Origin of the sequence: Paraburkholderia fynbosensis, from assembly GCF_902859935.1 — a bacterium.
GTDB classification, from domain to species: Bacteria; Pseudomonadota; Gammaproteobacteria; order Burkholderiales; family Burkholderiaceae; genus Paraburkholderia; species Paraburkholderia fynbosensis.
The window spans coordinates 57672-114599 of sequence record NZ_CADIKI010000024.1; the positions used below are offsets into that span (position 1 = coordinate 57672).

Genomic DNA, 56928 nt, shown 5'->3' on the forward strand with positions numbered 1-56928 from the left:
TGGGTTGCGCTTATCCCGCAGTTGTGACGACGGGCGACGATTGGGCGCAAAAACGTACTCAGGCTTTCATCAAGTCGATTGTCGGCACTCGACCAGTACGTTTTGTAGTTGTAGATGCAACGGCGACTTTAGGTCAAATTGGCAATTCCTTGTCGATACTTTTGGAAAACGAACCCGACATCGACTCGCTTTTTTGCGCCGACGATTTCGCTGCGATCGGTACGTTGCTGGCTGCTAAGACGTGGCATTCGAAAGGTAAGCGAACGCTTCGGCTGGTTGCGTTCAGTGATCAAAACCTCGTCGACGGCTTGGATTTTCCAGTAACCACATTGCAGCTTGACGGTAGAAAAATTGGAGCCTTGGTTGCGCAGATTATTATTGAGCAGTTGAAGTTCGGCGACGTGACGCGAAGGCGGCTCAACGTGGACTTTACGACTGTGGAAGCGACCGCATAAAGCGGCCCTGTCGCCGATACACCGGGCGCGCGTCGTCATCACCGTGTATATCATCTCGCTGCTCCCGAAATGGATAAGGGACGCAAGACGCGACGAGCGAACCATCGAGCTTTTCCGAGGCGCACTAGACGTTCCCCATTGCTGCAAAACCTTAAGGCTAAGCTGAACAAGCCACTAAATCGGCGACGTGTCAGCGATTTGAACTTCGCCAGGTCATGAGACCGGGCTTAAGCCGTTGCTTTTCGGCCCTCGCGGGCCTGTTGGGCGGGCACTTTGCCCGCCTTTCGCCCACTATGGGCGTACCGGTGCCATCAGTTTCTTGCGCGACAGGTAGACGTTCGCCAGTGCGAGTGCGACGAACGCCCGGTTGGCGTTCTTTGCCAGCCCGCGATAGCGCACCTTGGTAAATCCCCACAGTCGCTTCACGACGGCGAAGACATGCTCCACCCGGGCGCGAATCTTCGACTTGTTGCGATTCTTGCCGCGCTGCACCTCGTCGACTTCGCCTCCCGCACGGCGCGTGCGCTGATTGGTAAAGTCGCGCGCCCTGGGCGCCTTGCTGTGGATCAGTTCCTTCTGGCTCGCATAGGCGCTGTCGCCGTAGACGCGCCGCTCCTGGCCGTGCAGCAATCGCGGCAGTGGATGCTTGTCGTGCACATTGGCCGGCGTGAGCACCGCGCTGTGCGCCAGGCCGCTCTGGCTGTCCACACCGATGTGCAGCTTGGCACCGAAGTGCCATTGCTTGCCCTTGCGGGTCTGGTGCATCTCGGGGTCGCGCGCCTTCTGTTCATTCTTTGTCGAGCTCGGCGCGCCGATGATCGTGGCGTCCACAATGGTGCCGCTCTTGAGCTTCAGGCCGCTGGCCTGCAGCATCCGGCCGACCTCGGCGAACAACTGCTCGCCCAGTTTGTGCGTCTCCAGCAGGCGCCGGAATTTGAGCAGCGTCGTCGCGTCCGGCACGGCTTCGCAGCCCAGATCAATCCCCACAAAGCGACGCAGGCTGGCGCTGTCGTAGAGCGCTTCTTCGCAAGCGAAGTCGGCCAGATTGAACCAGTGTTGTACGAAGTGGATCCGCAGCATGCGCTCCAGACCAATCGGCGGGCGGCCATTGCCGCGCTTCGGATAATGCGGCTCGATTACCGCGCACAGCTGCGCCCATGGCACGATCGCATTCGTCGTGTCGAGAAACTCGTCGCGCCGCGTGCGCTTGCGGTGCGTCTCGAAACCCGCACCTTGATCGGCTACCATCGCCAGCGTCTGCTGCTTCATCCTGTTCTGCCTGCCGCTTTGAACACGATCTCTATAACGCATGAAGTACCAACTCGGTGGACTTGATCAGCATTGCCTTAAGACGTCGTTATTGCACCTCTCTTCTAGGGTTTCCAATAATTCCGCGCGGTCACCGTTCTTGGTAAAGTCAATGTGACCGTTCACATCGATGCGCGGAAAGTGACGACTAGTAAAAGCGACAGCGCATCTAGTCTCAGTCGTTGGGTGCGCCGGATCAAGTGAAGTGTGAAGGGCACGGAAGAAAGCGGTCGCCCTGTACCCATATACGTTAGGTGTACCAAGCATAAATCAGAAAATATCGAAAAGACGTGATGATCCAAGGAGACGAAAGGTGAAAAAGATTACTGTTGCAGCGGTCGCCGCTTTTTGCGTAAGTGCAGTACATGCGCAAAGCAGCATCACGATGTATGGTCGACTTGATACCGGCATCGAGTATTTTACTGGCATACCCTCGACGACTGGAGGCTCCAAGTCCCGCTGGAGTGTTGAGAGCAACGACTGGGGAGTGAGCTATTGGGGCTTGATGGGATCGGAAGACCTCGGTGGTGGAACGCAAGTGACTTTCCATCTCGACACTGTGTTCAACGTCGCGAATGGAAATACTGTTCAGCCGGGCGCGATGTGGACTCGATTCGCAACTGTAGGTTTCACTAACCTGCAATACGGTTCGTTCTATTTGGGGAAGTCGCCCTTTATCTCGAATGAAGTATGGGAGTACGATCCACTTCAGCAAACCATTTGGTCGTCCGGCTCCCTCGTGCGTGCCCGAAGCTTGCCTGTGTCGATCAATAACATCGGGTATCGGTCGTCGAAGATCGGTGGGTTCGAATTCTATGGTCAGTATTCGCTGTCAAACGCGACTAACTGGAACGGCAATGGCACGACCGCGCAGGGGCGACAGGCAGGCGTGGCATTGTCTTATTCGTCGGCGCTCTTTCAGGTAAAGGGGATCTACGACGAGATTCGCGATCCGGCAAACGGAAAGTTTGACGACGTCTTCGCGCACTCGCGTGAATACTCCATCGCTACCAACGTATTCCTCGGCCCAGTCAAGCTATCGGCGGCGTATCAGACGTCCTCTGCGCCCGAGGCAGTCCCGGGCGCTCCGACTTTCATTCAGCATGGTTGGGCTGGCGCAACGTGGCATATAACGCCAGCAGCAGCTCTCATCGCGGTCGCCTATCACATCAACGCCAACCAGGGCGCGGGCAACGCAACGATCTATACGGTGGGAGGATCTTATTCGTTGTCAAAGCGGACACTGCTGGACTTTCAAGCGGCAACAGTCCGCAATAGCAGCACGGGCAGGTTCAGTCTAGAGCCGCTCCCGGCTAACGACCCTGGCAACCCGCTCCCAGGTCACTCGCAGTCAGGGGTTTATGCCGGCATTCAACACCAGTTCTAAACAGCCGAACCGTTGCGTCCCGGCCTAGAAGAATCTGCTTACTTGCCTGACCAGACTGGACAAAGAGTAAGCTGTCCACTATCGACGTCTATCCCGCGGCACTCTGAAGGAGGAGCACAGGCGTCCACCTATTGGTGGACACCTGCGGCTGACAATGACTCAGGGTTGAGAGCAGTTCGGTAAAGCAGGGAGGGCCCCGTCGCTGCCATGATGAAAATGGCAAGCGAGCATTGTTCTAGGCGGCGGTACGCCCGGTCCAACCGCCACAAGTGGTGATATTCTCAAGTCGTACCTCTGTTCTGGCGCTCTTTGTGGATTTGGTGGGCCGACTCATCAAGCGAGCTATGGACAGCTCGATGTTTGTCGCTCGCTTGGGACCATTGTTCCACCGACAAAGGTTCGATCAACCATTGGAGCCGCTCCTCAGCATCGAGTTGACCTTGTTGAATCGATGCATGGCAAGCCGGTATAGGGCTGTCGCGTACTTCCCCTAGAACAGGCAGTACAATTCGCGACGGCATTTCGCTTTTCGAACCAGCGGTTCTCATCGTCATTGGCCGCGGTGGCGTTGTATTGCAATTGCTTGGCTGCTTGGTCTGAAGTGCCGATACTGTATATGCACAGCATCACTGCTGTCTTGCGGAGACAACATGCGTTCTCAAGTCGGCTTCGTCGACGGGGCCCCATCGGCGAATCGCGCAGGCGTGCTCGAACAAAGCACGACAGACGCGCTCAGTCAGGCCGGACTCGGCGCGCGCATGCAGGCCGAAGGCCTGCTGCATCATGGCTTCGAGCTCGAATTTGACGGTCAACGCCGTCGCATCGCGCCGACCGAATTGACTGGGCACTCGATCACGGGCTATGCGCAGCACGAAGTCGTCAAGGATCTCGTTGTGGCGGGACTCGCGGCAGTCGATGCACCGAAGTTCAAGCGGTCGAACGTGTCGCTGCACGACTTTCCGCACTAATTGCTGTATCGTGTCTCCCGGCTGGCATCGCAGCCATTATGACCGCTCGCGCGCTCGCGTGGGGCATCGTTTCCGCTGAACGCTTGTGGTGGCTCCGGTCACAGTTCGATTCATAGCTGATCCCTATGAATTGACTGCTGAAGCGGACGTCCCGTGGTGGGACTACAGACTTAAGGCAATTGGAGAAAGTTGAAATGAAAGCATTCCCGGCAATGAAGGTGATCGGCGGTGCGCTGATCGTTCTCGCGTCCCTCAATGCTTACGCGCAAGACAACGAGGCGGCTTCGCCGGCCGCTGCCGCGCCGACCCCGGAGCAGACTAAGCAGGCTAACCGTGCGTTGCAACGCAAGGTGCGCGCCACGCTGGCGAAGACGAAGGGCGTGAGCGTCGCGAACATCATCGTGGGCGCGCGCGGCGGCGACGTGACGCTGGCGGGGTCGGTGCCCGACGGGGCGCAAATCGACCGTGCGACGCAAGCCGCCCAAGGCGTGGCGGGCGTGAAGTCGGTGAAGAACGCGCTGACCATTCGCAGCGAAGGCGGTCAGTGAGTGGTAGTTTTGGCTCTGTCAGGTTGCTGCGGAAGACGGCGGTACAATGAAGTGATGAAGAAAACCAAATCGCTTTATCACGGTTACCGCTTCCTTGCAGTCGTCATCAGCTGCGCGGTTCGCTGATATTTCCGGTTCGGCCTGAGCCTGCGCGACATTGAAGAGTTGTTGCTCGAGCGTGGTGTCGTGGTCACGCACGAAACGCTCCATTGCTGGTGCGACAAATTCGGCGCTGGATTCACCCGTTGCGCTAAAGCGGCGCCAAGCCGGGCAGCACGTGGCATCCCGACGAGATGTTCATGACGCTGCGCGGTTAGCGCGCACCCGGTGTGGCGAGCGAGACCAGGATGGTGTCGAACTCAACGTGCAGGTGCAAAAACGGCGCGACAAGGCCGCGGCCAAGCGCTTCTTTCAGCGGATGCTGCGATCCTATCCGGCGCCGCGCAAGGTCGCTGCCGACCAGTTGCGCAGTTATCCGGCGGCGAAGGCCGATATTCCCGAGCTCGCCCAGGTGGAGCACGTCTTCTTCGAATCGGCTGCGCGCGTGAACAACCGCGCCGAGAATAGTCACCAGCCAACCCGCAGGCGCGAACGCCAGGCGTGCGGCTTTCGCGATGCCCGTCGCACGCAGGCGTTTCTCTCATGCTTCGGCCCGATCCGGCAGCACTCCGCGTTGCCCAGACATCGGATGAACGCGGTATGTCATCGCGCGATGTCAAAAGAACGGCTCGCTACATGGCATGACTGGACCGGCCTCACTCGCAGGCATCCGGGCTATCCGAGATAGGATAACTATTCTTGAGGCCGGCACGTAGCCGGTGCTTCTCAACTTGACAGTGCCCTCGCCGGCTCGGTTGTCGCGCCCCAAGGTGCTGGGAACAAGATTATGCAAACGAACGGAGAAGCCTGTGTGAGACGGCTCTGGTCCATTTAACTTTACATAAAAAGAATGATCGCGTGTTAATACGTATTCCTATGTATTTGCCATCGATGAGGTACCGGCTACCGAGCTTCGGGCATATCAGGCCTGTAGCGCCTCCGCATGGAAGCCACCTGCAGTGCGACCTCATCGAACGCTTCGATCATGGATGGCGTGTCACCCTCCTGGTCACGCGGCGCAAGACGCCCGGCGCCAGTTAGGCGCAGCTCGCAGTGTCTGTCAAAATAGCGGCATCGGTTCGCCAGTTGCTGCGCACCCAAATGCGTCTTCGCGGGGCCGAATGTTGCCGCCAACGGGCGATCAACAGTGCCGAAAACGGCGACCGGCAACCAACCTCCTGGCGATCGCAGGAAGAACCGTTACAGCAGGCACGACATGGCACACGAGCGATGCGAACAATGCGGCAACCCGACGCCGCCCTGGGACACCATCCACTGCGGCTCCGGCGATGGCAGCTATGAATTGCTCTGCACTTCGTGCTTCAACGCCAGGATAGCCGAGTCCACCGGATTCACCGATTTCGAGAATGTTCGGCTTGACGCCATCCGGATGATTGACTGCGACGGGGAGGCCCACCAGTTCCATTTCCAGCTCCGGCTCCTGGGCGACCGGATTGCTCTGGATGGCTTTGAACTTCGAGGAGAGCTTCCTGCCGGTTACCGGTTCCAGCAGATCGGCGAAGCCGACGATGATGTATTCGTGCTGCTCGGGCGCCTCGTAGAAAAGATTCGTCGCGCGCTGTCGGTCAGGCACATAGATTTTCACGAGCGCCGGATCATTGACAGCACGGTGCGCGGACGTATCGAATGGGACGAATCCCAGCCAGGACACCTGCCGCTCGTGGTGGTCGATGGCAAGGAGGTCTCATGGGACGATCTTGGGCAAATGCTCATGAGCATGGAAGGATGGCATTTCCGGCTCGAGATCGCTGACCCGAGCGAAGAGCTTTGAGTCGCGGTGCCGAGACGGTGAAACGGGCGGCCATCCCTGGCCCCGAGCCGGTTTGCGAACCGGGGCCTTGAACGTTATAAGCCTGGTGGAGGAGAGCCGTGGTCGCAGTCAAGTACGACGATCTTTGCATGGCCTTTGACTTCGTCAGCTACGCCTCACCAATGGAGCATAACGCGTATGTCTCGCTCGATACGGGCAAGATCTGGTGGACTTCCGATTCCAGTGACGCGTTCGACGAGGAGATCCCTGACGAGCTTGCATCATCCGATCGTTACTTTGCGATACCGCACAAGAACGAGCTCGATCTCGGAAGAAGCCTCGCCTTGCGCTTCGTCTCACAGGCGTTGCCTGCGCGTTACGACCAGGTCGAAGGATTCTTCCGACGGCAAGGGGCTTATGCGCGTTTCAAGGACTTGCTGGAGCGTGAAGGCGCTCTCGAGCGCTGGTATTCGTTTGAAGCCGAAGCTGTCGAAAGGGCGCTGAGGCAATGGTGTGCCGAAAACGGGCTTGAGCTTGTTCAGACGTGACGGGTGCTGTCAGCTTTCACCGTGCCCAGCGCACCATCCCCTTTTTATCAAAGCGAAAGTTCTAATGACGCGACCCTCGCCGGGTTGCCCGACCGGCTACAGGCCATGCGAAAATCACCGACCCCATATCGCCAGGAGCGGGCGCACATGACGTCTGGTATCGCGTGAAAAGGAGCTTTATTCCAACGAAAGAGCAGCAAGCCGTGGTCGAGGCGGCGCTTCGCGTCGGGGACCTGAAGATCAAGGCATTTGCCGGCGCGGGCAAGACCTCCACGCTCCAGCTCGTGGCGGGGCACTTCGGCCATCGGCGCGGCATGTACCTCGCGTTCAACCGGGAAATCGCGGCGAACGCAGCCCGGCGTTTCCCGTCTCACGTTGGCTCGAGGACGATGCATTCGCTGGCGTGGGCCTCCGTCAGCCTGTCGCTCCGAAACCGGATGAGCGTTCAGGGCGAGCCACCGCACGAACTGGCTGCGCGTTACGGGCTGGGCCCGCTGGAAGTGCGGACAGTAACGGGCAAGGCCGTCGAAATCGCTCCATTCGAGATCGGGCGGATGATTGCCGATGGGCGGGACAGGTTCTGCCGGTCCGCGGATATCCAGCCGGCAGCGCAGCATATTGTTGTCGACGAAAAGATCGACGAAGCAGTGGCCGCGCAACTGCGCACCTACCTGCTGCCCTATGTCCGGCGTCTGTGGGAAGAAAGCAGGGCTGCCCACGCGGGGAGTGCCGTTTCGCCTGACGTGCTCCTGAAGCTATGGGCGCTTTCGGAGCCACGCATCGAGACCGATTTCATCCTCTTCGACGAAGCGCAGGACAGTGACGGTGTGATGCTGTCGGTCCTTGGCCGGCAGCGCCACGCGCAGATTATCTACGTGGGCGATCCTTATCAGCAGATTTATGAGTGGCGGGGCGCAATCAATGCGATGGCGCAGATCGACGCACCCGAATGCGCGCTCACGGAGTCGTTCCGCTTTGGCGCAACGTTCGCGGCACTCGCCAGCCGCCTGCTCGCACTGCTCGGTGAGTGCACGCCCATCCGGGGACAGGAAACCATCGGCTCGATCCTGGTGGATGATCCCGCGCTTGCGCCGCCGGTCGACGCAATCCTGTGCCGGAAGAATGTCACGGCGATCTGGCAGTTCGCCGCAGGACTCGAGGCGGGACATCGACCTGCGATCCGGATGAGTCCGGCCGAGATTCTCGCTTACGCTGACGGCGCGGACCGCTTGCTGGCCGGCCAGCGGGCGTTCCGCCCGGCGGCGTTTTCGCTGTTCGAGGCATGGAGCGATGCGCAGGCGTTTGCGCGCAGTGCATTTGGCCAGGACCTGCTGCCGGTTGTGCGGATCATCGACGAGCTCGGTACGGGCTATCTGCGGGCGCTGGCGCAGCGCTCGGCGGCGGAAGGCGCCGCCGACTATGTGATTTCGACCGTCCACCGTGCCAAAGGCCTCGAATGGAAGCGTGTCAAGGTGGCCAACGATTTCCGCCTGCGCGGTGCCGATGGCCGCCCGATGCCGGACGACGATGAACTCCGCCTCCTCTATGTGGCCGTGACCCGGGCGCAGCATGTCCTCGATATCTCGGAGTTGCGCGACGAGCTGCTGCGGCTTTTCACTCTCCGGCGCCAGGACCGGCCGGCGCAGCAGGTGGCCAAATGGGATAATCTTGATTCCCGTTTGAGACTGATCTAGAATGAGAGTAACGATGTTCTCATCTGGGAGGCTCACATCATGGCCCTGCATCATCCGTCCGGCCGTCACCCGGCCGCAGCGCATACCGGCAAGGCATTGGCCGGCTCTGGCCGGTCCGGCGCCCGCCCTGACGATATCGAAACATTCCTCGTCGAGTTCGACCCGCTCGAGCAGCGCCGGCAGATCCGCGAAGGCATGGAAGCGGCGATCATCGAGCGCGTTGCGAAGGACCTGCTGCACGTGCCGGTGCAGACGCTGCTTGCGAATCTCAATCTGCCGAGTTCGACGATCCTGCGCAAGATGGCGCGCCAGGAGCGCCTGTCGCCAGCCGAGTCGGATCGCGTCGCGCGCGTGCTCTATGTGCGCCAGCTTGCTGTCGAGGTGTTCGAGGATCCGACGCTGGCCACCGAATGGATGCAGCGATCGAACGCGGAGCTGGGTGGGCTGAGCCCGCTCGAAGTACTCGACTCACAGCCGGGGTACGACCGCGTGCGTGAAATTCTGCTGCGCGTCATCCACGGCGTGTCCGCATGAGGCTTTACCGTCTGGCGAAGGAACGGCGCGGGTATTACCGCGCCGATGATCTGAGCGGCAACGGGGCGGCGATCGCAGGAGGCCGCTGGAACCCGCGTGGCATGCGGGTACTCTACACCTGCTGCCACGCGTCGACAGCACTGCTGGAGGCGCTGGTTCACATGGCGGGCTTGCTGCCGGCCGGTGGCTATTTTCTGGTGACGCTGGAGGTGCCAGACGCTGTCTACGAGGCCGCGTTCGTCCCGGATTTGCCGGCAGGTTGGGCAGACCTGACGCGCGATCCCGCGGCGACAAGGGCGCGTGGGCGGCAATGGCTCGAGGCGGGCGAGCAGCTGGCGATGCGGGTACCGTCGGTCGTCTGTCCGAGTGATTTCAATCTGCTGCTGAACCCGATGCATCCGGAGATGGCAAGCGTCAGGGTCATCAGCAGCGAGCCTTTTACGCTGGATCCGCGGCTGTTTGGTCAGGCGAGGCGATAAGCCCGATGTCGATCGCCAGCGCAAGGACGAGGCGTCCGGGAGCAAACGCCATAAACTGAAAGTTATAGCGGTCTGCGTTCGTGGGCAGGAGCGCCGCGGCGTGTGTGCCGCTGGCTTCGTGGTGGCGAGCCGCGCAAGTTTCCTACGGGGAACTCCGCCGGCGCGGGAGGTGGCCCGGTCTTGCGCCGTTTGCGTCCGGCGTATCCCGGAACGACTTATGGGGTCCCCGGTGCTCACTGTCTTGAATCGTTGATACCGAGTGCTTGTAGACAGCTTGAATCCCAAATGGCGAATCGAGCAGGATGACCCGCTGATCGCAGGAACGTATCGTGCCGGACAGCCGGATCCCGTTGACCAGAAAGATGTTGACCGGTTTTTGTTCACTGATCAGGCTGTCCAGAAACGATTCCTGGTCCGCACAAGATGCTTTCATTTTGCAGGCCCTCGCTGTCGAATCCAAAGCGTACCGCGGCTGTGACCTTTTCGCCGAATCTGCTTCTCGCGCCGTCAAACGCCGTGGACGGGGTTCGCCACGGCGTCGGCGACCCGCAAAAAAGAAGAGGAGGGCTGCTGCACTACCGTGTGAACGGATTTGCATCGCTGTGCAGACGCACTTTTTCGATTTTCCAGGCTGAGGGTGTCTGTTGAAGGGGAATAGTCCCGGCACCGGACGGATCGCACGAACCGGTCGTGCTCACGCGGATCGTCCCTAGTACCTGTAGCTTCGCCCCTCGACATGGTCGATAGAGTCGGCGGACGCAGCGCCGGCAGTGCGCGCACTGATGTTGCCGTTGGGCAAAGCGTCTCCATTGCGGCTGGGAGCATCGCCTGAGGTGGCGCCCCGTCGTATCAGCACGCTTTCGCGCGGGGGCCGGCGCACGTTGGCCGTTCACGGCTCTGGAAATCCGGATCGCTCATCCGCGAAGGCGAACGTTTTTCAAAGGAGCGACGGTCGCCAGAATCTCTCCGTCCTGACCGAGAATCTGACCTGCGACAAATCCGGCATTCCCGGCCAGACTCATGATGTAGTCCATGGCGTCAGTAAAGGCGCCCCCGAAAACTTCTTCACGGAACTCCGGCCAACCCTTGCGGGTTTGCGACTGGTCCATCCAGATGATGTTGAGCCTGTTTACCATGCCCGCGTCCGAAAATCGCTGTTCCAGCGTCGTACAAGCATCGCGTCAAAGGACGCATTGTCCCGTCTCGATCAGGCGAATTGGGTTGGCGTCGCTTCCTGGCGCGCACTGATCGGGTGCGCGACGGTCAAGGCGTTGCGCGCTGCGAGGATGCGCCGGATGGTAGCGAGAGATTGTTCCGCCACCGGGCTCGGGCATTCCCGCCGTGGCAGAGGAAACTCCGGAACACGGACGCGCAGCTGCCGGCAGACGGCGGAAAGATACGGCTTGCCCGATTTCTCGCATCGTTGGATGGCGGCAGCGATGGCTGCATCGCCAATATTCCGGCGCAGCCATTCCATCGTTTGCCGGTCCTTCTTGTTGTGTACTCTGACCAGATGCTCCATCGTCGCCTCCCGACTGCCCCCATAGGTGGAATGGCTAGACGTTAGCGCGAGGTCGGGCCGAATTAGGGGTGGCAACGCACACTACAAGCGATCTGGACGTGTACAGCGTGTCCGGACACCGGGTCTATACGAAATTACATTGCGACCCTAAAAAATATTCGATAACTTTAATTATGTCAAATTATCAGGTCGGTTGACAAAAACTGACAGCCGTGTCGGCTTTGGCAACCAGACAAGGAGCATCTAAGACGGCGCTGCACTGGCCATTGCAGGCGGCGAGTGCCAACTGAACCGGAAGCGACGCCCGGGTCATCTCCCTCGAGAAGCAAAGCGTCGAGGCGAGGCTAGCCGACCACCATCATGATCTAGGAGTGTCCGACCGACGGCATCACAAAGAGGCGTTCGTCCCACACCACGGGTTGCGGCTCCGTCACGGCAATCCGCGTCGCGTCGGGGTGTGCGGGATTGACCAGCACGTTGAACTCTGCACGGACCACGACGGAAGGTACGATCAGGAGCGCGGTACGCGACTCGGTCAGCCAGGCGTCGCCGAACACCCTTGCCACCTGCAGTGGTGGCGCATCCCATCCCCCCGGCAACGATTCGGCCGAATGGCGTTCGACGCGAATATCGTCGGGAACCGCTGCTTCAACCCACCCGTGTGTCTTCGGTAGCTTGCCGATGCGCGCATGAACAAGAACCTCGAGCATCGCACCGGCGAAGGTCGACGCGGCGTAGATGACCGGTCGCCCCGGGCTATTGAAGCGGCCGCCCACCAGCATCGCGCCGGTGCCACTCCAGACCGTGTGTCGAGTGTCGGCGATTCGAAACAACTTCACGCCGGCAACCCGTAAAACAGTTTCCAGAGCAGCTCTTCGACCCGGCGCGCGCCGAGCTCGGTCAGCGCAACATCGAGCGGCGCCCGCCCTTCGAGCTCCGGGTGCGGCGTCGACAGGAATTCCCGCGCGTCCTCCTCGTCGTTCCAGACGTAGGCCGTCGTCGCGACGATCCTGGCCAGCCGCTCAGTCTTTTCCGATTCGTCTGGCGTCAGCCGATCGCGACGCCGCTTATAGGTCGCTTCGGGGATGATGCGGGCAAGTAGCGCACGCCGGGCGTCGGCATCGTGCGTCGCATGTTCGACGCCCGCGCGCAGCGCGGACTTGGGCAGGCCGTCGCGGACAAGTGCCTCGAGTTCCGCGAGCGTGTGCGGGACCTGCCGCAGTTCCATGACCGCGGCCACTGCTTCAGGCGTGATCAGTGACATGCGACTCCCGACTAAAGTATCAGTTGATCCCTAATGATAGCGCAATTGATACCGTCCGCAAACCCATCTTCGATCTGGCGGGCGCCAGCGCGGAGACTGCCGAGGCGGTCACCTCGACATCGTCCGTGCCTGCGAGAATCGCCCACATAGCATGACGGCACGTCACGGCCTACAAAAATCTTTCATACACGAAACGCTCAAGCACTTAAGCATCCGCTCGCGACAGGATGTCGCACCGGGCACACGGATAAACCATTTATGGTGCACTGCACAAGCCCGTGTGATTGGCAGATGCGATTTGACGGTCGTGTTATAGTGCACTGCACAATCTCTGACCGATCGGCAAGTGCGATCTGACGACCGCGTCCCGGCGTTGCCGGGTTGCGGACAGACATGCCGCTGAAGGTGAATCGCCACGCCCGTCAGCTACGCCCAGTTTCTGTCTACATCATCAAAATGAGGTCCCTGTGAGATACCTTCCCCGCATCGCCGCGTCTGGAGCACTCCTGGTCGTCGCTCTCGGTATCGTCACCTTCGCCCAGATCAAGTTCGCGCCGCAATCCGCAGACAACAACCCGGTTGCACGGATCGTCCTGAACGTCGAGTCGCAACTGAACGGCTGAGCGACTCCACCGCTGTATGTAGCCCGCGCCCCACAGGCAAAGGCAGGCAAAGAAAACCCGCCAGGCTCCGAAGAGAACTGCCTGGTTTGAGCTACTGATTTCGGATTCACACGCCAGGCGATGGTAACGGAGTTGACGCCTGCTCAGTCTCCTCCAGCGATCAGTCAACCTCCATGTCCACGGCATCGAATACCTCGGCAGGCCATCAATCGTCAATTCGAGACGCTTCATTGTGGCCTCGTGAGACAGGCAATCGTCCCCTTCGACGTTTCGATCATCAGAACTCAAAGGAGCGTGTCGCCACACTGATCCAGCGCAAGCCAGCCCTCCCCGCCTTGCGCAAATTGTCACCGCGCAGCCTGAAGGCATGGCCGAATCCAGAATTTGTGCAGCAGCCTCCTGCACAAATTGAAACCTCTTCGGCTTGGTAAACATAGGATTGCGAATTAATCGCCGATCATTTCTTTTATGTCTACATGAACGCCCCCGTTTGCGCCAGATGTTCGAGGTCTTGACGAATAGAATGGGCTGCAGCTCTACATCCGGCCTCTTTGCAGCTTCCGCTTCGCTGCCGGCCCCTATGAGATCCGCTGACTCACGCCTCATTCAAATCGCGAGCTTGTGAAGCTCAGACATAAAAGCAGGTTTGGTGAATCCCGGGTCCCGCCCGATTTGTCATTACACTCGACTGCCGCCGCAACTTTTGACGTTCCATCCGTTGAAACAAGAAACTTTCCTGCAGACCGATGAAATCAGGCTAACCTCGTACTGACGTAATCCTTCCGATAGGGCTGTTGATGCGCCAGCACCGCCCAGATTATTCACGCAAGCTTGTTGGCCATTGCGACGATGACGACATTCAACGGGCGCCGCTGTTTCAGCTGTTCGACCCAGAGACCTGGCTCTTTCGCGCGATAGATGATGCTCCGCGCGCCGTGAACCAGCAGAGTTCGGAGATACGTGTCACCTCGCTTACTAATTCCCTGTAACTTGATGGTACCGCCGGAACCCGTCTGTCCCGGCACAAGTCCTAGCCAGGCCGCAAACTCACGCCCAGACTTGAAGGCTTTGGCATGTCCCATCGTTGCCACGGCAGCTGTTGCGGTAATCAGTACCACGCCGGGGATCGCCGCGATTGCCTTGGCCGCCTGATCATTTTTCATCCACTCCTGCATCCGTCGCTCGATCTGGCGGATCTGGCGGTCCACCTCATCCAGCCCTTTCCATTGCTCTCGCAGCGTATCGATCAGTATGGCAGGCAAGCGTCCTGACAATCTTTCCAGAACTCCGACCGTTGCCTTGTCCAGCGCCGCCCTCCCTACTCCCATTACCTCGCCGTATTCGCTGAGCAATCCGCGAAGACTATTGGTTTGCATCGTGCGAAACTTCACCAGTTGTTGACGCATACGATGCAGTGCAAGGATGGCCTGCTGCGCTTCGCTTTTTACAGCAACTTCCTTGCAATCCATCTGGGTGGCCATCTAGATTGCCCGCGCGTCGGCCGCATCATTCTTATTGCGGATGTTGAACGCCTTGACGAACTTCGCCGGCATCAGCTTTACCCGATGCGCCCAATGCTGTGATCCGCTGCACGACTCCATGCCGACAAGGCAGGGTTTGCGATTGGCAAAGTATTCGAGAAATGCCGCTCGCTTAACGGGCCGGTTCACGATTTCGCCGCTCTCGGGATCCACCCAGTGAACCTGCATTACATTCTTTGCGATGTCCACACCCGCGATCGTATATGCCATGACGGATCCCCTCGGTTCGGCCGCTACATCGACGTGTGGGAGTATCCGGACGGGCGCCTTGAGATCCGCGCGGACGGCGTCGTGCTGCCCTGTGTGCCGTACGATAAGCTCGCGGAGATTGATCAGGGTGCCGTGATCGAGCACAAGCGCCTCGGTCATGCGCTGCAGGTCGCGCAAGCCGTGCAGGCGCAGCGCGACAACCGCCGGATCTCGGGCTCGCCATCACGTACGATTCGTGGTGCGGCGGTACGCAAGCCCAAACCCTCACCCGGCACGAAGAAGCAACGCGCATTCACCCGAGCCGACCTGAACCAGGCAATCGTGCAGATCGCACAGCAGTCGAAGACGCCTTCAACACCTAGCCAACGGTCTGCACGCACTCGCTGAACGGACTGACACGCCCTGCCCGTTCAAGGCTGTCCTTCGACACTACGTGGATTCAAACCGTTAAAGACAGACTCAAACCCGACATCAAGACTACGACATCTGTATTTAGCCAGCCCTGCGACATTTCAATCTGGCCTCGACAAACACTAGCAACAAGTTGAAAGTCGAGTAAAGGCTCAATACATATCCGGGCGCCGGTCCCGCAATACGTGATTGAACGCGTTCAATTGCCGGTGCCGGCGCGCGTCAGTCAGATTCACCGTCGCCAGCAGAATCTCTTCGTCGGTTGCACTGGCCGGACCGGCCACCGGCCATCCTTGCGAGTCGACAATCAGGCTGCGTCCAAGAAACGGCTGGTTGCGTTCGACGCCGACCCGGTCCGCCGCCGCCACGAACAGTCCGTTCGAATGCGCGCCGCCCATCGCCAGCAGATTCGCCATCGCGGGCAGTTCGGCCGGCTGCGCAGGCATAGGCACCCAGTTGGTCGGCACGCACAGGATGTCGGCACCCCGGGCAGCCGCCATCCGGAAAACTTCAGGAAACCAGATGTCGTAGCAGATCGCGCAAGCCACCCGGCCAAATGGCGTATGAAACACCGGCATGCCGACGTTGCCCGGTTCGAAAAAGAGCTGCTCGTCACCCCACAAATGCATCTTTCGATAACCGCCCAGCACACCTCCCGGACCGATCACGGCCGCCGAGTTGTAAAGCGCATCGCCGTTGCGTTCGGCGTACCCGACCACCAGCGTGACGCGCAGACGCGCTGCGAGCGCACTCCACTGCCCAATCGTCTCGCCATCCACCAAGGCTTCGGACAGCGCGAACGCTTCTTCACGCGACTCGAATACATAACCCGAATTGCATAACTCCGGCAGCACGATCAGATTCGCGCCGCGCGCATACGCCTGCTTGATCAGCTCGATCGAGTGCGCCACGTTGCGCGCCTTGGCGCCCACTTCCGGGCACATCTGCACGCACGCGACGGTCACCTTGCTCTCGTTGCCTGGCATCATGGCTGCACACTCCTCGCAATTGGCGAGCGCATCGCGTTCCAGTGGTTCACGCTCTCATAGGACGCGGCTACGCGCAGAATCGTAGTTTCGTCGAACGGTTTGCCGGCGATCTGCAGACCGATTGGCAAGCCGCCCGAATCGAAGCCGCATGGCACGGACAGGGCCGGCAAGCCAGTCAGGTTGAATGGGTAGGTGAGACGCCATGACGCCGCGAGCGGGCTCTCTTCCATGCCCCCAGTCACCACCGTTGCCTGTCCGCGCTGCCATGCGGTAACTGGGGACGCAGGCGTCACCACGACATCGACGCGCTCGAATACCGCGTTGAAATCAGCGATCAGACACGCGCGCAACTGCTCTGCCTTCAGGTAGTCCGACGCCGACACCATGCGGCCGATCTCGACGAGCGTGCGGACGTCGTCAGCCATCGCGGCGGTCGCACCGCGTTGCAGGCCGCGATCGTGATATGCGCTCGACGACGCGAGTTCGATTGCGAAGATCGCGCCCAGGCCGTATTTCAGGTTGGGTACTTCGAAGTCGATCACCTGCGCGCCGAGCGCGGCGAGCGTCGCAATGGCGCGCTCGACTTGCGCCTCGACTTGCGCCTCGTTGGCGCCAAAGAAGTGATTGCGGCACACGCCGATGCGCATGCTCGCGATGCCGCCGTCCAGCGACGCGATGTAATCCGGCACCGGTACGTCGGCGCTGCCGGGGTCCCGCGTATCGTGGCCGGCGAGCACGTTGAGCAGCAGCGCCGCGTCGCGCACCGACAGTGTCAACGGGCCCGCATGATCGAGCGACCAGCTATGCGGCACGATCCCCGCCCGGCTGACGCGACCGAACGTCGGCTTCAAGCCCACTACGCCACACAGACTCGCCGGAATGCGAATCGAGCCGCCCGTGTCCGATCCGAGCGCGCCGTAGGCCATGCGCGCGGCCAGCGCCGCGCCCGAGCCGCCGCTCGATCCGCCGGGAATGCGCGAGAGATCCCAGGGATTGCGAGTGGGCGGCGTCTCCGTGCCCCAAGCAAACTCGTGCGTGCGGGTCTTGCCGATCACGATCGCGCCGGCCGCCCGCAGGCGCGCCACCGCAGCTGCGTCTTCGTTTGCGAACGTATAACCCGGCGCGCGGCTGCCTGCCGTGGTCGGCATACCGGCCGTCAGATAGTTGTCCTTGATCGCAATCGGCACGCCATGCAGCGGCCCGCGCCGCATGCCGCGCTTCAGTTCCTCCGTGCATTGCCCGGCTTCGGCGCGCGCGGCCGGATTAAGACATTCATACGCCAGCACTTGCGGGTCGAGCGCGGCGATGCGCGTGAGCAGCGCGTCCATGAGATCGGTGGGCGTTACCTCGCCCGATGCAATGTCCGCGGCGATGGCGGTGAGATCGTCGTTCATGCTCCACCCTTGGTGGAAGGTCCGGTATAAGCACGCGCCAGATCGAACACGACCACCGGGTGCACGTCTGACAGATCGAGTTCGCGTAACTTGCTGATCTCCGCGAGGATCGATACGTAGGCGGCCAGGTTGTGCGCCACGCGCTCGGCGTCGAACTCGACGCCGAGCCACCTGCCTAGCACCCGCATATCGGCGTTCAACGGGTCGGTTGCGCCCGGCCTCGATTGCGGCGGCGTCAACAGCAACTCAGTCACGGCGGCCGGCGGCGCACGGCCGGGATAGCTGCGGGTGGGCATCCCTTCGACGAACGGGACGAACTGCCGCTGTGCCACTTCGAACACACGCCGCAATTCGGCAACCGGTTCATGGTGTTCGTCGACCCGCAAATCGAGGTGGGCATATGCCTCGTTGCGCACCACCTTCAGCGCCGCCGATTGGCGGCCGCGCTTGTCGCCGCCGGCGGCTTGTCCCGCTTCGAGCGCGCGCATCAGGCGCTCCTCCAGCGCGAGTTCAGCGCTCGCCTCATACGCGGCGAGCATCGCATCGAGCGTCCCGGCGCCGGTCAGCATGTTGCCCTGAATCGTGCAGGACGTGCCGCAGCGCTGCCCCGCCCAACCCGTACATTGCGGGCCGGTCCAGCACGCGCTTTGACCGTTGCGATCGACAATGCCGAGCTGCCGCAGATCCGCGGCGGCATCGTCATGCAGTACCCTCGCGAGCGCCTGTTCGGCGCTCAGGCCCTGATCGAGCAGGTCGAGCGCATCGAGCGCGAGATACGGATTGACCCACGATTGCGTCGACACCGCCCCCACGCCGGTGCGCAGATACACGCACATCGCGCCGACGGCCGGCACCGCCGTGCTGACCGCCACGCCCAACGCACCGGTCCGCGCACAGCGCGCGACGATGGAAAACGTCATGGCAAACTTTCTCCCTAGCGTTACAGCGACAGGAAACGCGAAACCGTAGCTTGCGCCGACGTATCCGCCGTATCACCGGCCGCCGGAATTTCACCGAGTTCGAGCACCGCGTAGCGATTCGCGACAGCAAAAGCGAACTGCACGTGCTGCTCGACCAGCAGCATCGTCGTGCCGGCACTGTCACGCTCGCGGCTGAGAACGCCGACCAGCCGTTCGATCACCGACGGCTGCATGCCCTCGGTGATTTCGTCGACGAGGATCAGCTTTGGCTGGCGAATCAACGCCCGCGCGACCAACAGCATCTTCTGCTCGCCGCCGGACAGCGTACCGGCTTTCTGTCTGAGGCGGTCCTTGAGAAACGGGAAAAGGTCCTCGATACGCTCGAAAAGCGGTTTGAAATCGCGATCGCGCATGAGGGCGAGCTTCAGGTTCTCTTCGACGGACAGGTCCTGAAACAAGGCCTTTTCCTGTGGGATGTAAGCGACGTCGCGTCGCGCGATGCGGTTCGGCGGCACGCCCGTGGTCCGTGCGCCGAACAGCGCGATGTCGCCGCTCTTCGGGCGGATGAAACCCATCAGCGTTTTCAGCAAGGTCGACTTACCCATGCCGTTCTTGCCGAGAATCGCCACCACTTCACCGCGCGCGAGCGTGAGGTTCAGGCCCTTGAGCACCATCGCCTCGCCGTAGCCGCTATGCAGTGCGTCGACCTGAACAATCGATGTTGCATTCATGCGTCCGCCTCCGGCTGGCTGGCGGCTGGATGCGCACCGCCCGCATATACCGCGGCCACGATTTCCGAGTGCACGACTTCTTCTACACCGCCGTCCATCGCAATGTGCCCCTGGTGCAGAACGACGATGCGTGAGCTGATCTGCTGCACGAAATCGAGGTCATGCTCGACCAGCAACAGACACATCCGATAGCGCGAGGACAGTTCGACGAAAATCTCGCCGATCTGCGTACGCTCCTGTTTCGTCAGGCCCGCCGTGGGTTCGTCCAGCAGCACCGTGCGCGGTTCGAGCGCAAGCACCATCGCCAGTTCAAGTGCCTGCTTCTGGCCGTGCGAAAGAAAGCGGCACTCGCGATCGAGAATCCGGTCGAGTCCTGTGAGCCGCAGCACGTCGAGGGTCGGCTGCGGCAGCGTGAGAACCGGGTCGCGCTGCCATTTCGACGGCGGCGCCACCCGATAGCGCGCAACGCGCAACGCCTCGCCGACGCTGAGCGATTCGAATACCGTCGCGGTCTGGAATTTCCGGCCGACGCCAAGCGCCACGCAGTCGTATGGCGCAAGCGAGCGGATGTCCGCGCCGCCGATCTCGACTGTGCCGCCCGAGCGTTCCGCCCCGTCCGCAATGCAGCGCATCAGCGTGCTCTTGCCCGCGCCGTTCGGGCCGATCAGACTGAGCAGTTCTCCGGCGTGCGCGTCGAAGCTGATGTCGTCGAGCACCTTGAGGCTGCCGAAATGCTTTCGCACGTGCTTGATCGAAAGCGCCGCTCGCGCGTCGTCCACCATGTCGCCGCCGCGCGGTGGCACGGCGACGAGCGTCACCGGCGCGGGTGCCGCACGGCGGCGGCGCGGCAATGCCTGGCGCGCCGCGCCGGACACGAGCGGTGCAAGCCCGCGCGGCATCGCCACAATTACGACGACGAACGCCACGCCCACCAGCAGCGTCCAGACATAAGGCAGATTGCCGCTGAGATAGGCGCTGCCGACGTCGATCAGCATCGCGCCGACAATGGGCCCGATAAGCGATCCCCGGCCGCCGAGCGCGACCCAAATGACCAGTTCGGTGCCGAACACAAAACCGGCGTATTCCGGCGCCACCACCATCTGCACGCAGGCAAACAGAAAACCAGCGAACGCGGCGATGACCGCGCATACGTCCATCAGCCGCGACTTGTAGCGCGACACGTCGATGCCGAGATACTCGCAACGTGCCTCGTTTTCACGGATGGCCACCAGCAGTTGGCCCGCGTCGCTGCGCACGAACATCCACGCCACCACGGCCAGGACAATCAGCAATGCGCCCGCGATGACGAACCAGGCTTCGAGTGGAATATCGAAACTGTCGAAGCCGGACAGACCGCTGCTCGATCCGGTGAACTCACCGCCCGAATAGATGCACTGAACCAGCACGATCGGCAAGACAAGGGTGACGACCGAAGCGTAAAGCGGTGATGCCCCGTGATAAAACGCCAGCCAGCCAATCGCGCGCGACACGATCCAGGCGGCGGCGATGCCGGCAGCGAGCGCTGCCGCGGCAAGCGGGACCGAAAAACCGGCATGGGTAAAAACCAGACCAGCCGCGTAAGCGCCGATGCCAAAAAATGCCGACTGTCCGAATGTGAGGATGCCGGTATAGCCCCACAGCAGATCGACGGTCAACGCGACCGCCGCATACAGGAAAGCGCGAATCAGGTTGTTGACGAGGAAGGTCGGCAGCGTGACGCTGCACACGGCGAGAACGACGAGCGCAGCAACACCGATCGCGGCCGGTCTCTTCCACGGCGAAGCGATCGCGGCGCGAAACGACAAGGTGGAAGCGGGATCAGCCACGTGCGAAGCCCTCCGGTCGAACGCGCAGTAACAAGGCCGCCAGTACCGCGATTGTCAGACCGCCGAGCACGGGATTGACGAAGGTGCTAACCAGCACCTGCGCGCCGCCGAGCACCACGCTGGCCACCGCAAGACTGACCAGCGACGAACCGGACACCAGCACCAGCATGAACGCGCCGACGATCCAGGGAACGCCCATGTTCGGATCGACGCTCGCAAGCGGCGTAATCAGACAGCCCGCAGCCGACGCGAGCGCCGCGCCGGTGCAGAAGGTCATGAAACGCACTCGCGAACTGCTGATGCCGAGCCCGCGTGCGAGCGCTTCGTTCATGATCACCGCCCGCGTCTGCAAGCCGAGCCGCGTGCCGTTGAGCAGCCAGCCGAGCGCGAGCGCAACCAGCATGGCCACCCCGACCAGAATCAGCCGGTAGGCGGAGTACTGAATACCGGCGAACGAGATCGCACCGTTCACCGGACTGGCGACCATCTGCACGCCGCGGCCGAACGCCAGCGTGATCAGTTGCCCGACGATGATGCCCAGACCCCAGGTCGCCAGAATCGCGTCGAGCGGGCGCGCGTACAAGGGACGAACGATGAACCGCTCGACCGCCATCCCCGCCACGAAGCCGACCGCGAGCGCGCACGGCACACTCCACCACCAGTTCAGACCGGCGTGCCCGACGAGCACGCTCGCATAGCCGCCCGCCGTCAGAAACGCTCCATGCGAGAAGTTGATGATCTTCATCACACCGAAGACCATCAGCAACCCCGCCGAAACGATGAACAGGATGGCCGCCGTAGTGACGACATCAAGCCCGAGGTTCAGCATGACCAGCACTCCATAGTGCGTTTTACTTCAAGGCAGGACACTGCGCGCCCGGATCGACGTTGCGGAACGATTCGATCACCTTCACCGAGCCGTCCGCCTGCACCTGGCCCAGATACATCGTGAGCGGCGTATGACGTTGTTTGTCCATCTGGATATGGCCACGCGGGCCGTCGAACGAAACCTGAGCGAGCGCCGGAATCACCTTCGCCGTGTCGACCGAACCGGCTTTCTCCACGGCGGCCTTGTACAGGTAGATCGCCTCGTACTCCGGCACCGATAGATCGTTCGGCGTCTTCAGATCCGCACCGAAGCGTTTTTGCATCGCGGCGAGAAACGCGTGGTTCGCCGGGGTATCGATGTTGGTCACATACGAACCGGAGATGTAGATGCCCTGTGCATCCGCGCCCATGCTCTTAGCGGTGCCCTCGTCGACGGCGAGGTTGCCGTAGGGAACCCTCACGCCCGCCGCGCGCAGTTGCTTGGTCAGAGTGACGTTCGGCGCGCCGCCGGCTGTCGACGTGATGATCGCGTCAGGCTTGGCCGCCTGCAGCTTGCTGATGATGGAAGTCCAGTCAGAACCGTCCATCGGCAGATACTCATTGCCGACCACCTTGCCGCCGTGCTTCTCGATGTAGGTCTTCGTGAAGTCGAGCATGCCGCGGCCGAACGCGTAGTCGCTGCCAATCAGGAAGAACGTTTTCGCCTTTTGCTGCTTCATGAAGTAATCGACGATCGGCGCAACCTGCTGGTCAGGCACCCACGCATCGACGTACATATAACGGTTGCAGGAGCGCCCTTCATAAAACGACGTGTAAATGAACGGGACTTTGCCGCGCGTGACGATCGGCAAGCCTGCGTTGCGCGCGGCACTCGTTTCCATCGAGATGAGCGCGTTGACCTTCTTTTCGAAGATCAGCGAATCGAACGCCTTTTGCGCACCCGCTGCGCCGCTACCGTCATCGGCCACTTCGAGGGCGACCTGACGCCCCAGAATGCCGCCTTTCGCATTGATCTCGTCAACAGCCAGTTGCGCCGCCTGAACCACCGACGGGGCAACCACGCTATTCGCGCCGCTCAGACCCACGGGCACGCCGATCCTGATCGGATCGGCAGCGATGGCGGCATGGCTTGCCATCGCGAGAGAAACCAGCAGAACGGATGCCAGGCAGCGTGAGCGGCCGGCAGTCAGAAGGGAAGAGATTCTTTTCATTATCGGCAAGGCTCCTTGGTGTTTTATCGAATCGACTTACGTGACGCAGCGTCTCGGCAGTTAGAGCTGCACCCCGCGCGTGAGCGCGCCATCCACTACGAGATTCGCCCCGCTCACGAAGCTCGCTGCGGGACTCGCGACGAACGCGACCGCATTCGCGATCTCCTGTGGGCGGGCCATGCGTCCGCTCGGATTCAACGCGAGTGCTTCCGCGAACAGCTTCGGATCGTTGTGTTCGATGTGATCCCACACACCGCCTTCGAAATAGACGTTGCCAGGCGACACGGCGTTTGCCCGGATGCCCTTCGGCGCGAGCTGGTAAGCGAGGCCCTGCATGTAGTGGATGAGCGCCGCCTTGAAGGTCCCGTAAGGGCCGGCGGCAAAGTCGATCTCACGACCGGACACGCTCGATATCGCGATGATCGAGGCGGACTTGCTGGTTTCGAGAAACGGCAGCGCGGCGTCGACCAGGTTGACCGTACCCATCAAGTCGGTTTCGAACTCCTTGCGCCACGATTCAGGATCGTTGCCGATCGACAGCGCGCTCACATTGGCGACCACGATGTCGATGCCGCCCAGTTGCGCGGCAGCGTCGCGTGTCCAGGCTTGTAACGCTGGACCATTCGAAACGTCGACGGGCGCGCCCCATACCTTGACCGCGCCACCCGTGGCCTGCACGATGTCGGCCACCGTTTGCTCGACGGTGACACGATCACGCGCGCACAGTGCGACGTCCGCGCCTTCGGCTGCCAGCGTGTGCGCGATGGCGCGGCCGATACCCTTGGTGCCGCCGGTTACAAGTGCCTTCAAACCCTTGAGTTTCAAATCCATGATGGCGTCTCCTCAGGCAGCCGGTGCGAGATATTTCTTGCTGATCGCCGCGCCGACCGAATACTTGGGATCGACGAAATTGCCGAGCCGCACCTTGCCGCACTGGCTGAGCATCATGTAGGCATCCCAGCGGTCGAAGCCGTATTCTTTTTCCATCCACAGCACCAGTTCGTGGTATGCGATACGCGTTGCGTCCTCAAGCGGGCGCGCACTGCCGATCGCCATCAGCAGCTCATCGGTTTCGAGGCGCGGCCATTCGATATGCCAGCCCTTGATCAGATCGACGTGAATCGTGGTCGTGCTGGAGAATTCGACGGCGGTGCCGCACACTTCGCCGTCGCCCTGGCAGGCGTGCGCGTCGCCGATAAAGAGCCGCGCACCGGTGGAGCGCACCGGCAGATAGGTGATGCTGCCCGGCCCCATGTCGGGCACGTCCATATTGCCGCCGTGGTTGTCCGGCGTGAGCGAATTGATCGAGTCGATTTCTGGCGACAGGCTCAGCGTGCCAATATGCGGCTTGTACGGCAGCGTAACGCGCTTGCTCCAGTAGACGCCTTCTTCGTCCACATCGATCTTGCGGGTAATCTCGGGCAGCGGCTCATTAAGCGTTGCGGTGTATTCCGTACCGGTCAGCGCGCCGAAGCGCGGAATCAGGCAGCAGGTGCCGCGGGGATTGTCGCCGCGCGGCAGCATCGACTCGATATACACCGCAACCACGTCGCCCTTCTCCGCGCCTTCGATCATGATCGGGCCGCTTTGCGGATTCAGGAATGGCACCCGCAGCTTCTGGCTGGGCAGATCCTGTTCCGTGAGGATCTTGCCGTCAAAGGCATCGCGCGTCTGAACCACCACCCGGTCGCCCGGCGCAATGCTCATCACTGGCGCAGAGTACGGTCCGATGGTGTAGTGAAATGTGCCTTGACGGGATTCACTGAGTTCGTGCGTTTCGCGAACCTGGCCGCGTGCGACGCCGCGCGTATGCATGATCGATTGTTCTAGCCATTTCATCATGGGGTTCCTGCTCAAATGTGGGTTGTCGACGTGAACCGGCGCCTGACTGGGCGCCGCATCACACTGAAACTAGCGCTCTGACGTTATTGGCTTCCATCTGGTCTCCAGGCCCTGCCGACACGACCTGGCCTCGCACCAGCACGACATAGTCGTCGGCTACCGCCTGCGCGAAATCGAAAAATTGCTCCACCAGCAGGATCGACAGCGATCCTTTCAGCGAACGGATCACCGCCTCGATCTCCATCACGATCGACGGCTGGATGCCCTCGGTCGGCTCGTCGAGAATCAGCAGCTTCGGATTCGTCAGAAGCGCCCGGCCAATCGCAAGCTGTTGCTGCTGTCCGCCGGACAGATTTCCTGCGATGCGCCGGCGCATCGTCCTCAGCACAGGAAAGGTGTGAAAGACATCGTCGAAAGAAAATTGCTTGCCCTTGGCGGTCTGATTGCGTTCGCCCGCGTAGGCACCGATACGCAGGTTTTCTTCGACGCTGAGCTGCGGAAAAATCTCGCGTCCTTGCGGTACGTAGCCGAGACCCGCCAGCGCGCGCCGGTGCGACGGCGTGCGCGCGAGCGGCTGACCCGCCAGTTCGATTTCGCCGCCTTTGACCGGCAGCAACCCGACGAGACACTTCAGCAGGGTCGTCTTGCCCACGCCATTCCGGCCGAGTACGACGGTGCAGGCACCGTCGGCCACATTCAGCGACACATCGCGCAACGTGTGGCTGCTGCCGTAAAACTGGTTGAGTGCGGAAATCTTGAGCATGTCTACCGTCCCAGATAAACCTGAATCACGCGTGGATCATTGCGCACGCTCTCCATCGATCCCTCGCCCAGCAGCTTTCCTTCATGCAACACGCTGACGAGGTCCGCGATCTCGCCGACAAAATCCATGTCGTGTTCGATCACCACCACCGCCCGATCGGGCGACCTGAGCCGCGCGATCAGTTCGGCGGTGCGTGCGGTTTCGTGGTCGGTCATGCCGGCAACCGGTTCGTCGAGCAGGATCACCTGCGGATCGGCGACAAGCAGCATGCCGATTTCGAGCCACTGCTTCTGGCCGTGCGACAGCGTGCCGGCCAACCGGGGCCCTTCATGCTCGAGACCGATCGTCTCGAGCACTTCGTCGATGCGCCGGTTCTGCTGGGCGCCGAGGCGCGAGCGAACCATCGCCGCATAGCCGCGACCGTTGCGAATCGCCAGTTCGAGGTTTTCGCGAACCCGCAGCGCTTCAAACACGCTTGGCTTCTGGAACTTGCGGCCAATGCCCAGGCGCGCGATGGACGCTTCGTCGAGCGTCGCGAGATTCGTGACCTTGTTGAGAAAAACTTCACCGGATGCCGGCCGGGTCTTTCCCGTGATGACGTCCATCAAGGTCGTCTTGCCCGCACCGTTCGGGCCGATGATGGCACGAATCTCGCCGTATCGAAATTCCATCGACAGATTCGTGATGGCCGCGAATCCGGAGAACGTGACAGACAGGCCGCTGATGTAGACGGCGGTGGCCCGTTGTGGCAGGTTCATTGCCGGCCCCCCTTATTTTCGGGGCCGGCAGCCTTCAGCGCCCCCCACAGACCATTGCTGAGGTACACGACAATCACCAGCGTCACGCCGGCAAGAATGAACGGCCACAGCGCCGGCAGTTGCGCCGTCAGCCAGAACTTGAGTCCGTTGACCACGATAGCGCCGACGATCGCGCCGATGAGCGTGCCGCGCCCACCGATGGCCACCCACACGGCGATCTCGACGGACAGTTGCGGCGACACGATAGTCGGGTTGACGATGCCGACCTGCGGCACATACAGCATCCCGGCAAACGCCGCGAGCACCGCCGAGAGACACCACGCGAAGAGCTTCAGCGTATGCGTGCGGTAACCGAGAAAGCGCATCCTCGCTTCGTCGTCGCGCACCGCGATTAGCGCCCTGCCGAAACTGGAGCGGGCGAGAAAGCGCACGCCGACATAGGCCGCCACCAGCAGCAGGCATGAACACACAGCGAGGCCGATCTGCGTGGGGGTATCGGCAAGCTTATGGCCCGCGAGGCTCGTGAAACCGGTCATGCCGTTGTTACCGCCGAGGCCCACGTCGTTGATGAACAACAGCAGCATCAGCGCATAAGTGAGCGCCTGAGTGATGATCGACAGATACACGCCATTGATGCGCGAGCGAAACGTGACGAAGCCGAACGCGCCCCCGACCAGCACGGTGACGATGATCGTGACGATGATCGTCACATCGAGCCGCGAGAGGATCTTCCATACCGGAGGAAAGTCGCTCGCCCCCATGTATTGCAGGAAGTCCGGCAATACGTTCGTATCGGCATAGGCGCCGTTCAGCAGATAGATGGCCATCATATAGCCGCCTATTCCGAAGAAGATGCCGTGCCCGAGGCTCAGGATGCCCGCATAACCCCATACCAGATCGAGCGCCAGCGCGAGCAGCGCGAAGCACATGACCTGTCCGATCAGGTTGATGCCGAACAGCGACAGATGCAGCGCGTTTGACTCCGGAATCACAAAATAGGCAAAGGGCAGATAGAGCGCCAGCAGGACCAGCACCGGCACGATGCCGACCTCCACGGACTGGCCCATCCATTTCGTTGCGAACGCCGACAAGGTCAATCTCCTGCTGGTACGCGGATCGGGAAACGTATTCATACGCGGGTCTTCAATGCAAAGAGGCCTTGCGGGCGCTTCTGGATAATCAGCACGATGAGCAGAAGCACGGCCACCTTGGCGGCAACCGCTCCGTAAAATGGTTCGATGAACTGGTTGATTTCGCCGAGCGCGAGCGACGACACGACTGTCCCCGCGAGACTGCCCGCGCCGCCGAGCACCACCACCATGAACGAGTCGACGACGAAACCCGTACCCATTGACGGATTGACGCTCGCAATCTGCGTCAACACCACGCCGGCCAGCCCCGCGAGACCGGCGCCCAGCCCGAACGCAATACGGTCGACGCGCTCGGCGGGCACGCCCAGGCAGCGCGCCATGTCCCGCAGCTGCGTAGTGGCGCGCATCAGCAAACCAAGTTTCGTGAAGCGAACCACGGCGAAGGTCGCGCCGAAGATCAACACGGCGAGCACGATGGCAAACACGCGGTTGTAGGTCACGAAAAAGCCCGGCGCAACCTGCATGCCGCCGTTGAGAAAGCCGGGTGTGATGAACTCGACGTTCTGCGAGCCGAACAGCACCTGAATCAGCTTGATCAACGCGATACTGACCGCCCAGGTAGCGAGCAGCGTCTCGAGCGGCCGGCGATACAGAAAGCGGATGACGAAGAATTCGAGCAACATGCCGCACGCGGCGCAGATCACGAATGCCACGGGAATCGCAATGAAGATGTACGCATCGAACCAGCCGGGCAGATGCGCCTGCATGAAACGCTCGACCAGATACGTTGCGTAAGCGCCGATCATGATGAATTCACCATGCGCGAGATTGATCACGCCCATCAGGCCGAACACGATCGACAGGCCGAGCGCCGTCAGCAACAGCACGCCGGCATAGCTCAAGCCGCTAAACAGAATCGACAAGCCCTTGCCGAGCGACAGCCACGTGTCCATGTGGCGAATCGCGCCCTCCACCGCGGCAAGCACGTCCGGATCCGAGCGCACGGAATCGTCCGCTGCGAAGTTCGCCAGCGCGGTCCGCGCGGTTTCGCTCGGCACCTCGGCCACAGCCTTGATCGCCGCCAGGCGGTCGGCCTTCACATTGCTGTTCAGACCGCGTTTAGCCAACGCCAGCGTGAGAGTGGCCGCGATATCCGGATCATGCTGCGCCTTGACCGCGCGGGCAATGACAGCGGGATCGAGCAAGGTAAAGAACTTGTCGACTTGCCGCGCAGCCGTCGCGCGGGTGTCCTGCTGCGACGAGAACAGGTCCATTTCCGCCGATGCCACCGCGAGCTTGCGCATCATCACGATGCTCGGCACATAGGGCGAATCCGCTGACGCGTTAGCGCGCGGCTGGAGGGTCGCGGCGTCGAGTAAAGGGTGTCCCTGCAGCGTCACCTGACCGTCTGCACCGCACACCAGCGCACCGTTACGAATCGCATCAACGATCTGACGTGCCCACGCACGCTCGTGCGTATCATCCGACACGCCGGTCTCGACAAGTTGCTCCAGTGCAGCGGCCTTATCGCCGTTCGTCGCGCAGAACGACGCGAGCATCGCCGCGCGGCCCGGCGCGGCGCTCGCGGTAGCGGTCCAAACAAGCGCCAGACAAGCGATCGCGTAAAAGATCTGCCTGAAATTGATCATGGATGTTTCCATTCGATCCTGCTAGAGGACCGGCATGCTTGCGTATGCCGATCCCGCAACTGCCAAACTGTGCGACAGGGACTGTCAAGCCTTGCCGATGAACGGGCTGAACGGCACCGGCTTCTCGATGTCTTTCGACTTCCACAAGATGTCGAAGCCCTGTTTGGCGTTGATCGAGCCGATCATGTCGCCACGCCACAGATACTGCGTGGATGCATCCATCTTCACCGTGTAACCCGCCGGATCGACCATCGACTGGCCCGCGAGCGCTTTGCGCACCGCATCCGTGCTGGTGGAGTGCGCTTTCGTGACGGCCTGCGCCCACAGATTGATGCCGAGGTAGGTCGACACCATCGGGTCGATCACCATGTCCGGTCGATGCTTCAGGTCGTGCGCGCCGACATAGTTCTTCCAGTCGCTCTTGAACTGGCGGTTCTGCGGCGTATCGACGTTCTGGAAGTAGCACCAGCAACTGAGGTGGCCAACCAGCGGCTTCGTATCGAGACCTTCCAGATCGCTGTCCACCACGTCCAGGCCGAGGATCGGAATATCGGTCGCGCGCACGCCCTGATTGATCGCTTCCTTGAACATCGCCGGAATCGAATCGCCCACCACGGTCATCACGACGATGGCCTGGCCGCCCGGTTGCGCGGCGAAGTCCTTGATATCGCGCACGATGGTCTGGAAATTGGACTGCCCGAATGGAACGTAATGTTCGCGCCATGCCGAATCCGGAATGTTCTTCGTCTTCAGATAGCCCTTGAGCATCTTGTTGATCGTGCGCGGCCACACGTAGTCGCTGCCGATCATGTAGAAGCGCTTGGCACCGCCGCCCTGCTCGCTCATCAGGTAATCGACCGCCGGGAGCACCGAGCTGCTCGGCGGCGAGTTCAGATAGACAACGTTCTTCGACTGCTCTTCGCCTTCGAAGTGAAGCGGATAAAACAGCAGACTGTCCTGCGACTCGACCACCGGCAATACCGACTTGCGCGACACCGACGTCCAGCAGCCGAACAGCGCCGCGCATTGGTCGCGCAGGATCAGTTGCTTGGAGAGCTGTGCATACATGGGCCAATCCGACGCCGGATCGACAACGACGCCCTGCAGCTTGCGCCCGTGCACGCCACCCTTAGCGTTGATCTGATCGATCGTCATCAGTGCCGTATCTTTTAATAGCGACTCGCCGTTGGCCATCGTGCCCGACTGCGAGAACAGCAAGCCGAGCTTGATCGGATCGCTGGCACCCGCGGCAAACGCAGCCTTAGGTAGCGCAGTGCCTGCAGCGCTCACCAATCCGGAGCCGACTGCCGACAGGAAAGTACGTCTTTTCATTTGCTTCACTCCGACATGGATTAAAAATCGCAAACGCAAAAAGCCCGAGACCAGACAAGCTGGTTTCGGGCTTTTTTGGCCGGTGCCGTTCAAGACGCCTTTGTCTCGAACAGCGAAATGAATGCTGTAAGTCCCCGTTATGCACGTCGGGTCAGCATGCTTCTATAAGCAACGACTATGCCAGGATTTACTGCCTGTGGGGAGGTTTACCGCAAATCCCTTTTGTGCAGCGGACTCGAATTGATCAGTTGCATTGCGGACAAACCGGAAGGCATCATAAATAAGGCGGTTTGCGCGGCTGACCCGCTCAGCGCCGCACTACGACAGTGCTGTGGGCACCAGCCGCGTGCCACACGCACAAACAGCGTACTTCCCGAACGTAGCGACCATCGGTTTTGACGAATGACCCATCTTGATGCCGGCCTTACCTCGGAGCCAGTCAGAATTGGCGTCCTGTATTCACGCTCAGGTGTAACCTCAGCCGCGGAGCTCACGCAACTGCAAGCCACCACGCTTGCGGTGGAGGAGATCAATCTCGCAGGCGGCGTGTCAGGACGCGAGATCGAACTCGTCTGTCTGGATCCGCAATGCCAACCTCGCCGTTATGCCGAGCTCGCCGAACAACTCATTCTCGAACATCGGGTCCGGGTGATCGTCGGCTGCTATATGTCCAGCACGCGCAAGGCGGTCATTCCGATTGTCGAGCGGCACAATGCGCTGCTCCTCTATGCGACGCCTTATGAAGGCTTCGAATACAGCCGCAATGTGATTTACACTGGCGCGGCGCCCAATCAGAACACCCTGCCGCTTGCCGGTTTCATGCTCACGCAGTTCGGCTCACGCGTGAGCATGATCGGTTCGGACTACGTGTGCCCCTACGAGTCGAATCGCGTGATGAGCGATCTGATCCTCGAACGCGGCGGCGAAAAGGTGGATGAAACCTATCTGTCGCTCGACGCGCCGTGGGAGAGTTATCTGGATGCCGCCAAGCGGATCAAGCAACTCGCACCCGACTTTATTTTCTCCACGGTTGTGGGCGAAGGCATTTCGCATCTGTACCGTGCGTTTGCGCAGGTTGGGCTCGATCCGTACCGCACGCCTATCGCCAGCCACATGACCAGTGAAGCCGACATTGCGATAATGGGAAACGACCTCGCACAAGGACACATCACCTCCGCCGCGTACTTCCAGAGTGTGGATACAGCCGCGAACCTCGGCGCCGTTGCCCGCTATCAGGCCCGCTTCGGCGACGATCAGCCGACCAACATGTGCTGGGAAGCCTCCTATTTCCAGATGCATCTGCTCGCGGATGCGATCCGCCGCGTCGGCTCCGACGACCCGACGTTGTTGCTGCGCGTGTTGCCCGGACTCGAATTCGACGCACCGCAAGGCCGCGTGCGTATTGACGAGCATAATAACCACACCTACCTGCATCCGCTGATCGGCCGGGTCGACGCGCGTGGCCGCTTCGATATCATCGGGCGCGCCCCTGAACGCGTGAAGGCGGATCCTTACGTCGTGTCTCACAGCACGCCAGCGTGGACCACGCACGCGCATCCTGAACTCGCACGCACGGGAGCGGATCGATGAAGCGGACCGCGCAGACGCCGGCGATCCTGCGCGACCTGCGTTCGCTAAAAGTCGTGGTGATTCATCCGCGGGATCAGGATTGCGAAGAATTGCTCGCCCAGCTTCAGCGCATCGGCTGCGACGTGGAAGTATGCTGGCCGCGCCTCGACAGCCTGCCGTGCAACACCGGCCTCGTCCTCATGGCGATTCGTCCTGAGGCGCTCTCGGTCGACTATCCGTGGCTCGGAACCAGCACATCACCGCCGGTGATTCCGGTCGTGACCTACGAAAATCCGATCACCATCGAAGCGGTGCTGCGGTTGAATGCGTTCGCAACGATTCCCTCGCCGGTCCGCTCGTTCGGGTTGTTGACCGCCATTGCCGTTGCGCTCACGCAATTTAAGGCATCCCGCGCACGTGAGCGATACATCGAACGGCTCGAGCAGAAGCAGGCAAAGGTTCTGGTGATCCGACAGGCAACGCGGATCGTCATGGACTCGCGCGGCATGTCCGAGGAGGATGCGTATCAGCTGCTGCGCTCGCAGGCCATGCTCAAACGCGAACAGATCGAGACGGTGGCTGGCGACATCGTGAAGGCATACGAGACCCTCAGTTTCTAATACTCGCCGTGCCTGCATTGTGTTGAGAAATGATGGCTGAACGCGGGACTTTGACCGATCACTTTGATTGTAGCCCTATTCGGACTGAGATCGGTCCACCGCTTGCCTTAGCCTTTGGATCGGCGTTGTCACGTTCGCGCGCTGGTCAACCCACCTCAGGGAAGCGAGACACACCGGCCCCAAGAAAGATCGAGGGGGCCCGGTCCGTAGCACCAGGCGCCCCCCTCATATTGATGTCAGTGAGAAGCAGATAACCCGTCGAACGTTGCAGCCGAAGATAGCGCGAACGATGCCCGCATATCCCGAGCCTCATCGACCGGTGAGCGTCCGAAGAAACGCTTGAACTCGCGACTGAATTGCGAGGGACCTTCGTAACCGACACGTGCCGATGCAGAGGCCGCCGTCAAACCGTCGCGAATCATCAGCAAGCGCGCCTGATGCAAACGCATCGACTTGATGTATTGAATCGGCGAGCTCAACGTGACGGTTCTGAGGTTGACATGAAACGCGGGAACGCTCATCCCCGCCTCCTCCGCGAGACGACTGACATCTATCGGTTGCGCATAGTGGGTATGAATTCGCCGTAACGCTTTCGCGACCCTGCCAAAGCGGCCTAATGCGCGAGCGCAGCCCTCATCGCTGCGTCTCGCTCCCCGATCAATACCCGGTAGCAGATTCCCCCCGCACAAGTGCGGGCCCCAGTACCTCCGCGTCCAGGGGCGACGTCAGGGCTTGCAGCAGACGCAGGGCCGCTCCGGCGAGGTCTCCCCCGGACGGCGTCGATACGATTCCTAGCGGCGTGCCTTCCTGGCGCTTCCGCTGCGATCGATCGCCAGTATCAGACCGGTCAACTCGATCAGATCGAGGTGGAACGACACGGCTAGCATCGGCTCGGACTCGATCGCTTCGGTTTCAGTCGAGAACGGCATGAACGCGTCAATGGCGCAGTGTATCGCGAGCATGAGATTGCCTTCCCTGAGGAACTCACGCGCGAGCAGCAAACAGAACTCGTCGAGGACCTCGTTAAATCCCTCGTGGCTTAAAAACCGTAAATCGATGCCCAGGAACCGAGTACTTTTGCGTTTTCACACGCAACCGGTTGCGCGTTTCGAGCAAGCTCGGCGCAGCGCGGTTGGACAAGCCCACGGGCTGGAAGGAATCGCGGCGGCGAGGCGTGCGATGCGACCATGTGTGTCGTTGTGCGAAGGTATCGGCATGGTGCGGGAGAGCCTGACCACGGCACGATGGCCGGCGATGAAACAAAGGTCTCGAAGCAAGTGATCAGCTTCGGCAGTAGTGCCGAAGATTGATCATCGTGTACGCAAGGGTTTTCAATGCGTAGTGTAGGTGGCTGAGTCGCTCGAAGCGCAGCAGCAGGCGCCGGACTTATCTTCCCACGCGAACACCCGCTCGATTGTCCTGAACCGTTCTTTAAAGATGGCCGGATCGAACAGCGGCTTGCGCCCGCGTTTCGGTCCTTTTCTGCCGCGCGATTTAGCGTTGATGTTAGGCACCATGCCGCGATTGAAAATGGCTTTGCGGTTGGGCCGGCAATCGTACACGCCATCCAGGCTCATGACCGTGCCCCGCAGATCCAGCCCCACCGCACGGGCGATGCTCGTGAGGCGCGGCAGCGCTTCTCGTAACAGCGGCGATTCATTGCGATTGCCCGGTGCTCTGACGAACGGCGCGATGACGTTGCAATTCCGGTCACACAGGGCAAACACCTTGCAGCCCTTGAGCTTCTTGTGGCCGCTGAAGCCGAGATTGTCGCCGCCTTTCTTCGCGGCGGTTGTGGTGCCATCGCCATGGATAATGCGCGTGTCCAGGCGTTGATCGCCATGAAGCCTGAACACCGAAGCCTCGAAAATGGCATCAAGGCATCCGTCCGATTCCCAGCGCCGGAAGGCGCGATAAATGCGTGTGTAATGGATCTCGCGACGGCCATGCCAATCCTTCTCGATGGGCAACTCCTTCCACTGGCAGCCGAGATAGAGCGCCATCAGGATGTAGTTGAAAATCGCATGCGCGCTGAGCTTTCGCGCGGGTCCGCGACGGCCCTTGCTCAGATGCGGCCAGACAAATTGCTCGAACTCTTCGACGCTCAATCTCGTTGGAATCTCTTGCCACGACTGACTTTCGGCCATTTCGACCTTCAAAGCATCGGGATTCTAGCCGATTCGTGCCAGGCGGGTAGAACCCAAGCCCGGGGGCCTTTCAACCGATTCCGCCAGTTGGAAAAAACCCCGCAACCAGTTGTACGTTTGTGTATCCATGCGTGTCTACTGAAAGACGCAGCAGTCCACCGTCGTCACGGTTCTCGTTGTGACGGATCACGCCCTCGATCGCCACGCCAGCCTGGCGTTCGTTCAGCACGATTGGCTCGTTATAGACAATGCCGTGCTGATCCAGCACGTGCGTGTCCATGCCCACCGCATGGGTGCGACGTCGCGGATCGACCCGTGCATAAAACAGGTGCCGTGACGTATCCAGACTCATGGAGTCGCTCGATGCCTGCCGTCCGGTATCCCAGAGTTCGGTAATCGGATGCGTGCGCTGGAATTCAACCACGCGGTCGTTTGCACGCGGCAGCCGACGGGGCATTTCAGGGAAGCGCATTGCCGTTGAAATATGCGCCGGCTCCAGTTGCGGGGGCGGCGACGCTCCTCGCGTCCAGTTCCGTGCCGTGGGCGATCAATGAGGCACAGCGAGACGAGTTCGCTCGTATCACGCGCCTTGCGACCGGAGCACTTCACTGAAGCCAGTGTGAGCGTCCATCTCCATGATCATGTCGGCGAAACTGCACAGGTTGGGGCCGACTTAGTGATAATTGACGGCGACATGCCGGCACGCCCGCCACGGCCGCGTGCGAATCGCCACGTCGCCCGGGCGCAGAAACGCGATGCGCATCGAAACAAGGTGGCGCTGAGCTAAACCGTTGCAAAACACTAGTCGTCGTGCGACGATTTGCTCGCATGGAAATGTGCGCGAGCAGAACATGGGACAGTCATGAAATCTACAACTGGACAGCCTGCGAAACCGGGGAAAAAGACCGAGGAGAGCCAGACAATGTCAAACCAGGCCGCCCCCGCGCGGCCTCCTGCAAAACGGCCATCCAAGAAGGCGCCACAACGGCTGCCCCGCGCGGCGCGGCAGGCACAGGTGCTCGCGAAAGCGGCCGAATATTTTTCTGAGCACGGGCTGAACGCCCAGACGCGCGCGATCGCGCAGGCCTGCGGGGTCTCCCAGCGGCTGCTCTACAGCCTTTTCCCGAGTAAAGCCGCGCTGATCGAAGAGGTCTACAACCGCGAAGTCGCCGGCCTGTTCAAAGCGATGTGGTTCGTCCAGTTGAAGGATCGTAGCGTGCCGCTGGAGATGCGCCTCGTCACGTTCTACCGCGAATACTACGAGTCGCTGCTGACGCGTCGCTGGCTGCGACTGTTCCTTTACTCGTCGTTGGCGGGGCTGCGCATGGCGCCGGCCTACACCAACGCGGTGGTCACGCACGCGCTCGAGATCGTCGTCACCGAGGCCGCGCATGACGCGGGACGCGGCGTGCCGGCGAACATCGACGAACGGACCGAGATCGGCTGGATGCTGCACGGCGCGGTTTCGCACCTGGCGATTCGCCGCCGCGTCTATGCAAACGACAATACGACACCAGCCGAACAGGTGATCGCGATGAACGTGCGGGCGTTTCTTGCCAGCATTCCAGCGCTGTTGCCAGCGCGGCACGCCGCCTGACGCACCGCCACACGCCATCAAGGCGGCGCGACGCACAACCTTAAGACCCGCGCCGTGCTGCGCCGACGTCCCTCCTCCCGCTGATCCTGACGCGCGGGCGGCGGTGCAGCCGCTGCAACGCCGCCCGCTCATTCCACCTGATCTCGAACGCAAAATCTTCTGTCGCTCGCGCCATAGCGAGACCGGCCGTGACGCCCGAAGCGCCAGCTCTCGCCTCTATTATCGTCGGGTGACGCGATATGAACGGTCGGAACGATGGCAGGGTCCCCGCTAAGACATGGCGTACATCACTGTAAATTAACGATAAAAAACGTTGACCTGTCTATCTCTTGGTTCGATCAGACGATGTAGAAAAATTTAACTCGTCAATTGACGATTTATTTTGACGTGAATATTGTTCGCTCCGAAGCGGTCAGGAAATTTGACCATCACCGGAAGGGGTGCCGCAGCGGCGGCCGGGAGCGAATCATGAGCGAAGTGATGAAGTTCGGCAGTGGTCGTCGTCGTTTTCTGCAGATATCCGCGGGCGCGGGGCTGGCTGCGGCCGGCATGCTCGGCGGACTACCGCGCGCCCGCGCCGCAGACGTCGTTAATCTGTACACCTGGTCGGCGGGAGTCGATACGGTCAAGCGCGAAGTTGCGGCGTTTGAGAAGGAAACCGGGCTTGCGGTCAACTACAACAACCTGCCGTTCGCGCAGTATCGCGAGGCGATGATCACCAAGTTCGTCGGTCAGGCGCCGGTCGATGCGCTGTGGGTCTCCGACGGCTGGCTGCCTGAGTGGGCCGACGCAGGCTGGCTCGCGCCAATAGACGCATATCCGCAACTGCTGAAGTACAACAGCGACGTGCAGGACTTCTGCACGCAGTCGACGCAGTACAAGGGTCATCAGTACGGGATGACCTATTACACCGACTACATGGCGTTCCTCTATGACGCGAGCATGCTGGCGAAAGCCGGCATCTCCGCGCCGCCCGCGAGTTGGGATGAACTCGTCGACCAGTCGCTGAAGATCAAGAAGGCCGGCCTGTCGAACTACCCGCTGATGCTGTCGATGGCGCGCGAGAGCTGGCTGATCGAGTTCATGTCGTCGGTGGTGTTTTCGCACGGCGGGCGCTTCGTCGACGACAGCGGCCGCGTCATGATGGACGATCCGAAGCACGGCGCGATCAGCTCGTTGCAATGGATCGTCGACGCGGTCAACAAACACCACATCCTGTCGCCGGCCTGCGTTGAACTCGGCGAGCTGAACGGCTTCAAGGCCGTCGCCTCCGGCAACCACGCGTTCGCACTGCTGCCGCGCTACCGGATCCAGGCGCTGAACGATCCACGCCAGTCGCACGTCGCCGGAAACATCAGGCAGGCGCTGATGCCCGCCGGTCCAAACGGTTCGCACGCAACAGTGGCCTGGATGCGCATGCACGCGCTGAGCGCCGCCGCCGGCGCAAACAAAGCGCGCGCGGCGAACGCGGTACGCCTGATCGAAGCGTTCGGCGGGAAGTTCGACGGTCAGTACGCGTTCCAGAAGGCGATGTTCCTCGACACAGGCACCGCGTTCGGCGTAAAGCCGCTGTTCAGCGATCCGCAGGTGCGCGCCGCATATGAGAAGTACGGTGACTTCGCGATGTTCCAGAAACAGCAGGACCTCGCGCGCAAGAAGGACGTGATTACGCGCTGGTTCGGCGAGTGGGACGAAGTCAACAGCAGCGCGTGGCAGGCCGCGATCCTCGGCCAGTCGAGCGCCGCCGAGGCGTTGAAGAAATCGGCCAGCAAATGGACCGAACTCAGCAAACAGGCCTGAGGTTGCGATGAGTGCACCTGCTCCAACTCGACGCTGGCTCGCCCGGCACCCCGTGTCGGCGGCCGACCAGCGCAGCGCGATGCTGCTGCTGCTGCCGATGTTCGTGGTACTGCTCGCGGTCGCCGTGTTCCCGGTGCTGTATTCGCTGTGGACGAGCCTGTTTGACATCCACCTGACGCGCATGGACGCGCCTTTCGTCGGACTCGGCAACTACATCGCGATTTTCCGCGACCCGGACTTCTGGGCCGCGGTCGGGCGTACGGTGTGGTTCACGGTGGTGTCAGTGCTCGCGATCATGGTGATCGCCACGCTTATCGCGCTGCTGCTCAACCGCGAGTTCCGCGGCCGCCGCATCCTCTCGGCCGCGCTGCTGATTCCGTGGGCGATTCCGTACGTGGTTGATGGCCTCATGTGGAAGTGGATATACGACTCTGGCTACGGCGCGCTGAACGGCCTGCTGTTGCAGCTCGGCGTGATCGGGCATTACATGATCTGGCTCGGGGACACGCACAAGACATTGCTGCTGATCGCCAACGCGTTCGTCTGGAAGGAAGTGCCGCTCGCGACGATCCTGCTGCTCGTCACGCTCAAGTCGGTTTCGCCAGACCTCTACGCGGCCGCCCGTGTTGACGGCGCGACAGCGCTGCGCCGCTTCGTGCATGTGACGCTGCCCTCGATGCGGCCAGGTTTCATGCTCGTGATGATCTACGAGGCGATGACGGCGGTCCGTCACTTCGACCTGTTCTTCATCCTGACCGAAGGCGGTCCGGCCGACGCATCCCACGTGCTGTCGTGGCACATCTACGTCGAGACGTTCCGCAAGCTGTCGTTCGGCAGCGGCGCGGCGGTCGCCTACGTGCTGGCGCTCGCCACGTTTGCGATGTCCTACACGATCATCCGTCTGCTCGGCAGGAGGCTCTAGGCATGTTATCCGCTCCGTTTGTCAGACGCGTCGCACTGTTCGCCGCCGCGGCGTTGATGCTGGTCTACGTGCTTGCGCCGGTCGCATGGCTCGTGTCATCTTCGCTGCAGCAGGAGGCCGACATCACCTCGATTCCGCCGCACTGGATTCCGCACCCGGCGACGCTCGCGAGCTTCCGCGCCATCGTCCAGGCCGGAACCGGCACGCTGCCGGCCGATGCGTCCTTCGTGCCGTCGAGCGCACAGTATCTGCTGCCGGCGCTGCGCAACAGCCTCGTCGTAGCGTGCGCGGTGGTCGTGCTAAATCTCGTGGTCAGCGTGCCGGCCGCCTATGCGATGGCGAAAATCCGCTACGTCGGGCGCGACCTGTCGGTGTACTTCATGCTTGCCACACGAGTCATTCCCGACATCGCATTGATCGTGCCGTTCTTCCTGTTCGTGCGCAAGCTCGGGCTGCTCGACAACGTCGGCGCGCTGATCATTACCTATCTCGCACTGACGGTTCCGTTCAGCGTGTTCATGCTGCTCAGCTATTTCGAGGGTCTGCCCGACGAGCTCGACAAGGCCGCGCGGGTCGACGGCTGCTCGCGGATCCAGGCGCTCATCAAGGTGTTTTTGCCGCTCGCGTTGCCGTCGCTCGTCGCGGTGATCCTGTTCACCTTCCTGACGAGCTGGAACGAGTTCCTTTTCGCACTCATGTTCACGCAAACCGCCGCGTCACAGACGGTGCCGATCATCGTCGCGTCGTTCACGTCGGATTTCACCACCAGCTTTTCGTTCATCAACGCGGCCGGCGTCGTTGCGATCATACCGCCCGTCATCATCGCCGTGGTGTTCGAGCGCTACATCGTCTCCGGCCTGACCGCCGGCGCGGTCAAGGGATAAGGGGATCGAAACATGGCCCAAATCGAGTTTCAACAAGTCGCGAAACGCTATGCCAACGGGCATGTAGCGCTGCACAACCTGAACCTTCGAATCCGGGACAAGGAGTTCCTGGTGCTGCTCGGGCCGTCCGGCTGCGGCAAGTCGACGACGCTCAATATGATCGCCGGCCTCGAAGAGGTTACCGAAGGCAGCCTGCGTTTTGACGATACCGAGGTGAACGACATGCCTGCCCACAAGCGCGATGTCGCCATGGTGTTCCAGAGCTATGCGCTTTATCCCCACAAGAACGTCTATGAGAACATCGCGTTCGGGCTGCGCATGCGCAAGTACCCGCAGCACGAGATCGACTCGCGGGTACGGGCAGCGGCCCGTTCGCTCGAGATCGAGCACCTGCTCGAGCGGCGGCCCGGCCAGTTGTCCGGCGGGCAGCGTCAGCGCATCGCGCTGGGCCGCGCGATGGTGCGCCAGCCGTCGGTGTTCCTGATGGACGAACCGCTCTCCAATCTCGACGCGGCGCTGCGCGTGTCGATGCGCGCCAGCATCAAGGCGCTGCATCAGTCGATGCAGACCACTTTCGTCTACGTGACACACGACCAGGCCGAGGCGCTGACGCTTGCCGACCGGATCGTCGTGATGTGCCAGGGCGTTGTGCAGCAGATCGGCACACCGGATGACATCTACGAACGGCCGGCGAACAGGTTCGTTGCCAACTTCCTCGGCAGCCCGCCGATCAACTTCCTCGACGGTGTCCTCGAAGACGCAGGCGCAGGGCTGTGCTTTCGGCGCGGCGGTCTGTCGCTCGCGCTTGACGAAGCCACGCGTCGGCGACTCGCCGCACGCGCCGGCCAGGCGATCACGCTCGGCATTCGCGCGGAGGATATCGACGAGCACGCGCACGACGGGGACTGTCGGATCACCGGCGAGATCACGTCGCTGCTACCGGTCGGTTCCGATCAGTTCATCGGCCTGTGCAGCGACGATCATCAGATGTTCTTCCGCGTAGGCAAGGAACGCTCGTTCGCGGTCGGCGAGCGCGTGTCGATCTCCGTCAACCGGCGTCGCCTGCATCTGTTCGATCAGGCAAGCGGCACCAATCTCGCGGTGTGATGCCATGAAACCATCCGTCTTTTCATACCACCGGCCCCGCTCGCTCCACGACGCGCTCGCGCTGCTCGCCGAGCACGGTTTCGACGCGAAGGTGATCGCTGGCGGCCAGTCGCTCGGGCCGATGATGAACATGCGCTTCGCGCAGCCCGCGCATCTGGTCGACCTAAATGCGCTGCCGCAGCTTGCCGGCATCGAGCGCACCGGCAGCACCCTCAGGATCGGCGCGCTCACGCGCCACCACGAACTCGCGACCAGCCCCCTTGTACGCGACGCATGTCCGCTGCTCGCGCTGGCGGCCGCAACGGTTGGGCACTACGCAATCCGTCAACGTGGCACGCTCGGCGGCAGCCTTGCGAACGCGGACCCGGCCGCACAGCTGCCGCTGATCGTGCGCACGCTCGACGCGCGCATCGAGGTGGCCGGTCCGGGCAGGACGCGGGAAATCGCGGCCGCGGATTTCCTGCTTGCGGCGATGACGACGGCGCTCGAAGCGGACGAGATCGTCACCGCCGTGCGCTTTCCGTGCGCGCGGCCCGACGAGGGCCACGGCTTCGAGATTTTCAGCCGTCGCCACGGCGACTTTGCGATTGCCGCATGCGCGGTTAGCGCCATCGTCGATGCGGGACGCTTCACGCATTTGCGGATCGGCGTGGGCGGCGTTGGCGACGTGCCGGTGTCGCTCGATGACGTCGCGGCGAACTTCATCGGCGCAACTGCCGACGACGCGACGATTGCGTTCGTTGCCGAACGCGTGGCCGCCGCGATCGATCCACACGACCAACCGGGAATCAGCGCTGCGTATCGGCGCGAGCTGGTCCATGCGCTGAGCGCGCGCGCACTCGCGCGCGCCAGCAGGTACACCTTGCAGGACATCTGAGCGATTTATGGAAAAGACGGCGATTCATCTCCAGATCAACGGTGCGTCGTACGACGTGCGCTGCGAGCCTCGCAAGCTTCTGTCGGACGTGCTGCGCGAAGACTGCCGGCTGACCGGCACGCATGTCGGCTGCGAACACGGCGTGTGCGGAGCATGCACCGTGCATGTCGACGGCCGGCCCGTGCGCGCGTGCCTGACCTATGCAGTGCAGGTCGACGACGTGCCCATTACGACGATCGAATCGATTGCGGTTGGCGGGCAGTTGTCAGTGCTGCAGCAGGCACTACACGAATGCCACGGGCTGCAATGCGGCTTCTGCACGCCGGGCATCGTGATGACGTTCGAGGCGTATTTGCGCGAGTACGCGAAGCCTACTGAAGCGCAGGTGCGCGACGTGCTCTCCGGCAATCTGTGCCGCTGCACCGGCTACCAGAGCATCGTGCGTGCGGTCATGCTGGCGGCCCAACGCCTGCGCGCGGAGGCCGTCGATGTCTGAGGCAGACTTTCGCTACCTGAACCGGCCGGTGCCTCGCACCGAGGACTACCGGCTGCTGACTGGCCACGGGCGCTATCTCGACGACATCGAGATTCCGGGCGCGCTGCATGTCTGTTTCGTGCGCTCGCCCCATGCGCACGCGCGCATCGTGTCGATCGACGCGAGCGCGGCGCTCGCGATGCCCGGCGTCGTCACGGTCGTGACCGGCCGCGATCTTGCGCAGTGGACCCGGCCACTGCGCGTCGCGCCGCCGATCGAAGGACTGATGCCGGTCGAGATCGAGACGATGCCAGTCGAGATCGTCCGATTCCAGGGCGATCCGGTCGCGTGTGTCGTCGCGGCGGACCGCTACATCGCCGAGGACGCGGCCGAACAGGTTCTGGTAGAGTTCGACGCATTGGCCGCCGTGACCGACATGTGGCAGGCGCTTGAGGCCGACGCGGTGCAGATCGATCCGATGGTGCCGGGCAACCTGGTCTCGCACCAGACATTCACGCACGGCGATCCTGCCGGGGTTGAGGCCACCGCGTATCGCATCGTCGAAGCGAGCTTCGGCCAGCAACGGCAGACCCATGTGCCGATCGAGACGCGCGGCTGCGCGGCGGTGTGGGATCTGGGCCGCAAGCATCTGACCTTCCATATCGGCACGCAGGTACCACATCCGCTGCGCACGCAACTCGCGGCGCGTCTGGCGCTCGACGAGTCGCAGGTCACGGTGATCTCCCAGGACGTTGGCGGCTCGTTCGGTCAGAAGATCGCACTGTATCGCGAGGAGCTGACGGTCGCGGCGCTTGCGCGCCACCTCGGACGACCGGTGCGCTGGCGCGAGGACCGGCTCGAAAACCTGACGGCCGCCGCGAATTCGCGCGAGGATTTCTGCCGCACGCGCGCGGCAGTAGATCAGCACGGCACACTGCTTTCGCTCACGCTCGAGATGCGCGAGGACTTCGGCGCGTACTGCTTCTTTCCGGCGAACTACCTGGCGCGCGTCGTCGCAATGATTCTGAGCGGGCCGTACCGGCTCGACCATTACGCTTTCGACGTGAAGATCGTGCTCAGCCACAAATGCGGCAACGCGCCGATGCGCGCGCCGATGTCGATCACGAGCTGGGTGATGGAAGGAACGATCGACGCGATCGCGCGCGAACTCGAAATCGGTCCGGTCGAGGTCCGCCGCCGCAATCTGATTGCGCCGCAGGAACTGCCGTACCGGACGCCGACCGGCGAAACGCTTGCCGATATCACGCCAACGGAAACCTTCGAGGCGGTCCTGCGGGCGGTCGACTACGCCGCATTTCGCACGCGCCAGCGCGACGCGCGCGCACGCGGGCGCTATCTCGGTCTTGGGCTGTGCAACGTCGTCGAGCCGACCACCTACGGCTCGCGCTTTTACAAGGCTGCCGGAATTCCCGGTTCGGGCCACGAGGCGAGCTGGATACGGATTGAGCCGAGCGGCATCGTTAACGCATCGGTCGGACTCGGACCGAGCGGCCAGGGCTACGAGAGCGCGATGGCAAATGCGGTCGCCGAAGGGCTCGGCGTCGAGCCGTCGAAAGTGCGCATCCACATGGGTCATACCGACATCGCGCCATACGGGATGGGCAGCCGCGGCGCGCGTAGCGGGACTGCCGGCGGAGGCGCGCTGTTTCTGTGCGCGCAGGACGCCCGGCGCAAGGTGCTCGCCATCGCCAGCACGCGACTTGGCGTGCCCGCCGAGGCGCTACGCCTCGCCGATGGCCGCATCGAGCAACGCGAAGGCGATGCCTGGCACGGCACCGCGCTCACGCTGACTGACATCGCACGGCAGGCGTACATGGACCCGACGTCGCTGCCGCCGGGACTCTCGCCTGGCCTCGAGTTTCATCTGACCTACGACCCGCCACCCATGACGTACTCCAATTCCGCGCACGCGTGCGAAGTCGAGCTTGACGTGGCGACTGGCGCGCTGCACATCGCGCGCTATGTGATCGCCGAGGATTGCGGAACGCTGCTGAACCCGACAGTCGTCGAGGGCCAGCAGCACGGCGCGATTGCGATGGGCCTTTCGGGCGCGTTGTTTGAGGAGGTGATCTACGACGAGACCGGTCAGAACACCACCGGCTCGCTTGCCGAGTACCTGATCGCGACGGCAACCGAACTGCCCGAGATCGAGATCATCCCGATGCATACGCCAAGCCGCTCCACTGCGGCAGGCATCAAGGGCATGGCCGAGGGCGGCGTGATGGGCGCGCTCGGCGCGCTCACGAATGCGCTGAATGACGCGCTCGCGCCGTTCGGTGTGGTGGTCGAACGGCATCCGCTGACGCCAATGTTCGTACGCGACCTGTTGCGCGAATCGCTTTGACTGGACGAACTGACATGAACCAGGTTTCAACCCAACCCGCAGTGGGCTTCATCGGCCTTGGCATTATGGGCGGCGCGATGGCCGCCCGGCTCGCCGCAGCCGGCTATCCACTGCATCTGTATAACCGCTCGCGCGCGAAGGCAGAGCCATTGCTCGCGGCAGGCGCGCACTGGCACGAGACGCCGGCCTCGCTCGCCGCCGCCGGCGAGATTGTCGTGACGATCGTCGGAATGCCGGCCGACGTGCGCGCGCTGTATCTTGGCGAGGCCGGGCTGATCGCGCATGCACGGCCTGGCGCGGTGCTGATCGACATGACCACGTCGAGCCCCGCGCTGGCGCGCGAAATGGCCGCCCGAGCAGCGGCACGCGGCATCGACATGCTCGATGCGCCGGTGTCCGGCGGTGACGTCGGCGCTCGCGAGGGACGGCTGTCGATCATGGTCGGCGGCCACGCGCCGGTGCTCGCGCGCGTCGAGCCGATGCTGCGCTGCCTTGGCGCGAATATCGTGATGCAGGGTGGCCCGGGCGCCGGCCAGCACGCGAAGCTGTGCAACCAGATCGTGATTGCGTCGACCATGCTCGGCGTTTGCGAAGGACTTGCGTATGCCAAGAGCGCTGGCCTCGATCCACATACGGTTCTCAGCGCGATCGGCGGTGGTGCGGCGGGCGGATTCCTGCTGAACAATCTCGGTCCACGCATCGCGCGCGGAGACTTCGCGCCGGGCTTCTTCGTCGAGCATTTCATCAAGGACATGCGCATCGCATCCGAGGAAGCGCGCGACATGGGCCGCGCGTTGCCGGCTCTTGAACTCGCGCGCCGCCTGTATGGAGAACTCGCCGACGCCGGCCACGCGAGCTCGGGCACCCAGGCGCTCTTCAAAGTCTATGACGAGGCGCGCAATGAAGTTTGCTGACAGTTGCTCGCTGCCCGCGCCCCCGGAAGCGGTGTGGGCTGCGCTGAACGACCCGGAGGTGCTGAAGGCGACGCTGCCGGGCTGCAAGGCGCTCGTGATGCGCGACGAGCGTCATTTCGAAGCGACGGTGCAAGTTCGTGTCGGCCCCGCTGCGGCGACGTTTCGCGGCGAAGTTGAACTCGCCGATCTCGAGCCACCGCGTGCATACACGATCATCGGCCAGGGCAATGCGGGTCCCGCGGGTTTCGCCAGGCTGACCGCGCGGGTGAAACTCGAAGGCCTGGGCGACACGACACTGCTCAGCTACGAGGCCGACGTCGAGATTGGCGGCAAGCTCATGAGCGTGGGCTCCCGGCTGATCCAGTCGGCTGCGGCGAAGAACCTCGAGTCCTTCTTCGGCGCCTTCAGCGCGCATATCGAACATAGCGTTGCACCGGCGGTGGAGCAAGCGCCGGTGGCGGACGAAGTTGCTCCCGGCGCCGCGCCGGCCGCTGACCCGTCCACGCGCGAGCGGGCGCCCAGCCCCGTGCCGCCCATCGGGCTGGGCTGGGCACCATGGTTGGTCGCTACGGCAGCCGGGTTCGCGGGTCTCTTGATTGGTTTTTTGGTCGGGCACTCGATCTAGCTGGGGCCGGCAGTTTAAGTCTCATCGTGGATTCAGTTCCGAGTTTCGCAGTCGTTGATCCGTTTGGTGGTCTCCCTTTGCTTTTGAAGAGGTTATTGATGAATAGAAAAATAGCAGTCCTAATTGCATTGGCGGCCCTCTCGGATGCCGCCTTCGCACAAAGCAGTGTCACCCTGTATGGTGTCGCGGACGACAGCATCACGTATACCAGCAACCAGGCAGGGCACGCGGCTTACCAGACGTTCAGCGGGGGGCTCGGCGGCAGCAAGTTCGGCTTCCTCGGCAACGAAGATCTGGGCGGCGGGCTGAAGGCCGTGTTCCGTCTCGAGAGCGGGTTCGACATGAATAGTGGCAAGCTCGGGTACAACGGTCGCCTGTTCGGCCGTCAGTCGTACATGGGCCTGTCGAGCGACAACTCCGGTACGCTGACGCTCGGCCGCCAGTACGACTTCATGGTAACCAACCTGCAGGGACTCAGCTCCGCGCAACTGTTCGGCGGCTCCCTCACGTCGCACGCGGGCGATGTCGACGGGATCTGGGGCACGTATCCGGTCAGCAATGCGATCAAGTACGTGAGTCCGGTCTACCGCGGCCTGTCGGCCGGTGCGCTGTACAGCTTCGGCGGCGTGCCGGGCGCGGTGGGAACGTCGCAACAGTACGGTTTCGGCGCGAGCTATGCGAACGGGCCGCTGAAGGTTGCTGCTGCGTTTTTGCAGGTGAACAACCCGGCGGTCGCACGCTTCGACGGCGGGGCCGCGGCGACGCCCGGCGGTCCGTTCACGAACCCGGTCACGAACCCGATTTACAGCGGCTATGCGACCGCGCATTCGATGCGTACGTTGGGCGCGGCGGCGAACTACACGCTCGGCGCCACGACCTTGGGCGCGACCTACACGAACACGGCGTTCAATGATGCGGTCGCAACCGCCAGCACCACGTTCAGTGGTTCAGCGACACTCGCATCGTACGAGGCGTTCGTTGCGCATTACTTCGCGCCGGCGGTCATGGCGGGCCTTACGTACGACTACACGTCGGCGCCGCACGCCCACTACAACCAGCTTGCGGCGGGTGCCCAGTATCAGTTCTCGAAGCGCACGTTCACGTATCTGGTGGTCGCGTGGCAACGCGCGAGTGGCGTCGATTCGACCGGCCATGCGGCAGTCGCGGATCTCACTTACCTGACGGCTTCGGCGACCGCGAACCAGGTCGCGGTGCGCATTGGCATCCGCCACAGCTTTTGAGTGTGCTATAGCGGCGCCATCTGTGACGGCACGGGTTCCACTCCGGTTGGCGCCGGTTGCGGCCGCGCCGCCCACTTTCGTTCGAGGATAAATCATGTTGGTCGAAATGCGTACCTACCAGATCACGGCGGGCAAGGTTGGCGAGTTCCTGGCGGTCTACGAGCGCGAAGGGCTCGGCATCATCACCCAGTATGCGCAGCTGCAGGGCTGCTGGACCAAGGAGTCGGGCACGCTGAACTCGGTCGTGTTCTGCTGGGCTTACGACGATTACGCGCACCGCGCCGCGCAGCGCGCGAGGTTGGCGGCGGATCCGCAGTGGCAGGCCTTCACGCCGCGTATCCTGCCTTTCCTGGTGCATCAGGAGTCGGTGTTTCTCGTGCCGACCTCGTTCTGCCCGGAGGCGTCAACGTGCGCGGGGTCAAAAATCGTTGACTTGCCAGCGAGGCAAAAATGATCGATGCCGAACTGATCGCCAGGATGATGTCGTGGCGCCGCCAACTGCACGAACACCCCGAGACCGCTTTCGAGGAAGTGTCGACCTCGGAACTCGTGGCGTCGGTACTGCTCGATCTGGGCTACCAGGTCCACCGGGGGCTTGGCAAGACCGGCGTGGTCGGCACGCTGCGACGCGGCAACGGGCCTGCGCTCGGCCTGCGCGCGGATATGGACGCGTTGCCGATGGGTGAGTTCAATCAGTTCGAGCACTGCTCGCGCAACCCGGGCAAGATGCACGCATGCGGGCACGACGGCCATACGGCGATGTTGCTCGGCGCGGCGGCGCTGCTCGCCCGCGACGACGGCTGGTGCGGCACCTTGAACCTGATTTTCCAGCCGGCCGAGGAAGTCGCCGGTGGCGGCCGCGCGATGATCGAGGACGGCCTGTTCGAGCGCTTCCCGTGCGACGCCGTGTTCGGCCTGCACAATTGGCCGGGGTTGCCGCTTGGTCAGTTCGCGATCAACGATGGCGCGATGATGGCATCGTTCGACACGTTCGAGATTCGCGTCGACGGCAAAGGCTCGCACGCGGCAATGCCGGAGGAAGGGATTGACACGCTGGTGTGTGCAAGCCACATCGTGGTCGCGTTGCAGACGATCGTTAGCCGACGCTTATCGCCGAAGGAAGCGGCGGTCGTCAGCGTCACACAGATTCACGGCGGCGAGGCGTGGAACGTGCTGCCGGACCAGGCGGTGATACGCGGCACGGTGCGCTGTTTCTCGAATGAGATGCAGGCGCGCATCCGCGCGCTGCTCGGCGAGATCAGTACGACGACCGCCCGCGCGCACGGCGCGAAGGCGAGCTTCGAGTACTACGACGGCTATCCGGCGACGATCAACGCGGCACACACGACCGGCATCGCGCTCGCGGCAGCGCGCGCAACGGTGGGTGCCGATGCGGTGACGCTAGGGTGCAAGCCGTCGATGGCGTCCGAGGACTTCGCGTTCATGGCACGCGTGAAGCCGGGCGCGTATATCTGGATGGGTGTCGACGGCGCAAAGCCGAGCGCGCCGCTGCATAACCCGCATTACGACTTTAACGACGAAGCTCTGGCGATTGGGGCCTGTTATTGGGTGAACGTGGTGAAGGGGTTTAAGGGCTGATGTTCACCCACATCTTGCGTCTCGCGCTACGAGTCGGGCAGCCACCATGTCGCGATACCGCGACAGGAGCTACGGCCTCGGCGGCCTCGTCTCGGTCGTGTCACCCAAGTTCTTCCGCCGCGGTCCCGTTGACGTGTGACATGCGAGGGCCTTCGCAGCATTTGCAGCGCTCGAACCGTTTGAACTTCCACAACAGCCGCCCCGTGGCACGTGCGCCGCGAGGTTGGCGCTGTTAAGGTCCACATCAGCTTTTCTGTATACGATTAGATAGGCCGTGCGCACTGTTTGCAACGGAGTAAGCGTTAACACGTATTAAGGTTGCAGTCGACCTTCCGTTAATCGCGCAAAGCGCTAACGTTTGCGCGCAGTTGCGGACGGCTCGTAAGTCGGTCTTATGCGTCCTGTCATAGCGTCATTCCCGTAGCGCGCGGCGCGATAGCGAGGACGTGGCAGGAGGCTCACCGCGTCAGGTCACCACCAGCGTGATAGGCAAGATCAGGGGCACACGCCATGCATAAGAAGTCGATGGACCACGGCCGGAGCGACATCGGGGAACTCGAAAGAGCGGTCAACACGCTTGTCCACCGCCCCGGACTGATCCGCCGCGAATACTGGAGATCGGAAGTCGAGCGTCCGCTGGGACGTACCGACATAACAGCTCGGGACCGGCAGCGACTGCTCGCGTTGCATGACCTGCTTGGGCATGTCATGGAGGAAGGCTGTGCTCATCCCAATTGAACCGCCTGCCTCGGGTTTGAAGACTGATGCGAGCGCCGATCGCGATGACGCGTACGCAGCAGAGGCCGAGCGTAACCCAAAGACGAAGATCCGCACCCGGACGACAGATGTCCTGTCTGCCTTCCCTTCCGCCCCCTGTGCCCTAGCCGCTTCATCCAATGCGGGCACCGCGGCCCTTGTGGCTTGCTGAGAGGCTGATGGAGGCCCGGGAATGAAACGCGCGCAGCCGGACAGGGATGACGCCCGCGTCGCAATGCAGCCCGAACACGCGCGGCTGCTGGCGGACCTCTACATTCTCTCAAGTGCCGCTGCGCAGCTCGGCGGTTATGGGCTAGAAGTGCCCAACTCGCAATGGCGGGCGCTGGTTCAGCAAACGCAGGCAGCAAGGACCGCCGTTGGTACAAATGAAGGCACAGGAGCCAATGACGGCCGCGCCGCACTCGGCCAGTTGATCACAATGTGTGAGGAGATCATCAAACTCTACACGACTGGGGAGCGGTGCGCGCCAGCCATCTGGCGGGAAGTGGAGCGGCTGGGGCGCGATGCGTACGCGTACGTCTCTGCAGGCGTTACGTGTCGAAGGGAACCACTGAGTGACTGATACATGCAGTTCTGGTACTCAGCTCGTCTTTGCAGACGATCGATTTGGTATCGGCGTGACCTGGCTGCTTGCCCGGAGTTTCGTCTTGCGGTATCGGCGGACGGGGTACGCTCGATGAGCGGGAACGGCGTCGTCAAGGCTGCGATGCTGCTGATGGCGCTCGATCCGGACGAGGCAGCCGAGGCCTTCCGCCATTTCGACCCGCGTGAGGTACAGAAGATCAGCACGGCGATGGCAGCGCTGAAGAACGTCGCCCATAGTGACGGCGATTATGCGATCTGCGACTTCATCGCACAGGCGCGAACTCACACCACGCTCTCGCTGGACGCGGACCAGTACATCCCTTCGGTGCTCAACCGCTCACGGGGGGAAGACAGGGCCGGTGCGGTTCTCGACCGCATTTTAGTGGGCGGCGATATTAGCGGTATTGAAGGGCTGAAGTGGATGGACCCGCCCGCCGTCGCGGAACTGATCAGGAACGAGCACCCGCAGAGTATTGCGACGGTGCTCGTGCATTTCGAACCTCAGCGTGCATCCGAGGTTCTGGCATGTTTGACAGAGCGGACCCGCAACGATGCGCTTTTACGTATTGCCACGCTCGACGGCATCCATCCTGCCGCATTACGGGAACTCGACGATTCGCTGAACGAACTCCTTGCGGGCGGCGTCGCCGCCCAACGTCGCCGGATGGGTGGGCCTCGGGTCGCTGCCGAAATCATCAATGATCTGTCGAGCCAGCAGGAAGCCCCGGTGATTGAAAGCGTCCGCGATTACGAGGACCAGCTGGCGCAACAGATCGTCGATGAGATGTTCAACTTCGAAAAGCTGCTCACGCTGGATGACAGCTCAGTCCGGCGGCTGCTGAGCGACATAGACCTGCAGGCGCTCATCGTCGCACTGAAGGTTGGCCCGCAGGAGCTGGTTGAGAAATTCATGCTGAACATGTCACAACGCGCGGCAGCCCTGTTTGCCGAAGACCTGGAAACGCGCGGACAGGTGCGCCTCTCCGAGGTCGAAATGCAACAGCGCGCAATCATGCAGGTGGTGCGACGGCTGGCGGAATCCGGCGAGATAGCGCTGCGCGACAAGCCGGGTGACGCATATGCCTGACCGGCTCGGTCGAACGTCAGCGCGCCTGCCGCTGTTCCTGTGCATCGTCTGCGGCGCGGCGGTCATGCTCGTTGCGATCCTGTTCAGCGAACATCAGGCGGAGATCGCGGTAGCCGACCATGAGCAACTGATCGGTGACGATCTGGTTGAATCGGTTGACCGGCTTCTGGACGACGTCAGTTCGCGACGCCGGAACGACCTTGCGGCGCTCGCTGGCAGACCGTGCAACCAGGTCGAGGCGTCGCTGGCCGAGCTGGAGACCTATCTGCGGTATGTTCGCGCCGTCGCACTGGTGTCCGGCGACCGTCTCTACTGCTCTTCCGCGCTCGGACCCATCGATCTTCCCCTGTCAAAATATCCGCTCGCGGCGGGCCGTAGCGACAGCATCGGTCTTCTCGCCCAGACCCGGTACCAGCCAGGGGTGCCGGTGCTCGTCATATTCAACCGGACCGCCCCCCACACGGGCGTGTTGTCGATCGTTGAAGGAGATTACCTCACGGATGCGCTCGCGCACGGCGTCCGGTACGGCGCGCAGACTGCGTCCATGTCGGTCAGGGATACGGGGCGAATTGATGCCCATGGGGCCTTCGTGCCATCGTCCGGACCCAAGGCCATTTATGCGACCCGCGTCGAGTCGCATAAATGGCCGTTTGCCATCCTGGTGTCGTCCTCCGGGGGTTTCATTTCAGGCATGTACTGGAAGTACAGAATCGCGGGCCTGGCGGCCGGACTGTTGCTTGACTGCCTGATCGCAGCGGCCTACCTGCTCACGTTTGCACCGCGGCGACTGTTGCTCAACGCAGTGCGTCAGGCACTTGGTCGCAACGAGTTCCATGTCGTCTACCAGCCGATTATCGACACTGCCAACCGCGAACTGGTTGGCGTCGAGGCGTTGCTCAGGTGGCAACACCCGAAATGGGGCGCAATAAGTCCGGCCTCATTCATGGAGGAAGTGGAATCCAGCGAAATGCTGGGGCCGGTGACGCAGTTCGTGATGAGGACGGCAGTTGCCGAGATGAGCCAGCGACGGCCAGCAGTCCCGCTACGAATTGCGGTCAATGTCGCGCCGGGCGACCTGGAACGTAGAGGCTTCGTCGCACAGGTCGAAGATTTGATCGCCGGGCTGCCAGCGGGCGTCAGTCTCGTTCTCGAGCTGACCGAACGGTTTCTGCTTGCGGGAAGCACGCGCACGGCAGCGATCTTTAACGCACTGAAGGCCAGAGGGGTCAGCTTTGCGATCGACGATTTTGGCACCCAGCACAGCAACCTGGATTTGCTCGGTCGCTTCGATTTCGATTATGTGAAGATCGACCGGCAGTTCGTAAACCAGGTCGACACCGGCGGCGCCGATCTCATTGCTGCCATGGTTTCTGTTGCGAAGCACTACGGGTTACAGGTCATCGCGGAGGGCGTCGAGACGGAATCCCAGCACGCCGCGCTGCTCGCAGCGGGAGTGCCATTCGCACAAGGGTATCTTTATCAGAGGCCGGTGAGAGCGGAGCAGCTCGTGCAGCGGCGGCATGAAAAAGCGATTACCTCCTGAACCGCGCTCGTGGCGTAGACCGTTTGAGACCAGGAGTGCCAATCAATGTGAGCGAACAGAGGTTGGCTTCACAACGTATGGGCGACCCGGATGGCCGTGAAGGAAGACGGCGACGGTCCGTTCCGATTCAGACCATCGTGCCGTGGGACTTTCACGGCCAGCGTGCGCGAAGTGGAGCAGCTCGGTACCTTGTCATTGACTGCCTTTCCTCGGCTGCGAAGCGCTTCTCGTATTTGTGTTTCGCCTTGGTGAAGAACGAGCCGATCAGGCGATCGCGTGGATTCGGGATTTCATCGGTCGGCGTCGCGGCCGTGTCGCGCAGGATCGCGACCAGCGTGGCGTGACGCCGGTCGGTTTCACATTCCTCGATCTGATAGACGGCGGTCTGTCCGCCTTCGCCCGCCAGACGGAGCAACCGGTTTTGTCTGGCGGCAGGCGGAGTGCGCGGATCGCCTGCAGTCGCTCGACATGGGCCAGCACGGTCTTTGCGCTGGGTTCACCCGGTGATTGTCGCAGCCAGGCCAGCTTGCTAACGGACTACTCGGCAGCAACGACAAAATCTGATCGAGTGAGCGGTCAGCAGCCGCAACACTTCGCGCTGCGCGCGGGTGACCACGGCGGCGCACAGTTTTTAGAGCGCAATTACCGGCGGCAACAGCGATTCGATCAGCACGCGATAGTGCTGTCGGCCGAATTGCGCCATGCGCAGCCTGGCCAGCAGTTCCTGCAGATGTTCGCGGCGCGTCTCGGCACGCGTCGCGTACACGTCCCACACCGCGGGTGTAACGCCCAGTTGTGCTGCGACGATACCGACTGCAGGACAAGTCTCATGGACGGCCGCCGACCGTGATGTCACGCGCGCCTTAGATGCTGGCCCTGTTTGCGAGGGACTCAGCAAACGGGAAATCGCCAGGCGGCTCAACGTCAGTCGAACTCCGGTGCGGCGGTTCGTCGGTCCCGCCGGCGAGGACCCTGAGTCGAGCCTCGACCTATCATCGGAAACCATAAATGCCGGCTGCGGTTGCTCCCAGGTGAAATAACATGAACGCACACCAGACCGAACGCTTGCGCGAACTGTCCACCTATCTGGAACAGACACAGGAAGGTGTGACGCAGCGATGGCTGGCTGCGGTTCGTGCCGACCCCGTGATCAGGCAGGCGGGCAGCCTGACTTCTGAGCAACTTGTCGATCATGTGCCCCGGATCTACAGCGAGGTCTGCCGCGAACTGAAATCTGCAAGAGGCAGAACCGGCGCAGGCGATATCGAGCGCGACGCGCGTCGGCACGGACACTACCGGTGGACACGGGGGTACCGGCTCGACGAACTGGTTCGGGAACTGGACCTGCTTCGAAAGTGCATCCGGGAAGCCACCACGGAGCGTGTCGACGACCCCGATCCCGCCACCGCAATTTTCCACGAAAGCAATTGCAGCCCGCAGTTTGGAACGCCCGACGCAGCCGCCGGTGCGGCACTTCAACGTGGCGTCGGATTCGCCAGCTCGTTGCCAGAGCGTCGATCGCTTCATAAACGAGTGGATGGAGATCTCGATGAAGTGGATGCGTTCTTCGATCGCACGCAGGTGCACAAGGAGTTCGGTCAGCAGCATCCGGCAAAACAAGGTGAGCTCGTCGGCGCTTGCGCGCAACAGTTCCGGCACCGCACGCTTGAACTCTTCCGGTGACCGGCAGACCGCGAAACCGCGTTCGCCAAGAAAGCCGCGCATCTGGTTGATCAGCGCGGTCCGGTGGCGCAGCAGGATGGCACGCATGCGATGCGCCGCCTGAATGTCCTGCTGCTCGACCGATTGGCCGGCACGAAGCGCATGGTGGGCCGGCTCGCGGCCTCGACGATCGCCTCCGCATCGTTGCGATCGCTCTTGTTGTTCGTCTTGACGAACGGCGCGACGTATCGGGGGCTGACTAGCCGGACTTCTGTTCCCAGTGACTGGAAACGCCGGGCCAGTGGTGAGCCGAGCTGCTGGCTTCCATGACGACCAGCCCCGGCTTGAGCGTATGCACGGATTCGAACAGCGAGCCGCGCGAGACCTTCGCTCGATGTTCCACGCGTCCGTGACGATCAGCCCCATGGAGCTGGAAGACCTGTTTGGCGAGATCGATGCCGACAATATCGATTTCCACGATGAACCTCCACACGTCAGCTTGACGTCCCTCAGTGTCTCCCGAAGGGAGGCGTCGGGTCCATCTCATTACAACCCTTTTACGAAGCGACAATGCGGCTTTTGATGGCTCCGCGGGCGACCTCGAGGATGCGCTCCGCGAGATTGGCATCCGACAATGAGCAGGAAATCACCGCTGCTCCGACCAATTCGGAGAGCAGGGACACGGCATGCAAATCCGGCTCTGACCGTCCCAACGTTTGTGTAATATCGGCGATCGAATTAATCGCGCGTAGGACTGCCTTGGAGCGCTTGCGTGCCGTAGCGGACAATCGCGCGATATCGCTCGGATACGCCGATTGCGAGCACCCGTTCTCTCTCGGGTCGCGATGAGGCGCACTCAGGCAGCTGTCAATGTAGTTCACGAGACGTTCAACGGGCCCAAGCTCTCTCGGGTGCGTTTGAAAAATCTCATGGTGCTCGTCGAAGATGCACAGGACCGCTTGCGCAATGAAAGCGTAGTCCGATTCAAAACGTGAGTGGAGATCACTTTGAGGAAGTTCCACTACAACACTTTGGGCCGTGGTGCCGACCTCGTCCAGTGTATGCTGGAGAGCAGCTTCGGACGCTCCATTTCCTGGTCTCTTGCAAGAACAGGACATGTGTTCGGGGGCGTAACGCACGCTATTCTCCGGCAATGTTGCCGCCCATCCCGTCATCCGTACGGTGCGTCGCTAGGCCCCGGCTGGCGTCTGCATGACGCCGGGCCTTGGCCACAAGCACCAGCATCGATGCGGACAGGACGGCAGGCACAGCGACGGCGAGGAAAAGACTCCCGTTCGACAATCCCAAACGAATCAACTCGCCGCCGATCACCGGCCCAACAATCGAACCTATCCGGCCGATGCCAAGGCTCCAGCCAACGCCAGTGGATCGCAGCGATGTGGGATAGTAGGTGGCCGCCAGCGCATTCAGGGCGGGTTGGCCACCAATAATGGTGAATCCCGTGACGCTGACGACGCCCAACAGCATAGCCAGCGACAGTCCCGACTGGCCGATCGCGGCGATCGTGACGGCGGCGACGAGGAAAGCAGGCACGAGGACCTTGAAGAACCCAACGCGATCAATGAGCGGGCCCATCACCACCGTCCCGACGACGCCGCCAAGCTGCAGGACAGTGCCGACCAGTACCGACGTCGCAGTGGACAGCCCAGCGCTCCTGGCGATCGTCGGCAACCAGTTGGACAGGAAGTACAGGTTCAGTAGGTTCATAAAATTGATGACCCATAATAGCAGCGTCGTCTTCGCGCGGCCGTCGCGGAACAGCCCCGCGACGGGTGCCTTGTCCCGAGACATGTGCGCTACCACGAACTGCGTATC

At 62.0% G+C, this 56928-nt stretch carries 53 protein-coding genes and 8 pseudogenes (2 of these 61 running past the window's edge); 32 read left to right on the forward strand and 29 right to left on the reverse strand.

From position 1 onward, the window contains the following. Positions 1–455, forward strand: the 3' end of a protein-coding gene (locus HV770_RS31040; RefSeq protein ID WP_175165346.1) for a LacI family DNA-binding transcriptional regulator. It extends 565 nt beyond the left edge of the window; the window shows 455 of its 1020 coding nt (coding positions 566–1020); its start codon lies beyond the left edge, outside the window; the stop codon is at positions 453–455. A 291-nt stretch (positions 456–746) separates the two neighbouring features. On the opposite strand, the gene HV770_RS31045 is transcribed toward HV770_RS31040, so the two are convergent. Continuing rightward, complete coding sequence (locus HV770_RS31045) at positions 747–1724, reverse strand: IS5 family transposase (protein WP_175165347.1); 978 nt, start codon at positions 1722–1724, stop codon at positions 747–749. 352 nt (positions 1725–2076) lie between these two features. On the opposite strand from HV770_RS31045, the gene HV770_RS31050 reads away from it, so the two are divergent. The 9 genes and pseudogenes from HV770_RS31050 to HV770_RS31090 all read left to right on the forward strand — a co-directional run bounded on the left by HV770_RS31050 (position 2077) and on the right by HV770_RS31090 (position 9791). Further along, on the forward strand, positions 2077–3150 hold the full coding sequence (locus tag HV770_RS31050; RefSeq protein ID WP_175165348.1) for a porin: 1074 nt from the start codon (positions 2077–2079) through the stop codon (positions 3148–3150). 686 nt (positions 3151–3836) lie between these two features. Next, positions 3837–4106, forward strand: a pseudogene (locus HV770_RS31055) (FAD-dependent monooxygenase); the annotation flags it as partial. Between the two features lie 206 nt (positions 4107–4312). Further along, positions 4313–4666, forward strand: a complete 354-nt coding sequence (locus tag HV770_RS31060) for a BON domain-containing protein (protein WP_175165350.1) — start codon at positions 4313–4315, stop codon at positions 4664–4666. Between the two features lie 54 nt (positions 4667–4720). Next, positions 4721–5453 (forward strand): annotated as a pseudogene (locus HV770_RS31065) (IS6 family transposase). 528 nt (positions 5454–5981) lie between these two features. Beyond that, complete coding sequence (locus HV770_RS31070; protein ID WP_175165351.1) at positions 5982–6557, forward strand: DUF7713 domain-containing protein; 576 nt, start codon at positions 5982–5984, stop codon at positions 6555–6557. Positions 6558–6655: 98 nt separating this feature from the next. Further along, on the forward strand, positions 6656–7084 hold the full coding sequence (locus HV770_RS31075) for a hypothetical protein (RefSeq protein WP_175165352.1): 429 nt from the start codon (positions 6656–6658) through the stop codon (positions 7082–7084). A gap of 164 nt (positions 7085–7248) precedes the next feature. Further along, on the forward strand, positions 7249–8778 hold the full coding sequence (locus HV770_RS31080; RefSeq protein WP_175165353.1) for a UvrD-helicase domain-containing protein: 1530 nt from the start codon (positions 7249–7251) through the stop codon (positions 8776–8778). Positions 8779–8817: 39 nt separating this feature from the next. Then, on the forward strand, positions 8818–9312 hold the full coding sequence (locus HV770_RS31085; protein WP_175165354.1) for an antitoxin Xre/MbcA/ParS toxin-binding domain-containing protein: 495 nt from the start codon (positions 8818–8820) through the stop codon (positions 9310–9312). Further along, positions 9309–9791, forward strand: a complete 483-nt coding sequence (locus tag HV770_RS31090; protein WP_175165355.1) for an RES family NAD+ phosphorylase — start codon at positions 9309–9311, stop codon at positions 9789–9791. The genes HV770_RS31085 and HV770_RS31090 overlap by 4 nt, the downstream gene beginning before the upstream one ends. Before the next feature lie 142 nt (positions 9792–9933). Here HV770_RS31090 and HV770_RS39880 read toward each other — a convergent pair whose 3' ends face one another. From HV770_RS39880 to HV770_RS31115, 5 genes are all read right to left on the reverse strand, one after another. Beyond that, a complete protein-coding gene (locus HV770_RS39880) occupies positions 9934–10389 on the reverse strand; it encodes an RNA chaperone Hfq (protein WP_425497502.1) in 456 nt (151 codons plus the stop codon). 316 nt (positions 10390–10705) lie between these two features. Beyond that, entirely contained in the window at positions 10706–10927 is a 222-nt protein-coding gene (locus HV770_RS31100) for a hypothetical protein (protein WP_175165357.1), read from the reverse strand. Between the two features lie 71 nt (positions 10928–10998). Further along, entirely contained in the window at positions 10999–11313 is a 315-nt protein-coding gene (locus HV770_RS31105; RefSeq protein WP_175165358.1) for a CppA family protein, read from the reverse strand. A gap of 365 nt (positions 11314–11678) precedes the next feature. Beyond that, on the reverse strand, positions 11679–12152 hold the full coding sequence (locus HV770_RS31110; RefSeq protein ID WP_175165359.1) for an RES family NAD+ phosphorylase: 474 nt from the start codon (positions 12150–12152) through the stop codon (positions 11679–11681). Continuing rightward, positions 12149–12577, reverse strand: a complete 429-nt coding sequence (locus HV770_RS31115; protein WP_175165360.1) for an antitoxin Xre/MbcA/ParS toxin-binding domain-containing protein — start codon at positions 12575–12577, stop codon at positions 12149–12151. Before HV770_RS31115 ends, HV770_RS31110 begins: the two co-directional genes overlap by 4 nt. Positions 12578–13044: 467 nt before the next feature. On the opposite strand from HV770_RS31115, the gene HV770_RS31120 reads away from it, so the two are divergent. Beyond that, complete coding sequence (locus tag HV770_RS31120) at positions 13045–13200, forward strand: hypothetical protein (RefSeq protein ID WP_175165361.1); 156 nt, start codon at positions 13045–13047, stop codon at positions 13198–13200. 752 nt (positions 13201–13952) lie between these two features. Here HV770_RS31120 and HV770_RS31125 read toward each other — a convergent pair. Continuing rightward, positions 13953–14951: pseudogene (locus HV770_RS31125) on the reverse strand (IS110 family RNA-guided transposase). An 18-nt stretch (positions 14952–14969) separates the two neighbouring features. On the opposite strand from HV770_RS31125, the pseudogene HV770_RS31130 reads away from it, so the two are divergent. Further along, positions 14970–15338 (forward strand): annotated as a pseudogene (locus tag HV770_RS31130) (ISNCY family transposase); the annotation flags it as partial. 176 nt (positions 15339–15514) lie between these two features. Here HV770_RS31130 and HV770_RS31135 read toward each other — a convergent pair. The 14 genes from HV770_RS31135 to HV770_RS31200 form a co-directional block, all read right to left on the reverse strand. Beyond that, positions 15515–16351 (reverse strand): nitrilase family protein, encoded by an 837-nt coding sequence (locus HV770_RS31135; protein ID WP_018418399.1) that lies wholly within the window; start codon positions 16349–16351, stop codon positions 15515–15517. Then, entirely contained in the window at positions 16348–17745 is a 1398-nt protein-coding gene (locus tag HV770_RS31140; RefSeq protein ID WP_175165362.1) for an amidase, read from the reverse strand. Before HV770_RS31140 ends, HV770_RS31135 begins: the two co-directional genes overlap by 4 nt. After that, positions 17742–18665 carry a DUF1028 domain-containing protein gene (locus tag HV770_RS31145; protein ID WP_175165363.1) on the reverse strand — a complete coding sequence of 308 codons (924 nt, stop codon included), beginning with the start codon at positions 18663–18665 and terminating at the stop codon, positions 17742–17744. The genes HV770_RS31140 and HV770_RS31145 overlap by 4 nt, the downstream gene beginning before the upstream one ends. Positions 18666–18685: 20 nt before the next feature. After that, positions 18686–19396 (reverse strand): ABC transporter ATP-binding protein, encoded by a 711-nt coding sequence (locus tag HV770_RS31150; protein WP_018418402.1) that lies wholly within the window; start codon positions 19394–19396, stop codon positions 18686–18688. After that, positions 19393–21222 (reverse strand): branched-chain amino acid ABC transporter ATP-binding protein/permease, encoded by a 1830-nt coding sequence (locus tag HV770_RS31155; protein ID WP_246291363.1) that lies wholly within the window; start codon positions 21220–21222, stop codon positions 19393–19395. Before HV770_RS31155 ends, HV770_RS31150 begins: the two co-directional genes overlap by 4 nt. Continuing rightward, entirely contained in the window at positions 21215–22048 is an 834-nt protein-coding gene (locus HV770_RS31160) for a branched-chain amino acid ABC transporter permease (protein ID WP_026225452.1), read from the reverse strand. Before HV770_RS31160 ends, HV770_RS31155 begins: the two co-directional genes overlap by 8 nt. Positions 22049–22073: 25 nt before the next feature. Then, entirely contained in the window at positions 22074–23186 is a 1113-nt protein-coding gene (locus HV770_RS31165; protein ID WP_018418405.1) for a substrate-binding protein, read from the reverse strand. A 135-nt stretch (positions 23187–23321) separates the two neighbouring features. Further along, positions 23322–24092, reverse strand: coding sequence for an SDR family NAD(P)-dependent oxidoreductase (locus HV770_RS31170; RefSeq protein ID WP_175165364.1), 771 nt, complete (start codon positions 24090–24092; stop codon positions 23322–23324). Positions 24093–24104: 12 nt separating this feature from the next. Beyond that, positions 24105–25100: an acetamidase/formamidase family protein gene (locus HV770_RS31175; RefSeq protein WP_018418407.1), complete on the reverse strand. Its 996-nt coding sequence runs from the start codon at positions 25098–25100 to the stop codon at positions 24105–24107. A gap of 61 nt (positions 25101–25161) precedes the next feature. Further along, on the reverse strand, positions 25162–25866 hold the full coding sequence (gene urtE, locus HV770_RS31180; protein WP_018418408.1) for an urea ABC transporter ATP-binding subunit UrtE: 705 nt from the start codon (positions 25864–25866) through the stop codon (positions 25162–25164). 2 nt (positions 25867–25868) lie between these two features. Then, complete coding sequence (urtD, locus tag HV770_RS31185) at positions 25869–26624, reverse strand: urea ABC transporter ATP-binding protein UrtD (protein WP_018418409.1); 756 nt, start codon at positions 26622–26624, stop codon at positions 25869–25871. After that, the gene (gene urtC / locus HV770_RS31190) at positions 26621–27757 is read right to left on the reverse strand and encodes an urea ABC transporter permease subunit UrtC (RefSeq protein WP_175165365.1); all 1137 of its coding nucleotides are present in this window, start codon (positions 27755–27757) and stop codon (positions 26621–26623) included. Before urtC ends, urtD begins: the two co-directional genes overlap by 4 nt. After that, positions 27754–29376, reverse strand: a complete 1623-nt coding sequence (urtB, locus tag HV770_RS31195; RefSeq protein WP_246291367.1) for an urea ABC transporter permease subunit UrtB — start codon at positions 29374–29376, stop codon at positions 27754–27756. Before urtB ends, urtC begins: the two co-directional genes overlap by 4 nt. 72 nt (positions 29377–29448) lie before the next feature. Further along, positions 29449–30696 carry an urea ABC transporter substrate-binding protein gene (locus tag HV770_RS31200; protein WP_175165366.1) on the reverse strand — a complete coding sequence of 416 codons (1248 nt, stop codon included), beginning with the start codon at positions 30694–30696 and terminating at the stop codon, positions 29449–29451. 402 nt (positions 30697–31098) lie between these two features. Here HV770_RS31200 and HV770_RS31205 point away from each other — a divergent pair, with 402 nt between their 5' ends. Together HV770_RS31205 and HV770_RS31210 are read left to right on the forward strand one after the other, a co-directional pair. After that, the gene (locus HV770_RS31205; protein ID WP_175165367.1) at positions 31099–32286 is read left to right on the forward strand and encodes a transporter substrate-binding domain-containing protein; all 1188 of its coding nucleotides are present in this window, start codon (positions 31099–31101) and stop codon (positions 32284–32286) included. Then, complete coding sequence (locus HV770_RS31210; protein WP_018418414.1) at positions 32283–32885, forward strand: ANTAR domain-containing response regulator; 603 nt, start codon at positions 32283–32285, stop codon at positions 32883–32885. The genes HV770_RS31205 and HV770_RS31210 overlap by 4 nt, the downstream gene beginning before the upstream one ends. Before the next feature lie 236 nt (positions 32886–33121). On the opposite strand, the pseudogene HV770_RS38280 reads toward HV770_RS31210, so the two are convergent. The 3 genes and pseudogenes from HV770_RS38280 to HV770_RS39025 form a co-directional block, all read right to left on the reverse strand. Further along, positions 33122–33814: pseudogene (locus tag HV770_RS38280) on the reverse strand (AraC family transcriptional regulator); the annotation flags it as partial. Positions 33815–34216: 402 nt separating this feature from the next. Beyond that, positions 34217–35032 (reverse strand): transposase, encoded by an 816-nt coding sequence (locus HV770_RS31225; RefSeq protein ID WP_246291369.1) that lies wholly within the window; start codon positions 35030–35032, stop codon positions 34217–34219. A gap of 112 nt (positions 35033–35144) precedes the next feature. Continuing rightward, positions 35145–35684: pseudogene (locus HV770_RS39025) on the reverse strand (Tn3 family transposase); the annotation flags it as partial. 270 nt (positions 35685–35954) lie between these two features. On the opposite strand from HV770_RS39025, the gene HV770_RS31235 reads away from it, so the two are divergent. The 17 genes from HV770_RS31235 (at position 35955) to HV770_RS31315 (ending at position 53430) form a co-directional block, all read left to right on the forward strand. Continuing rightward, on the forward strand, positions 35955–36629 hold the full coding sequence (locus HV770_RS31235) for a TetR/AcrR family transcriptional regulator (RefSeq protein WP_246291374.1): 675 nt from the start codon (positions 35955–35957) through the stop codon (positions 36627–36629). 468 nt (positions 36630–37097) lie between these two features. Then, a complete protein-coding gene (locus HV770_RS31240; protein ID WP_175165369.1) occupies positions 37098–38429 on the forward strand; it encodes an extracellular solute-binding protein in 1332 nt (443 codons plus the stop codon). A gap of 7 nt (positions 38430–38436) precedes the next feature. Next, positions 38437–39351, forward strand: a complete 915-nt coding sequence (locus HV770_RS31245; RefSeq protein WP_175165370.1) for a carbohydrate ABC transporter permease — start codon at positions 38437–38439, stop codon at positions 39349–39351. A 2-nt stretch (positions 39352–39353) separates the two neighbouring features. Continuing rightward, positions 39354–40235, forward strand: a complete 882-nt coding sequence (locus HV770_RS31250) for a carbohydrate ABC transporter permease (protein WP_175165371.1) — start codon at positions 39354–39356, stop codon at positions 40233–40235. Positions 40236–40247: 12 nt separating this feature from the next. After that, a complete protein-coding gene (locus tag HV770_RS31255; RefSeq protein ID WP_175165372.1) occupies positions 40248–41342 on the forward strand; it encodes an ABC transporter ATP-binding protein in 1095 nt (364 codons plus the stop codon). Positions 41343–41346: 4 nt separating this feature from the next. Continuing rightward, on the forward strand, positions 41347–42219 hold the full coding sequence (locus HV770_RS31260) for an FAD binding domain-containing protein (protein ID WP_175165373.1): 873 nt from the start codon (positions 41347–41349) through the stop codon (positions 42217–42219). 7 nt (positions 42220–42226) lie between these two features. Next, positions 42227–42715 (forward strand): (2Fe-2S)-binding protein, encoded by a 489-nt coding sequence (locus tag HV770_RS31265; protein ID WP_175165374.1) that lies wholly within the window; start codon positions 42227–42229, stop codon positions 42713–42715. Further along, the gene (locus HV770_RS31270) at positions 42708–45059 is read left to right on the forward strand and encodes a xanthine dehydrogenase family protein molybdopterin-binding subunit (RefSeq protein WP_175165375.1); all 2352 of its coding nucleotides are present in this window, start codon (positions 42708–42710) and stop codon (positions 45057–45059) included. The genes HV770_RS31265 and HV770_RS31270 overlap by 8 nt, the downstream gene beginning before the upstream one ends. Before the next feature lie 14 nt (positions 45060–45073). Next, the gene (locus HV770_RS31275; RefSeq protein WP_175165376.1) at positions 45074–45973 is read left to right on the forward strand and encodes an NAD(P)-dependent oxidoreductase; all 900 of its coding nucleotides are present in this window, start codon (positions 45074–45076) and stop codon (positions 45971–45973) included. Beyond that, positions 45960–46598: an SRPBCC family protein gene (locus HV770_RS31280; protein ID WP_175165377.1), complete on the forward strand. Its 639-nt coding sequence runs from the start codon at positions 45960–45962 to the stop codon at positions 46596–46598. The genes HV770_RS31275 and HV770_RS31280 overlap by 14 nt, the downstream gene beginning before the upstream one ends. A 98-nt stretch (positions 46599–46696) precedes the next feature. After that, positions 46697–47839 (forward strand): porin, encoded by a 1143-nt coding sequence (locus HV770_RS31285; RefSeq protein ID WP_175165378.1) that lies wholly within the window; start codon positions 46697–46699, stop codon positions 47837–47839. Between the two features lie 94 nt (positions 47840–47933). Beyond that, the gene (locus tag HV770_RS31290) at positions 47934–48293 is read left to right on the forward strand and encodes an NIPSNAP family protein (RefSeq protein ID WP_175165379.1); all 360 of its coding nucleotides are present in this window, start codon (positions 47934–47936) and stop codon (positions 48291–48293) included. Next, a complete protein-coding gene (locus HV770_RS31295) occupies positions 48290–49438 on the forward strand; it encodes a M20 aminoacylase family protein (RefSeq protein ID WP_175165380.1) in 1149 nt (382 codons plus the stop codon). The genes HV770_RS31290 and HV770_RS31295 overlap by 4 nt, the downstream gene beginning before the upstream one ends. Positions 49439–49948: 510 nt before the next feature. After that, positions 49949–50176 carry a hypothetical protein gene (locus tag HV770_RS31300; protein WP_175165381.1) on the forward strand — a complete coding sequence of 76 codons (228 nt, stop codon included), beginning with the start codon at positions 49949–49951 and terminating at the stop codon, positions 50174–50176. A 211-nt stretch (positions 50177–50387) separates the two neighbouring features. After that, a complete protein-coding gene (locus tag HV770_RS31305) occupies positions 50388–50777 on the forward strand; it encodes a hypothetical protein (protein WP_175165382.1) in 390 nt (129 codons plus the stop codon). Positions 50778–50891: 114 nt separating this feature from the next. Then, positions 50892–51887, forward strand: coding sequence for a flagellar motor switch protein FliG (gene fliG, locus HV770_RS31310; RefSeq protein ID WP_175165383.1), 996 nt, complete (start codon positions 50892–50894; stop codon positions 51885–51887). Beyond that, a complete protein-coding gene (locus HV770_RS31315; protein WP_175165384.1) occupies positions 51880–53430 on the forward strand; it encodes an EAL domain-containing protein in 1551 nt (516 codons plus the stop codon). Before fliG ends, HV770_RS31315 begins: the two co-directional genes overlap by 8 nt. Positions 53431–53581: 151 nt before the next feature. On the opposite strand, the gene HV770_RS31320 is transcribed toward HV770_RS31315, so the two are convergent. Beyond that, positions 53582–53845 (reverse strand): hypothetical protein, encoded by a 264-nt coding sequence (locus HV770_RS31320; RefSeq protein WP_175165385.1) that lies wholly within the window; start codon positions 53843–53845, stop codon positions 53582–53584. A gap of 216 nt (positions 53846–54061) precedes the next feature. Further along, positions 54062–54286 carry a DUF4158 domain-containing protein gene (locus HV770_RS31325; protein ID WP_175165386.1) on the reverse strand — a complete coding sequence of 75 codons (225 nt, stop codon included), beginning with the start codon at positions 54284–54286 and terminating at the stop codon, positions 54062–54064. Between the two features lie 185 nt (positions 54287–54471). Between HV770_RS31325 and HV770_RS39885 the strand changes: the two are divergent. After that, positions 54472–54789, forward strand: a pseudogene (locus HV770_RS39885) (hybrid sensor histidine kinase/response regulator); the annotation flags it as partial. Between the two features lie 132 nt (positions 54790–54921). On the opposite strand, the pseudogene HV770_RS39890 reads toward HV770_RS39885, so the two are convergent. The 3 genes and pseudogenes from HV770_RS39890 to HV770_RS31345 all read right to left on the reverse strand — a co-directional run. After that, positions 54922–55570, reverse strand: a pseudogene (locus tag HV770_RS39890) (IS110 family RNA-guided transposase); the annotation flags it as partial. Positions 55571–55649: 79 nt separating this feature from the next. After that, the gene (locus tag HV770_RS31340) at positions 55650–56231 is read right to left on the reverse strand and encodes a hypothetical protein (RefSeq protein WP_175165387.1); all 582 of its coding nucleotides are present in this window, start codon (positions 56229–56231) and stop codon (positions 55650–55652) included. A 1-nt stretch (position 56232) separates the two neighbouring features. Continuing rightward, positions 56233–56928 carry the 3' end of an MFS transporter gene (locus HV770_RS31345; protein WP_425497504.1) on the reverse strand. Its footprint extends 696 nt past the window's final position, so 696 of the gene's 1392 nt are visible here — the last part of the coding sequence; its start codon lies beyond the right edge, outside the window; it ends in the stop codon at positions 56233–56235.

Excerpts from the sequence above, each read along its gene's own strand:
- HV770_RS31045 (WP_175165347.1), bottom strand. The coding sequence starts at position 1,724 with ATGAAGCAGCAGACGCTGGCGATGGTAGCCGATCAAGGTGCGGGTTTC.
- HV770_RS31060 (WP_175165350.1), top strand. The coding sequence starts at position 4,313 with ATGAAAGCATTCCCGGCAATGAAGGTGATCGGCGGTGCGCTGATCGTT.
- HV770_RS31070 (WP_175165351.1), top strand. The coding sequence starts at position 5,982 with ATGGCACACGAGCGATGCGAACAATGCGGCAACCCGACGCCGCCCTGG.
- HV770_RS31085 (WP_175165354.1), top strand. The coding sequence starts at position 8,818 with ATGGCCCTGCATCATCCGTCCGGCCGTCACCCGGCCGCAGCGCATACC.
- HV770_RS31090 (WP_175165355.1), top strand. The coding sequence starts at position 9,309 with ATGAGGCTTTACCGTCTGGCGAAGGAACGGCGCGGGTATTACCGCGCC.
- HV770_RS39880 (WP_425497502.1), bottom strand. The coding sequence starts at position 10,389 with ATGCAAATCCGTTCACACGGTAGTGCAGCAGCCCTCCTCTTCTTTTTT.
- HV770_RS31100 (WP_175165357.1), bottom strand. The coding sequence starts at position 10,927 with ATGGTAAACAGGCTCAACATCATCTGGATGGACCAGTCGCAAACCCGC.
- HV770_RS31105 (WP_175165358.1), bottom strand. The coding sequence starts at position 11,313 with ATGGAGCATCTGGTCAGAGTACACAACAAGAAGGACCGGCAAACGATG.
- HV770_RS31115 (WP_175165360.1), bottom strand. The coding sequence starts at position 12,577 with ATGTCACTGATCACGCCTGAAGCAGTGGCCGCGGTCATGGAACTGCGG.
- HV770_RS31135 (WP_018418399.1), bottom strand. The coding sequence starts at position 16,351 with ATGATGCCAGGCAACGAGAGCAAGGTGACCGTCGCGTGCGTGCAGATG.
- HV770_RS31140 (WP_175165362.1), bottom strand. The coding sequence starts at position 17,745 with ATGAACGACGATCTCACCGCCATCGCCGCGGACATTGCATCGGGCGAG.
- HV770_RS31145 (WP_175165363.1), bottom strand. The coding sequence starts at position 18,665 with ATGACGTTTTCCATCGTCGCGCGCTGTGCGCGGACCGGTGCGTTGGGC.
- HV770_RS31150 (WP_018418402.1), bottom strand. The coding sequence starts at position 19,396 with ATGAATGCAACATCGATTGTTCAGGTCGACGCACTGCATAGCGGCTAC.
- HV770_RS31165 (WP_018418405.1), bottom strand. The coding sequence starts at position 23,186 with ATGGCAAGCCATGCCGCCATCGCTGCCGATCCGATCAGGATCGGCGTG.
- HV770_RS31170 (WP_175165364.1), bottom strand. The coding sequence starts at position 24,092 with ATGGATTTGAAACTCAAGGGTTTGAAGGCACTTGTAACCGGCGGCACC.
- HV770_RS31175 (WP_018418407.1), bottom strand. The coding sequence starts at position 25,100 with ATGAAATGGCTAGAACAATCGATCATGCATACGCGCGGCGTCGCACGC.
- urtE (WP_018418408.1), bottom strand. The coding sequence starts at position 25,866 with ATGCTCAAGATTTCCGCACTCAACCAGTTTTACGGCAGCAGCCACACG.
- urtD (WP_018418409.1), bottom strand. The coding sequence starts at position 26,624 with ATGAACCTGCCACAACGGGCCACCGCCGTCTACATCAGCGGCCTGTCT.
- urtC (WP_175165365.1), bottom strand. The coding sequence starts at position 27,757 with ATGAATACGTTTCCCGATCCGCGTACCAGCAGGAGATTGACCTTGTCG.
- urtB (WP_246291367.1), bottom strand. The coding sequence starts at position 29,376 with ATGGAAACATCCATGATCAATTTCAGGCAGATCTTTTACGCGATCGCT.
- HV770_RS31200 (WP_175165366.1), bottom strand. The coding sequence starts at position 30,696 with ATGAAAAGACGTACTTTCCTGTCGGCAGTCGGCTCCGGATTGGTGAGC.
- HV770_RS31205 (WP_175165367.1), top strand. The coding sequence starts at position 31,099 with ATGACCCATCTTGATGCCGGCCTTACCTCGGAGCCAGTCAGAATTGGC.
- HV770_RS31210 (WP_018418414.1), top strand. The coding sequence starts at position 32,283 with ATGAAGCGGACCGCGCAGACGCCGGCGATCCTGCGCGACCTGCGTTCG.
- HV770_RS31225 (WP_246291369.1), bottom strand. The coding sequence starts at position 35,032 with ATGGCCGAAAGTCAGTCGTGGCAAGAGATTCCAACGAGATTGAGCGTC.
- HV770_RS31235 (WP_246291374.1), top strand. The coding sequence starts at position 35,955 with ATGTCAAACCAGGCCGCCCCCGCGCGGCCTCCTGCAAAACGGCCATCC.
- HV770_RS31240 (WP_175165369.1), top strand. The coding sequence starts at position 37,098 with ATGAGCGAAGTGATGAAGTTCGGCAGTGGTCGTCGTCGTTTTCTGCAG.
- HV770_RS31245 (WP_175165370.1), top strand. The coding sequence starts at position 38,437 with ATGAGTGCACCTGCTCCAACTCGACGCTGGCTCGCCCGGCACCCCGTG.
- HV770_RS31250 (WP_175165371.1), top strand. The coding sequence starts at position 39,354 with ATGTTATCCGCTCCGTTTGTCAGACGCGTCGCACTGTTCGCCGCCGCG.
- HV770_RS31255 (WP_175165372.1), top strand. The coding sequence starts at position 40,248 with ATGGCCCAAATCGAGTTTCAACAAGTCGCGAAACGCTATGCCAACGGG.
- HV770_RS31260 (WP_175165373.1), top strand. The coding sequence starts at position 41,347 with ATGAAACCATCCGTCTTTTCATACCACCGGCCCCGCTCGCTCCACGAC.
- HV770_RS31265 (WP_175165374.1), top strand. The coding sequence starts at position 42,227 with ATGGAAAAGACGGCGATTCATCTCCAGATCAACGGTGCGTCGTACGAC.
- HV770_RS31270 (WP_175165375.1), top strand. The coding sequence starts at position 42,708 with ATGTCTGAGGCAGACTTTCGCTACCTGAACCGGCCGGTGCCTCGCACC.
- HV770_RS31275 (WP_175165376.1), top strand. The coding sequence starts at position 45,074 with ATGAACCAGGTTTCAACCCAACCCGCAGTGGGCTTCATCGGCCTTGGC.
- HV770_RS31280 (WP_175165377.1), top strand. The coding sequence starts at position 45,960 with ATGAAGTTTGCTGACAGTTGCTCGCTGCCCGCGCCCCCGGAAGCGGTG.
- HV770_RS31285 (WP_175165378.1), top strand. The coding sequence starts at position 46,697 with ATGAATAGAAAAATAGCAGTCCTAATTGCATTGGCGGCCCTCTCGGAT.
- HV770_RS31290 (WP_175165379.1), top strand. The coding sequence starts at position 47,934 with ATGTTGGTCGAAATGCGTACCTACCAGATCACGGCGGGCAAGGTTGGC.
- HV770_RS31295 (WP_175165380.1), top strand. The coding sequence starts at position 48,290 with ATGATCGATGCCGAACTGATCGCCAGGATGATGTCGTGGCGCCGCCAA.
- HV770_RS31300 (WP_175165381.1), top strand. The coding sequence starts at position 49,949 with ATGCATAAGAAGTCGATGGACCACGGCCGGAGCGACATCGGGGAACTC.
- HV770_RS31305 (WP_175165382.1), top strand. The coding sequence starts at position 50,388 with ATGAAACGCGCGCAGCCGGACAGGGATGACGCCCGCGTCGCAATGCAG.
- fliG (WP_175165383.1), top strand. The coding sequence starts at position 50,892 with ATGAGCGGGAACGGCGTCGTCAAGGCTGCGATGCTGCTGATGGCGCTC.
- HV770_RS31315 (WP_175165384.1), top strand. The coding sequence starts at position 51,880 with ATGCCTGACCGGCTCGGTCGAACGTCAGCGCGCCTGCCGCTGTTCCTG.